At 59.7% G+C, this 46,927-nt stretch carries 48 protein-coding genes; 24 read left to right on the top strand and 24 right to left on the bottom strand.

The window, feature by feature from the left end:
• The first annotated feature begins 119 nt into the window (after positions 1-119).
• From C440_RS09625 to C440_RS17385, 3 genes are all read left to right on the top strand, one after another.
• Positions 120-1,481: an NAD-dependent succinate-semialdehyde dehydrogenase gene (locus C440_RS09625; RefSeq protein WP_049915630.1), complete on the top strand. Its 1,362-nt coding sequence runs from the start codon at positions 120-122 to the stop codon at positions 1,479-1,481.
• A gap of 457 nt (positions 1,482-1,938) precedes the next feature.
• Positions 1,939-2,922 carry a deoxyhypusine synthase gene (locus tag C440_RS09630; RefSeq protein WP_008320232.1) on the top strand — a complete coding sequence of 328 codons (984 nt, stop codon included), beginning with the start codon at positions 1,939-1,941 and terminating at the stop codon, positions 2,920-2,922.
• A gap of 111 nt (positions 2,923-3,033) precedes the next feature.
• The gene (locus C440_RS17385) at positions 3,034-3,171 is read left to right on the top strand and encodes a zinc finger HIT domain-containing protein (protein ID WP_152417863.1); all 138 of its coding nucleotides are present in this window, start codon (positions 3,034-3,036) and stop codon (positions 3,169-3,171) included.
• Between the two features lie 93 nt (positions 3,172-3,264).
• On the opposite strand, the gene C440_RS09635 is transcribed toward C440_RS17385, so the two are convergent.
• Positions 3,265-3,570 carry a hypothetical protein gene (locus C440_RS09635; protein WP_049915632.1) on the bottom strand — a complete coding sequence of 102 codons (306 nt, stop codon included), beginning with the start codon at positions 3,568-3,570 and terminating at the stop codon, positions 3,265-3,267.
• A gap of 311 nt (positions 3,571-3,881) precedes the next feature.
• On the opposite strand from C440_RS09635, the gene C440_RS09640 reads away from it, so the two are divergent.
• Together C440_RS09640 and C440_RS09645 are read left to right on the top strand one after the other, a co-directional pair.
• Positions 3,882-4,706, top strand: a complete 825-nt coding sequence (locus C440_RS09640) for a hypothetical protein (protein WP_008320234.1) — start codon at positions 3,882-3,884, stop codon at positions 4,704-4,706.
• Positions 4,707-5,238: 532 nt separating this feature from the next.
• Entirely contained in the window at positions 5,239-5,661 is a 423-nt protein-coding gene (locus C440_RS09645) for a universal stress protein (protein ID WP_008320236.1), read from the top strand.
• Positions 5,662-5,677: 16 nt separating this feature from the next.
• Here C440_RS09645 and phaC read toward each other — a convergent pair whose 3' ends face one another.
• From phaC to C440_RS09665, 4 genes are read right to left on the bottom strand one after another with little or no spacing between them, the layout of a single operon-like run.
• Positions 5,678-7,258, bottom strand: coding sequence for a class III poly(R)-hydroxyalkanoic acid synthase subunit PhaC (gene phaC, locus C440_RS09650; RefSeq protein WP_008320237.1), 1,581 nt, complete (start codon positions 7,256-7,258; stop codon positions 5,678-5,680).
• Entirely contained in the window at positions 7,255-7,800 is a 546-nt protein-coding gene (locus tag C440_RS09655) for a Rossmann-fold NAD(P)-binding domain-containing protein (protein WP_008320238.1), read from the bottom strand. Before C440_RS09655 ends, phaC begins: the two co-directional genes overlap by 4 nt.
• A gap of 44 nt (positions 7,801-7,844) precedes the next feature.
• Entirely contained in the window at positions 7,845-8,309 is a 465-nt protein-coding gene (phaP, locus tag C440_RS09660; RefSeq protein ID WP_008320239.1) for a PHA granule structural protein PhaP, read from the bottom strand.
• A complete protein-coding gene (locus C440_RS09665; RefSeq protein ID WP_008320241.1) occupies positions 8,302-8,634 on the bottom strand; it encodes an AbrB/MazE/SpoVT family DNA-binding domain-containing protein in 333 nt (110 codons plus the stop codon). The genes phaP and C440_RS09665 overlap by 8 nt, the downstream gene beginning before the upstream one ends.
• Before the next feature lie 185 nt (positions 8,635-8,819).
• Between C440_RS09665 and C440_RS09670 the strand changes: the two genes are divergently transcribed.
• From C440_RS09670 to C440_RS09685, 4 genes are all read left to right on the top strand, one after another.
• On the top strand, positions 8,820-9,536 hold the full coding sequence (locus C440_RS09670) for a MaoC family dehydratase (protein ID WP_008320243.1): 717 nt from the start codon (positions 8,820-8,822) through the stop codon (positions 9,534-9,536).
• A 234-nt stretch (positions 9,537-9,770) separates the two neighbouring features.
• Complete coding sequence (locus tag C440_RS09675; RefSeq protein ID WP_008320244.1) at positions 9,771-10,250, top strand: HTH domain-containing protein; 480 nt, start codon at positions 9,771-9,773, stop codon at positions 10,248-10,250.
• 233 nt (positions 10,251-10,483) lie between these two features.
• Entirely contained in the window at positions 10,484-11,230 is a 747-nt protein-coding gene (locus C440_RS09680; RefSeq protein WP_049915638.1) for a beta-ketoacyl-ACP reductase, read from the top strand.
• A gap of 2 nt (positions 11,231-11,232) precedes the next feature.
• Positions 11,233-11,511, top strand: coding sequence for a hypothetical protein (locus C440_RS09685; protein WP_241432029.1), 279 nt, complete (start codon positions 11,233-11,235; stop codon positions 11,509-11,511).
• Positions 11,512-11,542: 31 nt separating this feature from the next.
• Here C440_RS09685 and C440_RS09690 read toward each other — a convergent pair whose 3' ends face one another.
• Both C440_RS09690 and C440_RS09695 read right to left on the bottom strand, forming a co-directional pair.
• Positions 11,543-11,959 (bottom strand): VanZ family protein, encoded by a 417-nt coding sequence (locus C440_RS09690; RefSeq protein WP_241432030.1) that lies wholly within the window; start codon positions 11,957-11,959, stop codon positions 11,543-11,545.
• 270 nt (positions 11,960-12,229) lie between these two features.
• Positions 12,230-12,655, bottom strand: coding sequence for a VanZ family protein (locus C440_RS09695; protein WP_008320251.1), 426 nt, complete (start codon positions 12,653-12,655; stop codon positions 12,230-12,232).
• Between the two features lie 289 nt (positions 12,656-12,944).
• Here C440_RS09695 and C440_RS09700 point away from each other — a divergent pair, with 289 nt between their 5' ends.
• On the top strand, positions 12,945-13,472 hold the full coding sequence (locus tag C440_RS09700) for an Lrp/AsnC family transcriptional regulator (protein WP_008320252.1): 528 nt from the start codon (positions 12,945-12,947) through the stop codon (positions 13,470-13,472).
• Positions 13,473-13,485: 13 nt separating this feature from the next.
• Here the strand turns inward: C440_RS09700 and C440_RS09705 are convergent, their stop codons facing one another.
• Positions 13,486-13,818 (bottom strand): cupin domain-containing protein, encoded by a 333-nt coding sequence (locus C440_RS09705; RefSeq protein WP_049915640.1) that lies wholly within the window; start codon positions 13,816-13,818, stop codon positions 13,486-13,488.
• A gap of 431 nt (positions 13,819-14,249) precedes the next feature.
• Between C440_RS09705 and C440_RS09710 the strand changes: the two genes are divergently transcribed.
• Complete coding sequence (locus C440_RS09710; RefSeq protein ID WP_008320254.1) at positions 14,250-16,304, top strand: hydantoinase/oxoprolinase family protein; 2,055 nt, start codon at positions 14,250-14,252, stop codon at positions 16,302-16,304.
• Complete coding sequence (locus C440_RS09715) at positions 16,301-18,082, top strand: hydantoinase B/oxoprolinase family protein (RefSeq protein ID WP_008320255.1); 1,782 nt, start codon at positions 16,301-16,303, stop codon at positions 18,080-18,082. The genes C440_RS09710 and C440_RS09715 overlap by 4 nt, the downstream gene beginning before the upstream one ends.
• A gap of 390 nt (positions 18,083-18,472) precedes the next feature.
• Here C440_RS09715 and C440_RS09720 read toward each other — a convergent pair whose 3' ends face one another.
• Positions 18,473-19,525: a phosphate signaling complex PhoU family protein gene (locus C440_RS09720; RefSeq protein ID WP_008320257.1), complete on the bottom strand. Its 1,053-nt coding sequence runs from the start codon at positions 19,523-19,525 to the stop codon at positions 18,473-18,475.
• 180 nt (positions 19,526-19,705) lie between these two features.
• Here C440_RS09720 and C440_RS09725 point away from each other — a divergent pair, with 180 nt between their 5' ends.
• Positions 19,706-20,572 carry a helix-turn-helix domain-containing protein gene (locus tag C440_RS09725; protein WP_008320259.1) on the top strand — a complete coding sequence of 289 codons (867 nt, stop codon included), beginning with the start codon at positions 19,706-19,708 and terminating at the stop codon, positions 20,570-20,572.
• Between the two features lie 75 nt (positions 20,573-20,647).
• Here C440_RS09725 and C440_RS09730 read toward each other — a convergent pair whose 3' ends face one another.
• On the bottom strand, positions 20,648-20,833 hold the full coding sequence (locus C440_RS09730; protein ID WP_008320260.1) for a hypothetical protein: 186 nt from the start codon (positions 20,831-20,833) through the stop codon (positions 20,648-20,650).
• A 20-nt stretch (positions 20,834-20,853) separates the two neighbouring features.
• Here C440_RS09730 and C440_RS17520 point away from each other — a divergent pair, with 20 nt between their 5' ends.
• Positions 20,854-21,198, top strand: a complete 345-nt coding sequence (locus tag C440_RS17520; RefSeq protein WP_008320261.1) for a hypothetical protein — start codon at positions 20,854-20,856, stop codon at positions 21,196-21,198.
• A gap of 45 nt (positions 21,199-21,243) precedes the next feature.
• Here the strand turns inward: C440_RS17520 and C440_RS09740 are convergent, their stop codons facing one another.
• Positions 21,244-22,518, bottom strand: a complete 1,275-nt coding sequence (locus C440_RS09740; protein WP_008320262.1) for an NRAMP family divalent metal transporter — start codon at positions 22,516-22,518, stop codon at positions 21,244-21,246.
• A gap of 215 nt (positions 22,519-22,733) precedes the next feature.
• On the opposite strand from C440_RS09740, the gene C440_RS09745 reads away from it, so the two are divergent.
• A complete protein-coding gene (locus tag C440_RS09745; protein ID WP_008320263.1) occupies positions 22,734-23,219 on the top strand; it encodes a TRAM domain-containing protein in 486 nt (161 codons plus the stop codon).
• Between the two features lie 133 nt (positions 23,220-23,352).
• Complete coding sequence (locus tag C440_RS17780) at positions 23,353-23,763, top strand: hypothetical protein (RefSeq protein ID WP_152417865.1); 411 nt, start codon at positions 23,353-23,355, stop codon at positions 23,761-23,763.
• A 130-nt stretch (positions 23,764-23,893) separates the two neighbouring features.
• Here C440_RS17780 and C440_RS09755 read toward each other — a convergent pair whose 3' ends face one another.
• Complete coding sequence (locus C440_RS09755) at positions 23,894-24,901, bottom strand: transcription initiation factor IIB (protein WP_008320265.1); 1,008 nt, start codon at positions 24,899-24,901, stop codon at positions 23,894-23,896.
• A gap of 194 nt (positions 24,902-25,095) precedes the next feature.
• On the opposite strand from C440_RS09755, the gene fni reads away from it, so the two are divergent.
• Positions 25,096-26,172, top strand: coding sequence for a type 2 isopentenyl-diphosphate Delta-isomerase (fni, locus tag C440_RS09760; protein WP_008320266.1), 1,077 nt, complete (start codon positions 25,096-25,098; stop codon positions 26,170-26,172).
• 26 nt (positions 26,173-26,198) lie between these two features.
• Here the strand turns inward: fni and C440_RS09765 are convergent, their stop codons facing one another.
• Both C440_RS09765 and C440_RS09770 read right to left on the bottom strand, forming a co-directional pair.
• On the bottom strand, positions 26,199-26,972 hold the full coding sequence (locus C440_RS09765) for a helix-turn-helix domain-containing protein (RefSeq protein WP_008320267.1): 774 nt from the start codon (positions 26,970-26,972) through the stop codon (positions 26,199-26,201).
• Between the two features lie 171 nt (positions 26,973-27,143).
• Positions 27,144-27,470 (bottom strand): NifU family protein, encoded by a 327-nt coding sequence (locus C440_RS09770; RefSeq protein WP_008320269.1) that lies wholly within the window; start codon positions 27,468-27,470, stop codon positions 27,144-27,146.
• Positions 27,471-28,068: 598 nt separating this feature from the next.
• Between C440_RS09770 and C440_RS09775 the strand changes: the two genes are divergently transcribed.
• Together C440_RS09775 and C440_RS09780 are read left to right on the top strand one after the other, a co-directional pair.
• Positions 28,069-28,881 (top strand): DUF7260 family protein, encoded by an 813-nt coding sequence (locus C440_RS09775; RefSeq protein WP_008320270.1) that lies wholly within the window; start codon positions 28,069-28,071, stop codon positions 28,879-28,881.
• Positions 28,882-29,007: 126 nt separating this feature from the next.
• Positions 29,008-29,472 (top strand): metal-dependent transcriptional regulator, encoded by a 465-nt coding sequence (locus C440_RS09780; RefSeq protein ID WP_049915645.1) that lies wholly within the window; start codon positions 29,008-29,010, stop codon positions 29,470-29,472.
• Positions 29,473-29,555: 83 nt separating this feature from the next.
• Here the strand turns inward: C440_RS09780 and C440_RS09785 are convergent, their stop codons facing one another.
• The 5 genes from C440_RS09785 to C440_RS09805 form a co-directional block, all read right to left on the bottom strand.
• Positions 29,556-30,728 carry an ABC transporter permease gene (locus C440_RS09785; RefSeq protein WP_008320272.1) on the bottom strand — a complete coding sequence of 391 codons (1,173 nt, stop codon included), beginning with the start codon at positions 30,726-30,728 and terminating at the stop codon, positions 29,556-29,558.
• An 88-nt stretch (positions 30,729-30,816) separates the two neighbouring features.
• Complete coding sequence (locus C440_RS09790; RefSeq protein WP_049915648.1) at positions 30,817-31,998, bottom strand: ABC transporter permease; 1,182 nt, start codon at positions 31,996-31,998, stop codon at positions 30,817-30,819.
• A complete protein-coding gene (locus C440_RS09795; RefSeq protein WP_008320274.1) occupies positions 31,995-32,786 on the bottom strand; it encodes an ABC transporter ATP-binding protein in 792 nt (263 codons plus the stop codon). The genes C440_RS09790 and C440_RS09795 overlap by 4 nt, the downstream gene beginning before the upstream one ends.
• A 6-nt stretch (positions 32,787-32,792) precedes the next feature.
• The gene (locus tag C440_RS09800) at positions 32,793-33,977 is read right to left on the bottom strand and encodes a COG1361 family protein (RefSeq protein WP_008320275.1); all 1,185 of its coding nucleotides are present in this window, start codon (positions 33,975-33,977) and stop codon (positions 32,793-32,795) included.
• A 393-nt stretch (positions 33,978-34,370) separates the two neighbouring features.
• Complete coding sequence (locus C440_RS09805; protein WP_008320277.1) at positions 34,371-35,918, bottom strand: helix-turn-helix transcriptional regulator; 1,548 nt, start codon at positions 35,916-35,918, stop codon at positions 34,371-34,373.
• A 710-nt stretch (positions 35,919-36,628) separates the two neighbouring features.
• Here C440_RS09805 and C440_RS09810 point away from each other — a divergent pair.
• Complete coding sequence (locus C440_RS09810; RefSeq protein ID WP_008320278.1) at positions 36,629-37,246, top strand: class I SAM-dependent methyltransferase; 618 nt, start codon at positions 36,629-36,631, stop codon at positions 37,244-37,246.
• Positions 37,247-37,597: 351 nt separating this feature from the next.
• Here the strand turns inward: C440_RS09810 and C440_RS09815 are convergent, their stop codons facing one another.
• Positions 37,598-38,380, bottom strand: a complete 783-nt coding sequence (locus tag C440_RS09815) for a helix-turn-helix transcriptional regulator (RefSeq protein ID WP_008320281.1) — start codon at positions 38,378-38,380, stop codon at positions 37,598-37,600.
• A gap of 204 nt (positions 38,381-38,584) precedes the next feature.
• Between C440_RS09815 and C440_RS09820 the strand changes: the two genes are divergently transcribed.
• The gene (locus C440_RS09820; protein ID WP_008320282.1) at positions 38,585-39,553 is read left to right on the top strand and encodes a DMT family transporter; all 969 of its coding nucleotides are present in this window, start codon (positions 38,585-38,587) and stop codon (positions 39,551-39,553) included.
• Between the two features lie 330 nt (positions 39,554-39,883).
• Here the strand turns inward: C440_RS09820 and C440_RS09825 are convergent, their stop codons facing one another.
• Positions 39,884-40,249, bottom strand: a complete 366-nt coding sequence (locus C440_RS09825; protein ID WP_241432031.1) for a phosphatidate cytidylyltransferase — start codon at positions 40,247-40,249, stop codon at positions 39,884-39,886.
• Between the two features lie 116 nt (positions 40,250-40,365).
• Here C440_RS09825 and C440_RS09830 point away from each other — a divergent pair, with 116 nt between their 5' ends.
• Complete coding sequence (locus tag C440_RS09830) at positions 40,366-41,376, top strand: M48 family metalloprotease (protein WP_152417866.1); 1,011 nt, start codon at positions 40,366-40,368, stop codon at positions 41,374-41,376.
• The gene (locus C440_RS09835; RefSeq protein WP_008320285.1) at positions 41,373-42,776 is read left to right on the top strand and encodes a DUF6498-containing protein; all 1,404 of its coding nucleotides are present in this window, start codon (positions 41,373-41,375) and stop codon (positions 42,774-42,776) included. Before C440_RS09830 ends, C440_RS09835 begins: the two co-directional genes overlap by 4 nt.
• A gap of 113 nt (positions 42,777-42,889) precedes the next feature.
• Here the strand turns inward: C440_RS09835 and C440_RS09840 are convergent, their stop codons facing one another.
• From C440_RS09840 to C440_RS17785, 3 genes are all read right to left on the bottom strand, one after another.
• A complete protein-coding gene (locus tag C440_RS09840) occupies positions 42,890-44,500 on the bottom strand; it encodes a hypothetical protein (protein ID WP_008320286.1) in 1,611 nt (536 codons plus the stop codon).
• Complete coding sequence (locus C440_RS09845) at positions 44,497-45,285, bottom strand: ABC transporter ATP-binding protein (protein ID WP_008320288.1); 789 nt, start codon at positions 45,283-45,285, stop codon at positions 44,497-44,499. Before C440_RS09845 ends, C440_RS09840 begins: the two co-directional genes overlap by 4 nt.
• Positions 45,286-45,455: 170 nt before the next feature.
• A complete protein-coding gene (locus C440_RS17785; protein ID WP_008320290.1) occupies positions 45,456-45,674 on the bottom strand; it encodes a hypothetical protein in 219 nt (72 codons plus the stop codon).
• 140 nt (positions 45,675-45,814) lie between these two features.
• Between C440_RS17785 and C440_RS09855 the strand changes: the two genes are divergently transcribed.
• Positions 45,815-46,261: an Hsp20/alpha crystallin family protein gene (locus tag C440_RS09855; protein ID WP_008320291.1), complete on the top strand. Its 447-nt coding sequence runs from the start codon at positions 45,815-45,817 to the stop codon at positions 46,259-46,261.
• The last annotated feature ends 666 nt before the right edge of the window (positions 46,262-46,927 follow it).

The raw sequence follows: 46,927 nt of genomic DNA on the forward strand, positions 1-46,927 counted from the left end.
TCTCTATCGAATATTTAGAAATGTTGTCATTCAACGTGTACCGCGTGTGTTCGACCGGTCATCGTGTCGGCGAGATAAACGCAAACCATAACATTTTGCGCGTGACAATAGTTACCGATATGGAAGCGATAAACCCTGCGACGGGAGAACAGGTCGGCTCTTACGAGTCACACGACAGCGAGGACGTCGAAGCGGCGTTATCGCGGTCGAGCGCGGCCTTCGACGAGTGGCGTGCCCGCCCGATTCGTGAGCGCGAGGCGCTCCTTTCGAACGCGGCAGACGTACTTCGAGCGAACAAACAGCGCTACGCCGAACTGATGACGAAAGAGATGGGAAAGCCCATCTCACAGGCGCTCGGCGAAGTCGAAAAGTGTGCGTGGGCGTGCGACCACTACGCCGAGCACGCGACCGCCTACCTCGGCGCCGAACACCACCCTAGTCCGCCCGGAACGTCGGTCGAGACCGTCCACGAACCGCTCGGTGCGGTTCTCGCCGTGATGCCGTGGAACTTCCCGTTTTGGCAGGTCATCCGCTTCGCCGCGCCGTATCTCACCGCCGGGAACGTCGGTATCCTCAAGCACGCCTCGAACGTCCCCGGCTGTGCTCTCGCCCTGGAGGAGGTTTTCGAGGAAGCCGGCTATCCAGAGGGCGTCTTTCAGACACTCCTTATCGGCTCCGACAAGGTCGAGAGCGTACTGTCGGACGACCGCGTTCGCGCGGCGACGCTCACCGGAAGTGGACCCGCGGGCCGAGCGGTTGCGAAGACCGCTGGACAGCACCTCAAAAAGACCGTCTTGGAGTTGGGCGGCTCAGACCCCTTTATCGTACTGGGCGATGCGGACCTCGAAGCCGCCGTTGCGACGGGTGTCCAGGCTCGCAACCAGAACGGCGGGCAATCGTGTATCGCCGCCAAGCGATTCATCGTTCACGAGGCAGTCTACGACGAGTACGTCGAACGTCTCGTCGAATCCTTCGAGGACCTCACCGTCGGCGACCCAATGGACGATTCGACCGATGTCGGTCCACAGGCCGACCCGTCGCTGATGGACGAGCTTCACGACCAAGTAAGACAGAGCGTGGCTGACGGTGCCACCGTTCTGACCGGTGGTGAACCCCTCGACCGTGAGGGTGCGTACTACCCGCCGACGGTGCTCACTGACGTTCCTCACGGGTGCCCCGTCGATGTCGAAGAGACGTTCGGCCCCGTTGCGGCCGTCTACGAGGCGTCCAGCGAAGCGGAGGCTATCGACATCGCTAACGACACCCGATTCGGCTTAGGTGCAAGCCTCTGGACCGAGGACCGCGAACGGGGCCAGCGACTCGCCAGACGTATCGACGCCGGGTGCGTCTACATCAACGAGATGGTGACGTCCGACCCTCGCGTCCCGTTCGGCGGCATCAAAGACGCCGGCTACGGCCGCGAACTCTCCGAATCTGGGATAAAAGAGTTCGTCAACCGCAAGACTGTCTGGACGAACTGACGCGGTTTCTCCGCCGGGGACGTTTCTGATACGGTATCTGAAGCGGCAGAGTTTGGAGTGTCGTGACACTGCTTGAACACCATTCATCTGATGTGTTAGTACTGTGTTAGTTGGGTCTCTGTAATCACTGTGTACTATTTCTCGACGGATTTTAGAGCAGTTGACACCCATATGAGTGGTGTCTATTTCATATATGATATCTGAACTAACCGCGATTCTTCGGGTGACAATCATGGCTTCACGGTGACCGTTGGATAGCTTCGGAACGTGGCCCACCTACGCGGAACGACCAATGCTCACTAACAGTTTAGGATTGTGCCAAATATGAATATGTATGTGTCTGTCAACCTCGCCCGTGTGCCCGTTGCCCGACGCGACACGCCGTAGTTCACATCGCGCCGCGAAAGCGAATCGTATCCCGAGTAATTAAAACCCGGCCACCGAGTATCGGCGGTAAATGGCCGAAGACGAATCCCACGAACACGTCGTCCCAGGGAGCGAAGAAGAGCTATCGACCCCCGACGTCAGCGGGTACGACTTCCGCGGTGAGTTCTCTTTCGACGACTTGCTGGAGAGCTACGCGACGACCGGCTTTCAGGCGACGCAACTCGCGGAAGCCATCGACATCGCAAAACGAATGCAGGAAGACGACGCGACTATCTATCTCACCCTCACGTCGAACATAATCTCGTCGGGATTGCGAGAGGTAGTCGCATACCTCGTCCGCGAAGGGTTCGTAGACGTGCTCATCACGACGTCCGGGTCGCTGACGGAAGACGTAATCAAGACGGCAAAGCCGTTCAAGATGGGCGAGTGGGACGCCGACGAGGCCGCTCTCCGCGAGCGTGGAATCAATCGCCTCGGGAACCTCTACGTTCCGTCAGACCGGTACGTCTGGCTGGAACAGTATCTCTACGACTTCTTCGAGGACTTCTTCGCAGAAGAGAAGGTCCGCACACCGACGGCGTTCGCACGCGAACTCGGAGCGACCCTCGACGATGAGGATTCGGTCCTGAAGCAGGCGGCGGACAACGACGTGCCGGTGTACTGCCCGGCGCTCACCGACGCTGAAGTGGGGAACTTCCTCTATTACTACCGGCAGGGGTACGACTCGGAAGTCGGTATCGAGATTTTGGACGATTACGACTCGCTCATCGAAAACGGATTGCTGGCAGATACGACCGGACTTATCGCAGTCGGCGGCGGTGTGCCGAAACACCACGCCATTATGACGAACCTCTTTCGGGGCGGCGCGGACTACGTCGTCTACATCTCGACCGGCATGGAAGGCGATGGTTCCCTCTCGGGTGCGCCACCGAACGAAGCCGTCTCGTGGGGGAAAATCAAAGAGCGAGAGACGAACTACACGCAAATCGAAGCAGAAGCGACGCTCGTCTTCCCACTTCTCGTCGCAGGCGCGTTCAAGCAGACCGATACGTAACGGCCACCGCCTACTCGGCAGGCGTTTGCGAGCGGCGAGACTTCACCGGCTCCCGACCCCCAGTCTCCGGTCGACGAGCGTTTATGCCTCGCGTGGGTACAACGAGATGCGATGAGCATCCAGGGTCTCTGTCAGGTGTGCGAGGCGGCGTCCGCCGAGTATCGATGTCGTCAGTGTGGGTCACTCGTCTGCGACACACACTACCGCGACGACGCCGGACTGTGTACTACCTGCGCGACGGGATTGTGAGCGTCCGGCGAAAACCGTTCGGCGGAGTACCTCTCGTCAGTAATCACACGCGTTGCCGTACGACGGCGAAAAAACCCGCGTTAGTTCGTCGAGTTACTCGGTTTCTGCAACGACGAGAACATCGATGTTGCCACCGTAGGGGTCGTCGATGTGTCCGCTGGCGTCACGGAAGAGTGCTTGAAGATTGACCGTCACGGTCTCGCCGTTGACGTCGGCGTCGGTGTAAATCTTCTCGGACATGATGTGGTGGTCTTCGCCATCGTAGCCGATGTCGAAGCTTTGGATGGCGGTTTCGGCCGCTCTGATCGGTCCGTGAACGCTCACATCCTTCGAAGCCGTGTATTCTCGTCCTGTAACGTCCGCGAACGAGAACCCGACTGTGCGTAGTTCTGTAGGCATTGGTGTACTACCAGTTAACATATGTTGTTAGATATACAAATAAGTTTCTAATTACTAACTATATTGGAATGAAATGAAAATAACTGGACCGCAGTGTGGCGATTGTTCGACGAATCCCACGAGTGGGTACCCGTCGTTCGGCCCGTCGAGTTGACGCCCTGCGTCAACAGTCTCTGTCTCGGCGGACGGCTAATCTCGGTACTTTTGCGCCGCCTCAGCTCACGGATATGACCCGTCCTCTATTACAGCCAGAAAAAACTGTTGGCTAACCTATATTTGCTATTAGTGTTATTGTATTGACGTGATTCACAATGGAAATCATTGAGATGATCGGCGATTGGACGAACGAGTGGATGAACCAACGCGGCGGCGGAAATAATTGGGACTGGGACCACACTAACTCGACGTTCCAAGACTACTACAACCGCTACGGACTCGATCTGTACCCGACGTCGGGCGATTATCAGATCCAGAACCAGCATACGAACAGCAAGAAGGTCTACCAAACGACGTACGGGCCGAACGATTACCCGTCAGAAGCTACCTTCCAGCATACGTATACGCAGGAGGATACGTTCTCCTGGTCGCTCGAAGAGAAGCTCTCGTACGGGAAAGATGTAAGCATCGGAGTCGTCGCTCCCGACATCTTCACCGCGAGTACCGGGCGTCGTTTCGAGATCTCGCTGACGACGACGCAAGAACAGAAGCGATCAGACAAGACAGAGTGGTCGCAACAACAGACCTTCCACGTCCCACAAAACGAGAAGGTCGCGGTGGAAATGATTGTCGAGGAGGTGGAGGCAAATGCGACGAAGGACGTTAGTGTGGTCGCCACCGGTAGTGTCGCGGCCGGCCTGAACCGCAAGTGGAATGGCCACTACTTCTGGTTCCTCCCAATCGGCGAGTTAGCATCCGAGTTCTCTACACACCCCGGCGTGAAGGTCAAAAACAGTCACAAGGTAGAGTTCACGACGAAACTCGATATGAGCGGCACCGCTGGTGTCAATAGCCGTATCAGGATAAAGAGCGAAGACCAAGCCGGAAAAGAAGCGGAATCGCCGCGGACGGTCAACCACATCCAGCACCCAGACCAACTGCTGGTCGGTGCACAGACGCAAAAACCGTCGGCTGACTAACACTCACTGACGACGGTAGCTGTAGGGTTCTCACGAGCGCATGAACCCACAGAGGAAGCGGACTCTTCAGATTCGTTTTTTGCCGACGATAGTTGGGTTTTCGTTAGACTGTACCTCCTCGACAACGCGTAGTGGAGAGTGGGTGGAGTACTACTATGTAGCGTTCGCAACTGTCCTTCGTCTCCACGGTGCGACTATCTCGGTAGCTCTCGGTATGAGAACATACTGCCATTACAGACGTACTTGTGTAAATGGTAATTACCAATTATGTCTGGCGTACGACTGACACCTGTTCGACACACTATTCGGTCATTATTGATAGACTATTCGGTATCTATTTACGCCACCGGTACCCGGTTCGGGTGACTAAACGAAACACTATGAGTCAACTCGCTCGCGTGGCCCGCGACCCTTGTGACCTGCGTACGACGACTCACCGACGCTATCGGTCTCGAGTTACGACACGGATTCCCGACACTCACGTCAAATAGGCTAAAGTTTCATATCCGGAGCGACTGCATATACGTGTACGATGTACGACCATGTTCTCATCCCTATCGACGGGAGCGATGGTTCAGATCGCGGCGTCGAGTACGGACTCGACATCGCACAGAAGTACGACGCGACTGTCCACACGCTGTACGTCGTCGATAAGCGAGTCTACGGCGACACCCCAGCGTTTTCGAGTGACGAACTCTTCTTCGAACAGGTTGAAGACCGCGGTGAGGAGTTGCTCACGTCGGTGGAGACGCAGGCAAAGGACCTCGACCTCGACGTCGTCCGCGTCTGTAAGCGCGGCGTCCCTCACGAGGTTATCCTCGACTACACCGACGACAACGATATCGACCTCATCGTGATGGGCAGACACGGCCACTCTGACTTCCAACTGCCCCACATCGGCAGTTGCACGGACCGCGTCATTCGCCTTGCGAACGTGCCGGTACTCCCCGTCTAAGGGAGCCCGGAAAAGATTAGTTCGTTTGGTCGGACGCCTCTTCGACCCACGCGCTCACCCGTGACATCGGCACGTCGATGGTCGCCGCAATCTCCGAGGGGTCCGCGGCGGCCAACGCGGAGACTGTCGTTATCCCCGCGGCCGCGAGGCGCTGTGCGTACGTGGGACCGATTCCATCGATCGATTCGAGTTCTCCCTCGGCGGTCTCCCCGTCCGATACGTCTGTCTCGACGCTCGATTCGGCTGTCGATTCTGAGTCGGCGGTCGGTTCCGCGTCGGCCGCTGACTGTGGTTCTGTCTCGTTTTGTGACTTGGCTCCTGTCTCGTTTTGCGACTCGGCTTCTGTCTCGGATTGCGGCTCTGGCTCTGTTTGTGACTCGGTTTCCGTCTCGTGGTGCGGTTCGGTTTCGGTCGCCTCGCTTTCGGACGCAGATTTCTCCGCAACTTCGGATTCGATCTCGGTTCCATCTTCGATTCCGTGCTCGCGGTGTGCGTCTCGCGGCACTTCTGCGCTCGTATCCGAGCGTTCGGCGAACCAGTCACTAACGTTCGGCCAGAGGTCTCTGTGGGAACGCGACGAGACCGAGAGTCCGATGTGCCCTGTCGGTCCCTCGATGACTGACGTGTCATCGCTCGGCACGAGGTCGTTGAAACCGACACTCGCCTCCGGTGGGATGAGATGGTCGTACTCCCCGACGATTTGGACGAGCGGCATCTCGATACGGTCGAGGTCTATCTTCTTCCCATCGAGTTCGAGTTCGTTCTTGGCCAGTTTGTTCTGCTGGTAGATGTCCTCCAGGAACTGCGTGTAAGTTGCGCCCGCAACGTCGATACCGTCCGAGAGCCACTGTTCCATCCGAGCGAAGTTCTCTACGAAGGATTCGTTTTCGACGTTTTCGAACAGTCGGACGTACTTGGTGACGTAGTTCTCGACGGGGTCCATCAGGGCGAACCCGACGTCGAGGAACTCCGAGGGGACGTTTCCGAACGTGTCGGTCACGGCTTTCGGAGAGTAATACTCCTCGGAACCCCAACGTTCGAGGACGCCGCCCGTCTCGTCGAAGACGAGTCCCGCCGCCATCAATCCGAGATTTCTGACTTTTTCGGGGAACAGCGACGCGTACATGACGCTCATGGTTCCGCCCATGCAGTACCCGAGAACGTTGATCGAGTCCTGTCCCGAGCGCTCGCGGACGACATCGACGCAGTTGTCGATATACCGGGAGACGTAGTCGTCGAGCGTGAGATGGGTATCGAGACGCGACGGCTCACCCCAGTCGATGAGGTAGACGTCGAAGCCTTGTTCGAGCAGGGTTCGAACGACGCTTCGGTCCGGCTGGAGGTCGAGGATGTACGGCCGGTTGATGAGCGCGTAGACGATGAGAATCGGCACGTCGTACTGTGTCTCAGTCTGCGATTCGTAGTGGTGCAGTCTGAGTTTGTTCTCCTCGTAGACGACTTCGCTCGGCGTCTGCCCAACCGTCACCTCCGACACGGTTTCGGCGCGGTCGGACACGGCGTTGGTCCGGTCAACGAGTTCCGCGGCCTGCTCCCACTGTCGGCGTTGCAGGTCTAAGGCGAAGGTGACCGGCGTCATCCCTCCACGTCCATCGCATCGAGAAGGCGGTCGAGTTTCGTTTCCACGGCGTGCTGTCTACGTTCGAGTTCGACGAGGCGTTCTGCGACTTCCCCGATGTCGCCTTCCGTGGCGAACCCGAGCGTGCGAAGCGTCGATTGCGCCGCCGCATCGACTTCCTGTTGCATCTCCATCACGTCTTCGACGGTCTGCCCCGTCGCCGCCGCGAACGCGGAAGTGCTCATCACCTCTTTGAACGCCTCGTTCGATGATTTCAGCCAGATGTCGCGGAACTCCTCGGTCGATACGTCTTCGCCCTCGAAGGCGTCGCTGGCTCGCTCGAACTGCTGTTCGGCGGCTTCCATCCATACTTTGTAGGCGCGAGCGTAACCGTTGAGTCCTTCGCTCATCGTCTCCGAGGACATCTCGGTGTCTTCGAGCGCGTCGAGCCACGACTCGACGAACTGTGACTGTGCCTCGACGTTTCGTTCGAGTGCCGCGAACATCGACTCGTTCATCTCTGTGGCGTATTTCGTCCACTCGTCCTCCGTCTGTTGTGACATGGGTATTGGTACTCTCGGGCGGACTAAAATAGTTACTCAGTTGACTACTCTGCGCTATCTGGGGTGACCTGCGTCGAGGTTTCTTCCGCCTCTCGCAGACCCTCCAGATAGACTTCGGTCGCGTCGTCGAAGTACTCCAGTGACCGGTCCATGAACTCGTCCATGGCTTCTGCGTTCTCCTCGAAGCTTTCTTCCATGGCGTCCCACGTTTGTGCGGTCATCTCGTCGATACTGTCGAACTGCTCGTCCATCATCTCCTTCATGTCCCCGTACATCCGGGCGTCGCCCGGCATCGACGAGTCCATCATGTCGAAGTACGACTTGAACGCCGTCCGAGCGAAGTCGGTTCCTTTCCGGTTGACCGACTGTTGGGCTTTCATGCCGTCGGCCATCATGTGCGTGAGTTGTTTTTGGAACTCGACGCCTCGGTGCATGCTCTGTTGGCTCTGCTCGATGGAGCGACGCTGTAACTGGAAGAACTGTGCGAACGGATTTGCTTGTTCACTCATTTGAATCACCACGTGGTTGCTTGATTGGGACGACGAACGCCTGGACGAGGTCTCCCTCTTCGATATCGAGGGCGTCGCGTTCGGCATCGGGGATACTGAGTCTCCCACCGCTCTGCACGCGCGTTTTGAAGACCGCGGTCTGGAGACTCATCGACCCAAGGTCGGGGAAGTCACCCATCGAGTACCCGTCTGAGGAACCCGTTCCCGCCGTCATCAACTGCTCGAACAGGCGGAGTTGTTGCTGGGTGAACTCTTCGCTGGCTTTCTGAAACTGTGATGCGAACAGCGCCGGTGGCCACGCCGCATCGTCTGGGTCGTTCGTCATCGCCTACGACTGAGTTGTACTTGCAGGAACATATAGGTTCCCTTCAGAACCATTTAGTGGTAGCAGATGGTAGCGTATGGTATCAGAGCCGGCAATAACCCGTTCGGTCCCGAATAGTGATTTGTGAACATACACCGAAGTTCCTAAGTCGAGCGGGTGCAGAACCGCACTTACGACCGTATACGATGACACGTGAAAACACTGCTCAGAACCGGACGTCACCGACTCCGTCGGCGGGCGCACAGCAATTGACCGAGGCGTGGCTTCGAGCCTCCAGCCACTTTGCAAACAGCGTCGTCGAGGCGAATCGCGCGACACTCGCCGCGTTGGGGTTCAATAACCGCAACGGGAACGGCCACGCACGCTCCGACCCGAACGTCGAGAGCGTCGCCTACGACGACCCCGACTGGACGGGAACGAGAACCGTCGAGAACGCCGACGACATCCAAATCGGTGACACCGTTACCTTCTCGAAGACCATTAGCGACGAGGACGTTCACGCCTTCGCGGAGGCCAGCGGCGACACGAACCGCCTCCACCTCGACGACGCGTTCGCCACCGAAACCCGATTCAGCGGTCGAATCGCCCACGGTACCCTTGTCTCTGGACTCATTAGCGCCGCGCTCGCCCGCCTGCCCGGCGTCACGGTCTATCTCTCTCAGAATATGCGATTCCTGAACCCCGTTCGAATCGGGTCGAGACTCACCGCAACGGTGGAAGTCACAGAAGCGTTGGCGACGGACCGCTTCCGCCTCTCGACGTCGGTTACGAACGAAGACGACGAAACCGTCATCGAAGGCGAGGCAGTCGTGCTCGTTGACCCCGAACCGGAAGCAAGAGAGCGCGCGTCTGGGAGACACGAAACGCGGCGTGAGGACCAGAACACGCGGGATAGAAACTGACCACGACGCGGCGGCCGGAGCCACGAACCGAGACCGAACACAGCACACGAAGATGCAACCGGCGACGAGTACGCGTGTCGTGTAATCACTCCAGATGCTATATAGCACGCCGTGAGGGCGGCGTTATGCACTGACTACTTACAGGATATGTGAGCGTGCAAAGAGTTTTTGGGGAGTTTATCGTACTAGCAATCCCAGTTACGTTGACTGGCAGTACCTGCCATGACCACGAGAATGGACGATTCCAAACGTGTGAAGTTATTCCTCCGCGCTGACGCAGAAATCGGTGCGGAATGTACGAAAGAAGCGGCAGTCGAGAAGCTCACAGAACTCGTTGACGCGGGCCGAATCGACGACTACGACGTCTACGTGTGGGGCAGTGACCTCCGTGTTGACGGACCCCTCGCAAACACGGCGTACGGAACCGAATTGCTCGAACACATCCGCGAATTTAAGCAGTGGGCAACGACGAACGACGTCGCGCTCGAAGCGGCGTTTACCGAGCGACGAATCGTGTCTTCGATTGCGGACGAACACTACGACGTGGTGTCTCTTCCGACGCTCTGTCTCGGGGTCTACGACGACGGTGAGTTAATCGGTGTCTACCCCTGCAACGATGGGGAATGGGCCTGCTCTGTCGTCGAATACCTCGAACGCCTCGACGACGGTCGGCGCTCGAAGGTGCCGGAGCCCATCACGCAGACACACGGGTAGTTCGTCTGTTTTATTCGTTCCCGCGTCAGTTGACGGCTCTCCGTAGAGGGGGGTCCAGACCGATATTGTGGTGATATTTGTCAGGGGTGAGAAATTTCTTTATAGAATGACTACAATCTAACAAGTGACGCAAGTGGAAGACTCGCGCGAGCGACGTCGAGAGCGTCTCGTACCATTTGGTTCGGCAGGGGGCGTACGACGACGTTCGCGTGCATTCACTGGCAGTGATAACTATGACCGACTCAACGAAACGGACGTGCCTGGTAACGGGCGCATCACGGGGAATCGGACGGGGAATCGCAGAAGAACTGGGCGGCACGGGTGCGAACGTCGTCGTCAACTACCGTCGCTCCGAGGCCGAAGCCTACGACGCAGTCGATGCAATCGAGGACGCCGGTGGGACGGCTATCGCACTCCAAGCGAACGTTTGTGAGAAAGACGAGGTTGCGGCCATGCGCGACCGCGTTCACGAGGTTTTCGGACCCGTTGACGTGCTCGTGAACAACGCGGGCGTGACAGTTGACCGCAAGTTCGACAACATGACCGCTGAGGACTGGGAACGCGTCGTGGACGTGAATCTCGGCGGCGTGTTCAACTCCACGAAGGTCTTTTACGACGACCTGAAGGATGCCGACCACGGTCGGCTCATCAACATCTCGAGCGTCGTCGGCCAACAGGGGAACTTCGGGCAGGCCAACTACGCGGCCACGAAAAGCGGACTGTTCGGATTCACGCGCACCATCGCGCTCGAACTGGCGCGGCACAAAACGACTGCGAACTGCGTCGCACCCGGGTTCACAAACACCGACATGCTCGCCGACGTGGGCGACGAGATACAAGAGAAGATTCGCCAGCGTATCCCTCTCAACCGGTTCGCGGAAGTCGAGGATATCGCGGGCATCGTTCGGTTCCTCGCCAGCGACGAATCGAGTTACATGACGGGACAGGTACTCGGCATCAACGGCGGTATGGAGTGGTGACAGTGTCCTTCGACGAGAATCCTCAACTGGTGCCGGTCCCACCACACGAAACCGCCGCGGTCGAAGCCGAGCGGTCCGTTGACCCGCTTCCGGAGACGCTTTCGTCGTCGCAAACGAAGCTCGTCTACCTCTATCTCCAACTGCAACGCGTGGGAACAGTCGAGGAACTCCGCGACACGCTCGGTATGAAAGTTATTACGCTCTATCCGGTCCTCGAACACCTCGTTGATCTCGAACTCGTCAGACACGAGGACGGACGGTACGTCTACCAACCGACCTAAAATTCGAGTTGATAGTCTCGTCTCTCTCGTTCTATCTTCTCCGCTGGGCACCGCGGTTGCGGTCGCGTTCGACGCGAGTCACTCGAAAGCGAGATACCGCGACGACGCCGATAACCGACCCGACGAAACCCGCACTCACGTCGCCCCGTTCGAATTCTCTCCCCGGGACGCTTTCCTGTAGGAGTTCGGTCCCGACGCCGTAGACTGTCGAGAGGACGACGGCGATCACCGCGGCCCGAAGCGACTGTTCAGTGTCGTCGAACGCCTCCACGAGGGCGGCCGCGAGTCCGGCGTGCCCGACGAGGTGCAGGAATTTGTCGGGACCGTACGAACCGAAATCGGGATTGTGGCGGGACGGAATCGGTACGAGCGACGCGACGAGCAACAACAGTGTGGTGGCTGTCACCCAGCGCCATCGCCACTTCGCCCCGCTTTCGCTGTCTGTCACGGGTACAGTACGACGTGCCCGTGCTTGAGTACACGGGCGGGAACGACACCTGAGTGTCCGCCGCGCTCGAATACGAGCGTCTGCAATTGCACGAGCGACCTCCTGCCTTCGCGCCTCGTTGGTGTACTGTTCGTTGGCGGCGTTGTGTACGAGCCAACTCAAAGTTGCAGTAAAACAGCGATGGTGTTGTTCTATCCTACCACGTGTGAACACACGCGTATACACACCTTTCGACGGGACGTGATTTCACGGTCTTCGGCCGGGGCGTGTTCAACGCACTGCCGTCTGCATCCTCGATTCTTCTGGAACGACGTTCGGGTCGTTGGAGAGTGTATTCCGGACGGCGTACCAGCCACACGCGGCCAAGACCGCGCCGAGAAGGCTCGCACCGACGTCCGCGAGTTCGAACTCTCGCCCGGGAACCCGGGTTTGGACTCGTCCGGTGACGAGACTGTGGGCGGTGGAGAGACACACTGCGAGGACGGCCGCTCGCCCGTCGCTCCCGTCTGTTCCGAGTGCGTTCGCAAGTGCTGTCGCATAGCCCGCGTGGCCGACGAAGTGCAGGAATTTGTCCGGGCCGAACCGTCGCCATCCCGAGTGGCGTTTAAACGGTGACGGAACAACCGACGCGACGAAAAGAACTGCCGTACCGATAGCAACCGGTGTCCAGCGGGACGTGGAAAATCGGTTGTGCATGCACGTAGTACGCTCGCCACCAGTTTGAGACCAGCGGTCGAAGTTGTATTCCTCACATATGTCAGACCAATATTCATTTCAAAATATTGTATTATTTATGTGTCTATATTAAATATAGCTGTTCCACGAGTTAGATACAATTTATTCACTACCACCCAAAAGTATTCATGTCCAATAACCGTTATACTATCTTATTTTTCTAAAATAAATCATGTTATGGCCATCTCGTGGCTATCTGCTATCCTTCGACCGTCAAAATAAGATGCCCGGGTGGCGAACAACCTCGTAGATGGCGGAAAAACAGACTCAATCCACGTCGGAGTGGTTAGAAAATGAGAAAGTGCGAGGCATCCTCAAAGAGTATCTCGACGAGACCGACTATCGTATCTACAAAGAACTGAACCGTGATGGCCGCATTTCCGACACCGAATTGGGCGAACGCGTTGGACTCTCGCGCACCGCGGCTCGCCGCCGCCGGAAGAAACTCCAGAACGAGGGACTCGTCGATGTCCTCGGCGTGCTCGTTCTGCAGGAGGCCGACCTCGCGTACGCCGATGCTTTCGTCACGCTCGACCCAGGCCTCAGCCAAGACAAGTTCGACGCGTTCATCGCAGAGGTGTCCACGGAAGAACTCATCTACGAAATCGACGAATACATGGGCGAATACGACCTGCTCCTCCGAGTTTGGCACGCCTCGTTGTCGGACGTGAAACGCTACCTTCGGACGACGCTACAGGCCCACGACGCGGTCGAGTCGTACGATGCCGTCCCCGTGACGAAGACCCACAAAGCGTGGCACAAAATCCTCTCGAACTGACGGTAGACGGCCTTTAGAGACCACCGAGAACCGTGTATATCAACCGAACCGGGCCGTCGGTGTCGTTGACGCTGTAGTGCTCGACGCCGGACGGAATCACCGACAGCGTGCCCGCTGAGACTGTGTGTCGTCCCTCCGGGATCACTAGCTCGATTTCGCCGTCGAGGATGACCGAAATTTCGTCGCCTTCGTGCGACGTCCACCCCTCGGCCGGGACACGCTCGTCGGGTTGGAGGACGTAAGACCCGGTCTGCGACGCCGGGTCGTCGGTTTCGAAGAGAGTTCGCGGCGACCCCGTGCTACCCTGCCAGACGTTCGCTAACTCGGCCAGTTCGATTTCGCTCATTGACTTTGTCGTCTCTCGTTCGCTCTCGACTCGGGTGTTTTCGCTGTGGTACTGTACCTGAACCAATCATTGGACGATTCGGAATTGCAATTGCACTTATTGTCTGTTTGAACCGAAATAGTAACCGAATTGTACTCTAACCGTCCCGATTGTTACTTCCCGACACGACCGAAACGAGGGTCCCCCCGTGTCCGGCGACGCGCCGCATTTTGACAGCCTGCGGCGGTTTGCGTGTCTCTCGTTACTATTCGACATGTTACCTTGTCAAACTCTACATCTACTTAATTGTTTCTCCAAAAAGAGCTTTTTGTGCATATAGTTAAACTATTTGAGCAAACAATGGTCATTTAGGGTCCGATTTGTGCTCACTTTAGAACGTATTGCGCACCCCTGCGAAAAGTATTTCATGTCACCGACAAAACGTCTCTTTCGTGAGTGGAGATAACAAAACACAGCGACTCGCGGTTGACATCGGCGGTACGTTCGTCGATGCGATTACCTTCGACCGCGAGACCCGTAGTATCGACCTCGAAAAGGAGGTGACCACATCCGACCAACCGTCGAAAGGTGTCCTCGACTCGGTCGGGAAGGTCGGCGCATCGCTCGAAGCGACGGAGGCGTTCGTCCACGGAACGACGCTCGGACTCAACGCGGTCCTCGAACGCGACGGCGCGAAGACCGGCATTATCACGAACCAGGGGTTCGAGGACGTCTACGAAATCGGTCGTACGAACCTCGAACGCGACGCGATGTACGATATCAACTATCGGAAGCCTGAGTCGCTTGTTCCCCGTCGGCGACGGATCGGCGTCCCCGGACGGTTGAACGCCAGCGGGGCGGTCGTCGAGGAACTCGACACCGACGCGGTCCGCGACGCCGCGGCGTACCTCGCCGACGAACAGGGCGTCGAATCCATCGCCATCTGTTTCCTCCACTCGTATCAAAACGACCAGCACGAACAGGCGGCGGCGGAAGTCGTCCGCGAGACCCGTCCCGAAGTCAGCGTCTCCGTCTCCAGCGACATCACCGGCGAGTACCGCGAGTACGAGCGGACGAGCACCGCCGTCCTTGACGGCTACATCAAACCGATTTTCGAGAACTACGTCGATACGCTCGATTCGAACCTCGGACAGAGCGGTTTCGACGGGCCGTTTTTCGTCACCCGTTCTGGCGGTGGCACGCTCACCGCCGAAAGCGCGAAAACCGCGCCGGTACACACGATTCTCTCCGGCCCGGCGGGCGGCCTCATCGGTGCATCCCACGTCGGCGACGTGACCGGCCGTGAGAACCTCATCACCGTGGATATGGGTGGGACGAGCCTCGACGCCGCGGTCATCGAAGACGGCTCTCCCGTGGTGAAGTACGACGCGTCGCTCGAACACCAGCCGATGATGATTCCGGTCTACGACATCCGCACTATCGGTGCTGGCGGCGGCTCGATTGCGTGGCTCGACGGCGGACTCCTCAAGGTCGGACCGCAGAGTGCGGGTTCGGACCCCGGTCCCATCTGTTACGACAACGGCGGCACCGAACCGACGGTGACCGACGCCGCGCTCGCCCTCGGGTTCCTCGACCCGAACGACTTCCTCGGCGGCGAGATGGAGACCGCGGAGACCGCCGCAATCGACGGCATCGACTCGAAACTGGCCGACCCGCTCGATATGTCGGTCCACGAGGCGAGCAAGGGCGTCTTCGACGTCGCACTCGCAAACACCGTCGGCGCGATCCGCGAAATCACGGTCGAAAAGGGACTCGACCCGCGGGACTTCTCGATGGTCGCCTACGGCGGTGCCGGACCGATGTTCGTCCCGCTTCTCGCCCGTGAAATCGGCGTCAACGAGGTCCTCGTTCCGAAGGCCCCGTCTGTCTTCTCCGCGTGGGGCATGTTGATGGCGGACGTCGTCTACGACTTCTCGCAGACGCACATCGCCGTCCTCGACGACATCGACCTCGAAACGCTCGAATCCGAATTCGCCGAACTGGAAGCCGACGGCCGCGAGACGCTCGAAGCGGAGGGCATCGAGGAGTCCAGACAGGATATCGAGCGCGCCGTCGAGATGCGGTACTTCGGCCAAGAACACACGGTCGAGGTGAACGCGGACGGCGTTGAGTCAATCGCCGACCTCGCCGACCGATTCGAAACGCAACACGAGACGCGGTACGGCCACACGATGGACGACCCGGTTCAGGTCGTCCACCTCCGCGTTCGCGCGGTGGGCGAAAACGACAAGCCGACTCTCGACCCCGAAGCGTCGCGTTCGGCGGGCGAACTCGAACCCGTCGAGACCAGACAGGCGTACTGCTTCGCCGAAGGCGAGTTCACCGACTTCGACGTGTACCACCGCGACGACTTGGCTCCGGGTGACGAACTCCCCGGTCCCGCCGTCGTCATCGAACCAACCACCTCGCTCGTCTTCCACTCCGACCAGACGGCGACGGTTGACGAGTACGGGCACATCACCATCACCACCGGAGGCGACCAATGAGCGCACGACACGATATCGACGCGGCGACCGTCGAGGTCATCCGGAACTACCTCACGTCGGCCGCAACCGAGATGCAACGAACACTGATTAGAACCGCGTACAACACCATCATCTACGAGATTCTCGACTTCGGAATCTCGGTGTTCGATAGGGACCTCAACCTCATCGCCGACTCGCCCGGACTCGCGTTGTTCCTCGGTGCGAACGACTACGGTATCGAAAAGGCGGTCGAACACGTCGGCGAGGAGAACATGAATCCGGGGGACGTGCTCATCATGAACTACCCCTACTGGAGCGGGACGCACACCCTCGACGTGCTCCTTTTCGCCCCGGTCTTCCACGACGACGAACTCATCGGTTACACGACCTGCAGAGCACACTGGCTCGACCTCGGGGCGAAAGACTCCGGCTACGTCCTCGACTCGACTGACGTACATCAAGAGGGCGTGCTCTTCCCCGGCACGAAAGTGTACAAAGGAGGCGAACCGGACCCCGAAATCATGGACCTCATCCGGTTCAACTCTCGGATGCCGGAGAAAGTCATGGGCGACCTCAACGCCCAGATTGCGGCCGTCAGAACCGGCGAGGAACGGTTGCAGGAACTCTACGAGAAGTACGGTGGCGACACCGTCGAAGCGGCAATCGACAAAGTGCTCGAACACGGCGAAACAACCGCTCGTGCCGCCGTCGAAGACCTCCCGGACGGCACGTGGTCGGCAACCGGCTACGCCGACGGCGTCAACCGCGAGGCTGGCGACCTGATTAAACTTCGAGCGGAAGTCACAATCGACGGCGACGAGTTTTCGGTCAACTTCGAGGGGTCTTCGGATCAAGTCGACGAACCGCTCAACATCCCGCCGGGGATGTCCGAAACGATCTGTAAGCTCTGCTTTAAGACCCTCACGACGCCCGAGGAGGACTCGAACGCCGGGCAGTACGAACCGCTTTCTATCGACATCCCCGAGAACAACATCTTCAACGCCAGCTATCCGGCTCCGACGTTCACCGTCTGGACCGGCATTCTCGGCATCGACGTGGTCTACAAGGCGCTCGCAAAGGCTGTCCCCGACCGCGTTCCCGCGAGTTCCGGCGGCGACCTCGCCGATATCATGCTCTACGGACAGAATCCGGAGACTGGTCGGCCGTTCGTCGAAGCGAACAACGAGGGTGTCGGCTGGGGTGCCGGTGCGGCTCACGACGGCGCGAACGCGCTCATGCACATCAGCGAGACGATGGTCCGTAACATCCCGGTCGAGGTGTTCGAGAACAAAGCGCCCATTCGATTCGACCAACTCTCGCTCCGCGAGGACTCCGGCGGACCGGGCGATCACCGCGGCGGTCTCGGCATTCGCCGCGACTTCCGTATTCTCGAACCAGTCGGCGCGCTCTCGATTATCCAGAAGACGCGCACCGACAACTGGGGGATGGACGGCGGCGACCCCGGCGCGAAAAACGTTGTCGTCCTCGACTCGGACGAAGACGATTTCGACGACCGCGTGCAGGTCCTCGTCGATACCGACGATATTCACGATGGCGACGGTAGACACGTCGGCATGTTCCGCGGGGACTTCGCCCCGGGCGAAGTCATCTCGAACCGAACCGCCGGCGGCGGCGGCTTCGGCGACCCCTTCGAGCGCGACCCGGAAGCCGTCAGAGAGGACGTTATTGACGGCTACGTCTCCCACGAGGCCGCCGAAGAGCAGTACGGTGTCGTCGTGACCGACGACGACGAAATCGACTTCGAAGCGACCGAAACGCTCCGGGCAACAGAGCGATAAGACGCGCGTTCGATTCATAGAGGCACGCCCCTTCGCCCCGCTTCCGTGTCGGCTTTTTCAAATCAAACTGAATATTATGTTTAATTGTCATTAGTGTCGAAAACACCACCATCTGGATGTGTGGCTATCGTTCAGACGAAAGAATAGATGGCAATAACTAATCAAGTATTTTTTATGACATGGAATGGAACGGAGAATATGAGCCATTGCACTTCATGTAGTGAAGTGCTCGTGGAAGTCGAAAAGAGCGATACGAGCGCAAAGTTCAGCGACGCTACCGTTTGGGAGTGCACCATGTGCGGCGCGATACTCGGTGTGACCCAGTATGGCGTCTAAATCGCGGGTATCGCCCCAATCTCCGTTGGAGTTGTTCGATAGCGCCGGTCCCAGCTACCGTTCTGCCATCCTGGTCGCCTCCCGTCGCGTCGCCGTCTCGTGTTCTCTCTGTTTGACGGCCTGTCGGATACCCATCTCGGCGATGTTGCGGCCGTACGCCGCGGTTCGGCGAACGCTGTCGAGGAGCAGACCGACAGTGAACGCGGCGTTCGCGTCCTCTCTGCCGTAGAGTTGCTTGTCGAGTTCGTTAACGGCGGCGTCAAGGTCCGACGCCTCCGAGAGAATGTCGAACGCCGTCGTCACGTTCACGTCGGAGAGGACGACTTCCGAGGCTCGTTCGACGATTCGTCGGGCGTCGGTGGCGACGCGGGCGAACTCGTCCGTCGTCTCGTCGGCGAACGACCCGTCCAGTTCCATCGTCAGTGTCGCCATCTTCGTCGCGTGGTCGGCGATTCGCTCGAACTGTCGGGCGGTGTGGTAGTATTCGAACAGTTCAGTTCGGGTCGTACCGAGTGATTCCACGGTCTGTAGGTCCTCTATCGCACGCTCGAACTGCCGGGTAACGAGACAAAAGAGCTTGTCAACTTCGCCGTCTCGCGTCCGGACGCGGGTTGCGAGCGCGGTGTCGTCGTTGACGACGGCGCGAACGGCGTCTCGGTGCATGGCGAGGACGATAAGCTTCATCCGGAGGACGCTCTTGCGAATGGAGATGCTCGACGAGTCGATAATGTTCTGAAAGACGAGTTTCGTCTCCGTCGTCTCCATGATTTCGAGACCGCTGAGGTCGGCACAGAGGTCCATCGCCGTTTCGAGGTGGTCGTCGTCGTAGCCGTTTCGCTCCACGAGCACGAGTTCATCGACGCCGACGAGATACATCGACTTGACCGCCTGTACGAGCATCTCGCTGTCGTAGCCGGAGACGTCCATCCGCACTCGCCGGTGCTCGCTTTTTTGATGGGTTCCAGCCTCGATGAGAAGCGTGCCGTCCGTATCGGGGTGGAGGTAGAGCGTCGAGCCGGAGGAAATGCCTTGCTCTGTCGCCCACTGTTTCGGGAGCGAGACCGTGAACGTGGTCCCTCCAGACAGTTGGACTTTTCGCGTCTCCATACTCGTCAGAACGATGTGGGGTTCGACCCTTAGCCATTGATATGAGTGCTCGGGTCCCGAAACGAGCTCTCACGAGAGATATTGAGTACTCAACTCCCGCCCGTCGTGCGAATCTACGGACTAGTCCGGACTGTACGTTGCCAAAGGCTAAATCCACACTCTCTGTGGAGCGGGATAGAGATGCGTTGGAGCCAGCCATGTCTGACACCGCGACGCGGTCGTGAGGTCACACTCGCTCGCGTCGTCGAAACAATCGATAGAACGGCCCCCGAGACGAAGTCCGACCTCGCAGACGAACTCGGTCTCTCGGAGCATTACCTCTCCGAGTTGCTCCAAGAACTCAAAGAAAACGGTGCGGTCAGGAAGGGATACGTCGTTGACGACGCCGCAGTCTACGACAACGCGCCCGCGCTTTCGGAGTTGTATTGCGACGACGGAGCGATGTACACGCGACTGGTCGAGCAGTTGCGCCGACTCGAATCGGTCACGACAGACCAGTACCGCGCCGCAAGAGCGCAGTTCAGCGGCGAGACGCCCGACCAGACCGCCGACAGCCTCGAACCGCTCGCCAACGAGCGCTGTCTGGTCGTCCTCCAAGAGTTGAAATCCATGACGCTCACGACCGACTGGCCGGGCAACCGGGTCGCGTCCGATTTCGGCATCATCGCGGCGAACTTCGAGATAATCGGCGACCGCGCCTGCTACATCTCCGAGATTTCACAGCAGATGGGTCTCGATTCGGTCGGTATCGTCCACGACCACGTCCGCGACATCTTCGACGGCGGTCTCGACATCCACGACCACGTCGTCGAAATCCTCTTCGAGGCCGATGTCGGCCGGTTAGACGACCTCTACGCGGAAGAAGACGAAGTCCACCGCAAACTGGACGAACTCTTCGAACTGGTGACCGCGTACGACCCCGAGATGTACGGCCAGCTCGCCACGATGACCCGCGCGCTCGAACGTTCGATTTACTACTGGGTCCACACGGCGGAGATGGCGGCCCAAATTCACGTCGGACTCGACCCTGAGCACATTCCGACGTAAGGGCGGCGACGCCGATTCGACACAGACTCGCTTCCGAGTTGGTGTTGTGGAAGCGTAGATTGAAGACGCCCGTCGTTACACCCCGTAGCGACGGTCTATGAACAGTACCGAGAGCACGAATGCAATGCCGCCCGAGATTCCTGCGGAGACTATCTGCGAGAGCATGATTGGGAGTAACAGTTCCATCACGATCGACGTTCCAGTCCAGATGAGGACGATAGCGCCCGCGAACAACACTGTTTCTATGTCGCCTTCAACCATGACTCACAAGTGATACTCGGGTGCTAAGCCTCTATTGGAATCTCTGTGGACCGAAGCGTGAGACGCTCACCTCCGCGGACGGGTCCCGCCGCCCGCTCACTCGGGCGCGTACTCCGCGAGAAACGTTTCGAGGTCGCGGAAGGCGTCGAGGCGCTCTGCGAGCACGTCGTGGTCCCACTCCCACCACGCCGTGGCTTGCAGTCGGCGACCGAGTCGAAGTCGTCCACGTCCACGACAACGACGGGAGCGGCGACGACCACGAACCGCTCACTGACTTCCAGCCGATCGTCGAAGCGACGGCGGCCTCGTACTACGTCTTCGAGATAAAAACCGTCGAAGACGTGGCGGTCTGCGTCGAACGGTAGGTGGGAGGTCGTTCGACCCGTCACTTCGTTTTTGCTGTCCGTGGTTCAGATCGCTTCGCGGACGAACTTCCCGCCGAGCGAAAGCATCGCAACGCCGAGGAGCGCGGCGAAGACGACGATAAACACGGATATCGGGTCGCCGAGGTCCGAGAGCGCGCGGGACCGAACGAAGTTGGCCGCGAGCACGGTCGTCACGGTCAAGAGTGCGATTCCGCCGAGATTCGCGGCCGTGGAGTTCGGCTCCGGAACCGCGTCACTGTTGAGGAGATACAGCACCACCGCGATGGCGAACGGCGTCCCAACGAGTCCGAACGCGAGCACCAAGACGAGAAGCGGGAAGAACGCGCCGCCGGCGAACGCCCCGAGACCGGACAGAAGCGCGACGGCGGCCAGAAGCGCTCGGTAGCGACTGTCGGACACGTCGGTCCCCCAGCCGAGTTTGTCGGCGACGAGATACGGTGGAACGATGGTGTTGCCGCCGAGCGTCGAGACGGCCGCTCCCCAGAGACCGAGGAGGAAGAGCCACTTCGCGTTCGACCCGACGAGCGGACCGAGCGCCTGCGCCGCGGTGACAGCCGAGAGGTCGCCCGCCGCAATCGTCGGCGAGTGAAGCACCGCGGCCGCGACGAGGAAGATAACGAGGCTGTAGACGCCGAAGGCGACGAGCATCGAGACGCCGACGTCGAAGGTTGCGAGTCCGTAATCTCGGGCGGTCCACTCGCGGGCCCGCATCGTGTACGAGTGCATCGTAATCAGCGTGATGTGGACGGCCCCGCCGAGAATCCCGGCGGCGACGAGCGCACCGTCAACGCCGGCCGGAATCCGCGGTACCAACCCCTCTGCGGCGGCGGTGGGGTCGATTGGAACGAGAAACAGCGACGCGACGAAGGCGACGATGACGAGCGAGACGAGCAGTTTCGCGGTGTACTCGATAAAGCGGTAGCCGCGACCGACAAGCCCCACGGCGAGAACCACCGCCCACGTGACGCCCCAAATCCGCGCATCAATGCCGGTGACGGTCGCGCTCACGTCGGCGAGTCCCTTCATGATGACGAGTTGGGCGAGACCCGCGGCCAACACGGCGTCGATGACGAGTATCCACGCCCACGTCTCGCCGAGATGCTGTTCGACGACGGTTGCGATTCCGGCCTCGGTGAGCAGGCCGAGACGCATCGAGAGATACTGTGCGGACGCGCCGAGGAACGCCGACAGGACGACGACCCACAAGAGCGTGTAGCCGAACGTCGCACCCGCGGTGATGACACTCGCCATCGTCGCCGGACCAATCGCAATCGCACCTGCGACCCATGCTGGTCCCATCTCCGCGAGATACGTTCGTATACTGCCGTCTACGACATCGGTCGTGCCGTGGGTTGCCCCGTCTACACTCATTGACTCTGTGGCGACAGTCAACCGCTAAAAGTGTTTTCACTTGGTGGTACTACTGGGTTGTTTATGAAATTTTTGAAACAACTTCGGCCGCGGGGTGACGAGTCTTCACAACATTTTATGCTCTCAGAAACGTAGTTTGAGGAGTGACTGGTATTTCAGATTCTCTTCGGCTCCTTTTCGAGACATCGTTAGAGCGAGATGAGGACCGGTACGTCGTTTCGATTCCGAAAGAACTCGTCGAAAGCGGGTCGATATCCACTGACGAACTGTATCGAGTTGCACTGTTGACGAGCGACGAGACCGTCACGTCGGAGTCAATGACGGAGCCTGCCGTTTCGCGGGCGGAGACGACCGAGTCGGAACCGGAGCCGGTTCAGTCCGGCGTCAGGTCTGCGACGCGCGACTCCCATAGTTCGCAACCGCGCCAACCCCCGGTCGCCGAAGGTGATATTCGCTCGGTTACGATTGATACGCTCGGCGACCAAGGCGACGGCATTGCAAAGGTCGAACGCGGATTCGTCATCATCGTTCCCGGCACGAAACCCGGCGACCGCGTCAACGTCGAGATTACCGACGTGAAACAGACGGTCGCGTTCGCCGAACCGACCGACGGCGTCACCGCAGACTGAGCGACGCCCGACTGTCGCGGCCGGGCAATCCACGCCTCGACGCCGCGTTGATTCTCCTTCTTTCGATTTCCAGCGATTGGTATATCCCAACCGAGAATCCATTACTCAGCATTGCGTAACTACTTCGTACCCGATGTCAGACCGAACACGCACCCCGACCTCACCTTCGACTCGTCGCTGGCGACCGGCCGTGAGACAGGGGGCCGCGTTGTGGGCGTTCGTCGCCCTCGGATGGAGACTCATTCCTGCGGACCACCCCGCACAGATTGCAGTCGTGTTCAGCGGTCTCTACGGCGCGGTGCTTTTGCCAACTGCTATCTACTTCGATTTCCGAGAACGGACCTCGTCGTCGCAACCGGTGCAGTCGTCACGACCGCCCCAGTCCGCACAGATGCCCGAATCCGAGCAAATACCCGAATCCAAACAAATGTCCTCCCCCGAACAGACCTCCACGACGCCCGTACTCGACGGCGTCGAGTCCCTCAACCAGTATCTCTCTTGTGACGAGCGCTCTGCGGGCGGCCTGTGTTGGTACGATTGCTAAACCTTACGCCGGCGTCTGGATAATCGGCGGGTCTCAACTCGTTCCCTCGCTTTCCGCTGTGCTTCCGCCTTCCCCGTTCTTCGCTTCGTCCCGTTTTGCTCTCCGTTCCGTTTTTCGGTCTCTATTCGTCTCAGGCCGCTGACCCTGTGCGTTTCTGTTGTCGCTTGTGTCTAGCTTCGAGGAGTTCACGGTAGCGATTTCGGATTGTCACCTCGCTGATGTCGGTGACGTCGCTCACCGCTTCTTGGGTCAGTTCCTCGTCGGCCAATAGCGCGCCAGCGTAGATTGCCGCGGCCGCGAGACCGACGGGGCTTTTCCCGCTGTGGAGTCCGTCGCGCTCGCTGTTTCGCAGGAGCGTCCGTGCGCGTCGTTCGACTTCGTCGGTCGCGTCGAGGTCCGAGACGAACCGCGGGAGATACTGCGTCGGGTCCGCCGGTTGGATGTCGAGATTCAACTCGCGCGAGACGTACCGGTACGTCCGCGTGAGTTCCATCTTCTCGACGCGAGAGACCTGTTGCACCTCGTCGAGCGAGCGCGGCACGCCGGCCTGTCGCGCGGCGGCGTAGACCGCGGCCGTGGCGACGCCTTCGATGGAGCGGCCGGGCAAGAGGTCGTCGCTGAGTGCGCGTCGGTAGATAACCGAGGCCGTCTCGCGGACGGTGTCGGGGAGACCGAGCGCCGACCCCATTCGTTCGATTTCTCCGAGCGCCTGCTTGAGATTCCGCTCTTTGGAGTCGCGGGTACGGTAGCGTTCGTTCCACGTGCGCAGACGCTTCATCTTCTGGCGCTGGCGGGTCGAAAGCGAGTTGCCGTAGGCGTCTCTATCTCGCCACCCGATGTTCGTCGAAAGCCCGTGGTCGTGCATCAAGTTCGTCGTCGGCGACCCGACGCGCGACTTCTGGTCTCGCTCTGCGGAATCGAACGCCCGCCACTCGGGGCCGCGGTCGATTTCGCCCTCTCGGACGATTTCGCCCGTCTCGGGGTTGACCCACTCGCCGTGTTGCTCGTCGTAGACCAGTTCGTCCGTGTCGAGTGCACTCGCGTCGTCAGCCGTTTTCGTATCCTGTTTTTCGTCGTTTTCGGTCGCTTCGGGTTCGTCGGTCGCCGGTCGCCAAGGAGTAACCGTTGCGTCAGACATTGAAGTACGTCTTCCTTGTTCGGTGATGCCCTTGGACCCTGGTTTGGAATATACCAAACCGTGTGAGGGGTTCGATAGCTCAGCGTCTCGGACCGCAACATATCAAATCCAATGCGATTTTCGTCGTGGTTGAGACCACAAATGGTACGAGTACAACAGTGTTCTTTTGCGGACTCCGCTTACAGTACGAGTAGATGGCAAAAAAGAACTCGTCGGAAACTGAGGACCGAAAAGACGACCACATTCGAATTATCCAGGAAAAAGACGTTGAAACGTCCGGAACCGGGTTCGAAGACGTTCGACTCGTCCACGAGGCGCTCCCCGAGTTCCACCACGACGACATCGACCTCAGCGTCGATTTTTTGGGCGACGAACTCGCCGCACCGATTGTCATCGAGAGCATGACCGGCGGGCACCCGAACACGACGAAACTCAACCGGGCGCTCGCCGCCGCCGCAGAAGAGACGGGCATTGCGATGGGCGTTGGAAGCCAACGCGCGGGACTCGAACTGGACGACGAGGACCTCCTCGAATCCTACACTGTCGTCCGCGACGCCGCACCTAACGCGTACATCTACGGCAACATCGGGGCCGCACAACTCCGCGAGTACGACCTTGGCACCGTCGAGCAAGCCGTCGAAATGATAGATGCCGACGCGCTCGCGGTCCACCTGAACTTCCTGCAGGAGGCCGTCCAGCCCGAAGGCGACGTCAACGCCGACGGCTGTTTGGCGGCCATCGAACAGGTCTCGTCGGCGCTTTCGGTTCCGGTTATCGCCAAAGAGACCGGCAACGGCATCGCACAGGACACCGCGAAATCGCTCACGGAAGCGGGCGTGGACGCAATCGACGTCGCCGGCAAAGGCGGGACGACGTGGTCCGGCATCGAAGCCTACCGCGCGGCGGCGGTAAACGCATCGCGGCAAGAGCGGGTCGGCACGCTGTTTCGTTCGTGGGGCGTCCCGACCGCGGCTAGCACCATCGAGTGCGTGCGAGAACACGACTGCGTGATTGCGAGCGGCGGCGTCCGAACCGGTCTGGACATCGCAAAGGCGATTGCGCTCGGCGCACGCGCTGGCGGCCTCGCAAAGCCGTTTTTGAAGCCTGCGACGCGAGGCTCTGACGCGGTTGTCGAGCGAATCGAAGACCTCGTCGCCGAGTTACAGACCGCGATGTTCGTCACCGGTTCGCAGGACGTCGCCGCGCTCCAAAACGCGGAGTACGCCCTCCTCGGCGACACCCGCGAGTACGTCGCACAACGGTGCGACTGAACCGAACGTCGTCACGTCGGTTCGACTCACGCACTGAGTTCCAGTTCCGTCGGGTCAACCCGGTCTTCGACTTCGGTCCCGAGCGTGCCGCTCACGAACTGTTTTGCGAGCCACGCTTCGGCGCGAGTGAGACGGTATTGGAGCGTCGAACCCGGGACGTCGATACGGTCCGAAATCTCCTGAACGGAGTTCCGCCGCGGCGTCTCGTAGTAGCCGAACTCGACGGCGGCTTCGAGTGCGGCTTGTTGTTCGGGCGGTAGCCCGTCGGCTCCGAACCCCTCTTCGAGCCAGCACTCGGGTTCGCTGATTCGTTGGACGCTCAACGAGAGACCGTCGCTCAGTCCGTCCTGTACTTCCTCGTAAATCTCGCCCACGGTGTCGTCATCGGCGATGAGGAGTCGCCACTGGTACTGATTTCCGCGGCGCTCGGCCTGCATCAACAACCCGTCGCCGATGTGCTTGGCGGCGACGTACGGAATCGACTGGACACCGTCGCCTTCCTCGCGGCAAGAGTAGATGATTCGACCGTTGGGCGTGCTTGAGAGGACTTCGTAGTTCCACTCGACGACGGGTGCACCGCACATCCCGACGACCGCGTTCCCGCGCGCCACCTTCTCTATGATGGTGTCGAACGATTCCAGCACGTCAGCCGGCCCCGTCACTCGGTCCAATCGCCACATCGAATCGGCGGTCGCGTGGACTGCCATCGTCTTCGAGTGTAAATCCGGATGCTCGATGAACAGGTCCATCGCTTCGTCCGCTCCCTTCTCGTACTCGACGGTAAAGACGAACTCGCGCACAGTTACTGTGGCCCTTCGCCCGGCCGATATATTAGTGGTTGGAATATGCCAACCGCTCGCTCTGGTTCGATGTCGCTCCGGTTTTCGTCACTGCGCCCGTAAAAAGCACGCTGGCGTCGGTCCAGTGATTACGACCGATTCAACTGGAGTAGCGCCTGTCGGTGGCGCTACTTAGAACGGCGGGTTGTAGTCTTGGTACTCTTCCATCGCTTCCATCTCGTCGGTCTTGTTCGGCATCACTGCCGCTCGGGGTCCGTTCGCTTGACGAACGGTGACCTTCGAGATGTCTGAAACCTCGTCGGGGAGGCGGTGTTTGATGGCGTTCATCGTCATCGGTGCGATGCCGCATCCCGAGCACGCACCGCCGATAGCAACGGTCACTTCGCCAGTTTCCTCGTCAACGTCTTCGACTTCGAAGTGGCCGCCGTGGTCTTGAATCTGCGGGACGTTGTTGTTCAGGTAGTTCCGAGTTCGTCGTTCGAGACTTTCTGCGCTCATTGTGATTTTACGTATGGGTGCAGTTATGTTAAATCTATGCTGTTTGGCTGGCCTAAATTTGAATTCTAATTATTTAGGCACGCCAAAATTAGAAGTATGAAAACCAGATGGGCGACTACATTCGATAATTGTGGAGTATGGGGTCTCCGTAGAATTCTATTCGTGTCCTCCACAACCGTCCACTATCTATCTATTCTGGTGACACATTAGGCGATGCTGGCACTGCATGTGAAACACCAACCGAACTCGACGCTTCCATGTCGGTCGAATTTATATTCTGTGTTTTAGGGGTGCCTAAAATCCGAAAGCAATTTGAGTGTTTAGGCTTACCTAAAACCATGGCGGGGCAAACGAACGGTCACGAGACGCCGACGGGGTATCCCGAAACGGAGGGAGTGGTACTGTCGTCCGTCCGGGACCGTCCACGGAGTGTTCGTTCGCATCCGCCGTTCACATTCGAAGTTTCCCATTCCGATTTGACGGGCTTTCAATCCGAGAGTATCGCTGAAAGCACCGCGCTGGCGCAGTTTTGCAGACGAACGAGGGATTCAGTTGACGACACGGTCGGCACTGCCGGCGATTCATTGGTATCCATATCATGACTGTCCAAACACACATCCGTCAGGCACTCGGCCGAGTGCGGGATGAACGTACACGAGTTGCAGAGAAAGCGGCCGCATTCGACGAGTTCGCCCGACGCGTGCGCGGAATACCCGCTAGTTCGACGGGTCAGCACCCGAAGACGCTTCAGGCGACCGGCGGCGGGACGCTCACGACGACGGCACACGTAACCGCAACTCAGCGTCCGTCGTCGTCCGACCGCTGTCGAATGGTACGGAGCGCGTTCGCCGAGACGGTACGTCCGTGCAGTATCGACGATATCGACCGGGCTGAACCTCTGTCGGCGACGATAGAAGAGGAGTTGAGTACAGACCTCGCGGTTGCACTCGACTCACAGACGACTGGTGGATTCACGCCGAAGACGAAGCAGGCGGTGCTTTCTGCCACGTTGGAGCGCCAGAAGGAACTCACAGTAATGAAGCAGGTGCTCGCCCGCGAGCGCCAATCGCTTCAGGAGGCCGCCGACGCGGTTTCCGAGGTGACTGACTGGCTCGATGTGGGCAACGAAACGTCGCTGGCCGACCTCGGATTCGACGACCTCCGAGAGCGACACGAACTGTTGGCGACGTACCGGACTCGCTGTGAAGACCGTCTGTGCGAGCGACAGTCGTTCTTGGACGAAACGGCAAGCCGAGGTGGGACGGTCAGTATCAAACAGCGGGACCTCGTCCGGTATCTGTACGAAGACTCGTCGTTCGCGTATCCCGTGTTGGCGACGATGACGCGATTGCACGGCGTCCTCGAAGACTGTCAGCGCATCGTTCGAGACCACCTCGTTCGGAGGGTCTAATTCCGACATGGTTCGAACCTGTCCCCGATTCCGCCTGTCCCCCTCTCACGAGACTCGACGTGCTCCCGTCTCGACGGCTGAACGGCTTTGGAAACGACTGCGTTCGACTGCTCGGTTGGAGAACAGATGAACGGCGGGTCCCAGTACCTCCTCGCACTATTCATCGTCGAACACCGAGAAGCGCCCCCGGTCTCGCCCAGCGTCGTCGCCGAGGCGGTCGGCCGGACCCCCGCAACGGTCATCGAAGTGTTCCACCAGTTCGACGACGAGGGACTGCTCACGTACGAACCGTACGACGGAGCTGAACTCACACCGAAGGGCCGAAAGCGGGCCGAAGACCTCCACAAGACCTACGTGACGCTCTCGTGGTTCTTCCGGAGCGTTCTCGACCTCGACAACTACGAATCTGAAGCGATGGAGATGGTCGGCGTCGTGAGTCCGGAGGTCGCAGAGCGGCTTGCGACGACGCTTCCGGACGGCGGTCGTGTGGCTGAGATGTCCGACGGGGCCGGTACGCCCAGTCCGTCATCCGGCGCGGCGGAAACGTCGGATACGGCCGGCACGTCGGATACGGCTGGCACGTCTGAGTAAGTCCATAACGACGCTTCTCAGCCACTTGTCGGCGGCGTTTCTCCAGGCCGTCGCGTAAAAAATAGAAGAGAGGGTGGTCGAAGCTATCCTCGAAGTGCTTCGATGGGTCGCTCGTTCGCCGCGCGCCACGCCGGGTAGACGCCGGCGAGCAGGCTGGTGAGGATTCCGAAGGCCGCCGCGCCGACCAAGTAGAGTACGGCACTCTGCGTGAAGGCAAACGGATTGCCGAGGAACACCGCGTTCGCAACCAGCGCGACCACGATTGCGATTGCGACACCGACTGCCGAGCCGAGCATACCCAACAGCGCGGCTTCGAGCAGGAGTATCCGAACGATGTCGCCTTTTTCGTAGCCGACCGCTCGCAACACGCCGATTTCCTCGCGCCGTTTGATGACGGCCATCAGCATCGTGTTCGTAATCGAGACGCCCGCGACGAGGAGCGAAATCGACCCGAGTCCCGCGAGGAACGTGTTAATTCCGTTCACAATCGTTTTGAACAGTCGGACGAGCGAGGTGAGTTCGAAGACGAGCAGTTCGTCCTTTCGATCGTTGAACCGGTCACGGAGCGCTTCCGCGACGGCTTCCGCTCTGGTCGTCGAACTGGTCGTCACTCGGACCTGGCTGTACCGCCGGTTCTCGGCTTCCTCGATTGGGAGGTAGACGTCGCTGGTGCCGAACGATTGGGACTCGGCGAGCACGGCGACGACACGATACGTGTGTTCGGTTTCGACGGGTCCTGAATCCGTCTCGGTCTCTGAGACGAGCAATACCCGGTCGTCCAGCGTGAGGTCGTACTCGTCTGCGAACCCTTTCGAGACGACGACACTCTGTCGCCAGTTGACGGGTATCTGGCCGCGTTCGACCGACTGCACCTGTCGCGGGTCGTCGATGTACGTGACCGAGACGCCCTCGCGCGAATCACCTCGCGTTACGAGTTCCATGTCACCGCTTTTGGTCGCAACGACCCCGGCGGGACCGACCGTCTCATCTATCGCTTTCAGGTCTTCGCGGTCGAAGTACGACGTTTCCTTGTCGAACCCCGGCGAGACGAAGACGTTCGTCGCTCCCTGGTCTTGGATGTTCTGCAGTTGGCTCTGTTTGAACGCCGCGCCGCCCGCGCCAATCGCGCCGATGGCGACGACGCCGATAAGGATGGACGCGGCCGCGAGTATCGACCGGATTTTCGCACGCGAGATGTTCCGTCGCGCGATTACGAGTCGGGGGAACCGACCGGCGATACGGTAGAGCCAACTCATCGTTGCCGCCCCCGCGACTCGGCCGTTTGGACCGCGTTCGTGCGTTCTTTCGCTCCTGATTCACGGCCGCGAGTACGATTCCGTCGCATCAGTCCAGCGCCTCCACGGGTTGTTTGCTCGCCGCTTTCCACGCGGGGTACACGCCGGCGAGGAGCGACGTTCCGATACCGAAGATGGCCCCGACACCGATGTACTGCAACCCGGCGGTCGTAAAGGCCAGCGGGTCGCCGACGAGCAACTGGTTGAGACCCATTCCGATGCCGAGCGCGAACGGGATGCCGATGAGAGCGCCGATGAGACCGAGAATCGCCGCTTCGGAGACGAGCAGGCTGACGACGGCTAGCTTCGGATAGCCGACCGCTCGCATCACGCCAATTTCGCGCTCGCGTTCGATTGCCGACATCAGCATCGTGTTCGCAATCGTCACCGCGGCGACGAGGAGCGAGATCGACCCGACGCCGATGAGGAACTTGTTGATGGTGTCGAACAGCTGTTTAAACTGCTCTCTTTGTTCTTGGACCTCGGACACTGCGATGTTTCGCTGTCGAGCGTTGAACTCGGTTTCGAGGCTTTCTGACGCCTCCTCGACCGACCCCGTTCTCGAATCGACACTGACGATGACGCGGTCGTACGCCGCGTCCTCGAACTGATTCATCGGCACGAACACGGCGCGGTCAGCCTGTAACTGGTCTGCGAAGCCCTGCGCTTCGAGGACCGCCGCGACCTGATACGTCCCCGCGAAGCTTCCGTTTGCGACGACCGTCAGTTGGTCGCCCGTGTCGATGTCGTTGTTCTCCGCGACCCGGGAACCGATGACGACGCTCCGCCGCCAGTTGTCGGGTATCGACCCCGATTTGGTCTCGTAGAACGTTCCGGGGTCGTCGAGTCCCTTTATTTGTGCCGTGATAATCGTCTCTCCAGCGGGCGTCCGCACGGCTCCGTCCCATCGTTCGACGACCGGAAGCACCGTCGCTCCGTCGGTCACTTGGCGCATCCGATTGATGTCGGTGTCAGAAAAGCCGTCGGAGAAACTGCCGCTGTCGTCGGCGTAGTACACCGGGCTGACGGTCGCCGTCCCGCCGAACCCTTGGTAGGCTTTCATCTGGTCCTGTTTGAACGCCTCGCCGCCCGCGCCAATCGTCCCGATGGCGACGACGCCGATGACGATTGCGACGATGGCTAACGTCGAGCGGGCGGTCGCACGAGACAGGTTCCTTCGGGCGAGGAGCACCGTTGGAAACTGCGCGGCCAGCCGGCGGAGCCGATTCACGAGTGGTCACCCTCGCCGGACGCCGGTTCGCCGTCGTTTTTGACGTCGCCGTCAACGAGGTTCACCACGCGGTCGGCTCTGTCGGCGACGTACGAGTCGTGGGTGACCGTGACGACCGCGACGTCTTCTTCGGCGCGTAGCTCGTCAAAGAGAGCGAGAATCTGGTCGCCCGTGTCTCTGTCGAGGTTCCCTGTCGGCTCATCGGCGAGCAGAATCGCCGGGTCGTTGATGAGCGACCGCGCGATGGCTACGCGCTGTTTCTGGCCGCCGGAGAGTTCGTCCGGGTAGTGGTCGAGTCGGTCTCCGAGACCGACGCGCTGGAGGAGGTCGGTAGCGCGTTCGCGCGTTTTGACGGGTGTTTTATCGAGCATCCGCGGCATCTCCACGTTCTCCAACGCCGTCAGCGTCGGAATCAAGTAGAAACTCTGGAAGATAAATCCGATGGTGTGTTTCCGCTTTGTCGTCCGGTCAGAGTCGGAAAACGTCGAAACGTCAGTGCCGCGGAGGCGGACCGTGCCCTCGGTCGGCACGTCGAGCAGTCCGAGGAGGTTGAGCAGGGTGGACTTTCCACTGCCGGACGGCCCGACGATGGCGACGAAATCGGAGGGTCGGATGCCGAAGTCGATGCCTTTCAGCGCGCGGACTGTCTGGGTTCCGGTCTGGTACTCTTTGATGACGTTTTCACCGCGAATCACCACGTCTGCGTCCGTCGCAGTCTGCGACTCTGTGTCTGTGCGGTCTCTGTCCGCCTGCTCCGCATCGGCGGGGACCGAAATATCCGGAGCCATGGAGTATCACCGCTTCCGGACGTAGACGACTGCACCGATGAGCAGGAGGACGGCCGCACCGCCGACCGGGAGCAGTGGGAGTCCGCCGCCGCCACCGTTGGAGAGTTGCGGTCCGACGGACTGGCGATCGACGTTGACGTCTTTCGTGAACGATTTTTCGACGCCGCCGACGGTGTATCTCACCTTGACGGGAACGGACGAGACGTTACCGGAGACGTCCGACCGGAGCGTGAACGACGAGAAGTCGCTTTTTTCGACGCTCCCGACGAAGTACTTGCTTCCTTCGACCTGCTCCGACTCAGCGACCGAAACGACGACGCCATCGACGGTACTCGACCCGACGTTCCCGGCGGTCGCAGAGATTTCGAGCGAGCCACCGGCTTGCGTCGCTTGCACGTCGGTCAAGAGTACCTTCCCGGGGTTCGTCGGCGAATCGAAGTTCGGATGGTAGGTCCGGGTAACCTCGTGTTTGACGCCTCTATCGGCGTAGTGAAGCGTCAGATTCACCGGATGCGATCCGGAGTTGGAGACGCGAGCGGGGAATTCGAACGTCGCGCTGTCTCCTGCTCCCAACTGGGGTTTCACGCGTTCGTTGACGCTGAAGTTCACCGCTGGCGACGACGACACGAGTCGCAACTGCCGAATGTCGTGGTTGAGACCGTTCGACACCGTGACGTTGACCGACCGAGTTGCGCCGGGAACCGCCTCCTCGGCGGAGAGTTCTAGCTGTGGACGACTCGGCTCTTTGACGTGGACCGTCACCGGATACTGGACGCGGACGTGCGAGCCACCTCTCTTCTGTCCGACGAGGATGACACGGAGGTTCTTGAGTCCGGGCTTCTCGAACGAGACCGTCAGCGGCACGGAGATGTTCCCGCCGATGGTTATCGTCCCGACGTCTTCGATTCTGGCGATGTCGTTCGAACTTCCCTGTCGTCGGACGTAGAGGTCGGTGATTTCGACGACTGTGGGACTGTTCTTCCCGTTTCGTATCACCGTGTTAAGCTCGGTCTGTTGACCCGGTGCCGGTTCGTCTGGACTCAGTTCGACGTCGGTAATACCGAGGTGCGCCTCGGCGGCCTTCGCCGGTCCCGTCGCAATCGGCACGACGACTGTAGAGAGCACGATGACCCCGACGAAAAACCAAGACAAGACGCCTAAACCGCCGCTGTTCGGTTGTTCCGAACTCATCTGTTAGCTCGTCCGATATAGTGTATTCTTTCTGCCATTACTGACTTAGTGGCTCGTCCGTCCGACCATAAGTCTCATGGTTCACCTGCCCCGCCGACGAAACGCCGCAAATTGCGGTTTGTGACGGCTGAAGAAATACGATTCAGTAGTCGATTAGTCGGATAATTGTTGTGTATATTTCATTTCCTCGGCAGTGCGAGGGCACCGTTCTGTCTCGACGCCCGTCGCCCATCGTCAACTACGCACCACGCATCACTCACCGCTCGACGTCCCCTCCCACAACCCACATTCACCATCACCACTCACCACCCACAAATTACAACCCACCGCTTGCCGCTCGCACGTGGCCCTGCCGGCGACCTCCTCGATGGCTGTTCAGCTTTCTGATGGTCCTCAGCGGTCTTCGAACGGCGACCGCGCGTGTTCCGGGACGTCTTCGACACGCATGATAAGGTTCTCTCTCCCGAGCGCTATTTTTCGTATCTCGCCGTCGTCGTCCATCTGCGAGAGGACGCGACTGACCTTCGATTTCGACCACCCAGTCTCATCGACCACCGACGATTGGCGAAGTTGGCCGTCGTGTTCGTCCAGGAGCTTTAGTACGCGGTCGTCGTCGTCGAGTAACACGTCTGGTTGGAGAGAGCCGTGTGTCTCCGCGCCCACGTTTGGAGCTGGTCCCGTCACGTCAGCGGTCGCGTCCGAACCGCTTCCGGATGCATCGGCATCGAGATAGTCTCGCGCTCGTGAGCGCACGCGAAAACGACTTTCCCACCCCGAATTCAGTGCGGCGGCACCGAGCACGACGAGTACGACGAGACCGATGCCGCCGATTCCGACCACGAGTGTCGTCAGCCCGGAGCCGAGACCGAGCGAGCGCGCGACGGCCCCCGCCGGCGAATTCGGGTCGGTTCCGTCCTCGACTTCGGTCCCGTCACCGCGGCCGTCGCCGTCCGTATCCCCGCGGTTTGGGTTCGTCCCGACGACGGTCACCTCGCGGCCGTCGTCGAGACCGTCACCGTCCGTATCGGATTCGGTCGGATTCGTCTCGTAGCGGTTCGTTTCCGGACCGTCGTCGAGTCCGTCGCCGTCGGTGTCGGCCGCCGTCGGGTCGGTCTCGTGGACGTTCACTTCGGGGCCGTCGTCGAGACCGTCGTCGTCGGTATCGGCGGTCGTTGGATTCGTTTCGTGGGCGTTCACTTCGGGGCCGTCATCGAGGCTGTCGCCGTCGGTGTCGCCGACTGTTGGGTCGGTTCCGTACGTCGTCACTTCCGCCCCGTCGTCGAGACCGTCGCTGTCGGTGTCTTTTGCCGTCGGGTTGCTTTCGAGTTCGTTCGCTTCGACGCCGTCTGCGAGTTCGTCGCCATCAGTGTCGGTGTCTACCGGGTCGGTCTCGTATCGATTTACTTCGTCGCCATCGGTGAGTCCGTCGGTGTCCGTGTCGGCGACGAGAACGCTCGTCCCCCGTTCTACCTCGCGTTCGTTGCCCAAATTGTCGCCGTCGGCGTCACCCTCCGCGGCGAGGACGGTAACGAGGTGCATCGCTTGCGTACTCGACTCGTCGTCTCCTGTGGGGTGGATGGTGACCGTCAAGACGTGCTCGCCCGTCGAATTCGTCGGCCACTGCCCGAGCGCGAACTCGGTCCGTTGTTCGCCGCCGGGTGCCGTGCTTTCGACCGGTTGGCACTGAATCGTCGCCGACGATCCGTCGTCTCCGTCCGTTTCGAGACATACGTCGTAGTTTCCGCCATCCGACGCGACAGCGACCGAAACCGTCGATTCTTGCCACGACGTGATGTACGTTCGGTCCCCCTCGGTCGCTACGACGCCCGGCCCGGTGTGTTCAACCGCGCGTATCTCGGCGCTGGTGTCTGCACTAGCGATGAACGGCAATGCGCCCGCAAAGACGATTCCAAGGACGACGAGACACGTCGTAAGTCGCATCCTCCCCGACCGCGAGACGCGCTCCGCAGACATAATCTAATTCTGTGTTTCTCACACCTCCTCGGCTATAATATTTTGTTTATTATCTTCCACTCGAATTTAAGATTTTGAGACAATCAAAAATATCTGACTATCCGAATTAACCGAGTTTCCCGATAATGAGACGGAACGACAGGGAGCCGGTCGAATCGAGTGCCACGACTGTTGCTTTTCTGCCACCGGTCTGCACTTTCGTCGGTAAACATTCAGTTAATCCGACTGAAACAGCCGAAACAGTCCGTCGAAACGGTTGTTCCGCGGAGAACTGTTGGAACGATTCTCCCCCATTATCATCCTCCGGCTATCACTGCTAATCGCGGTGCGAAAGATACCGAGACGACGGATGACGGCTGGTATCGTTGCAGTCACCGCCGTGGTTCCCGCTTGCACATGAGCAGGGGGCGCTCTGATGCGACCCTCGATGGGCATTCGCAGTCTCACTGTGCGACTCACCCACGGTACACCCTCCTCCCCCCTTCCCCGCTGACGCGAACCTCCACTGACACACACGGTCCCCCTGACGTTCCTCCCTGTTCCCCGTTGTGTCCTCGGTGATACCGCACACTTTAGTGCCACTTCTGAATCTCTTAGTCTGCTCTCCGTATTCACCGAGTGAGAACTCCCTTGACGTACTCCGCGGAACATTTAGCCTTGCTCTCGCTACGGCGTGTATGGACTCGGACGACAACCATCGTGGCTGGGCCGAACGTTCCGGCGATTTCTCTCCCGAGTATTACGCCCAAATCGGAGCGAACGAGGTCAGCGAGACCCTCGCAACTGTGTTCGACCACTACGCGAACGAGGACGTGTCGATTCTCGAAGTCGGCTGTAGCTCTGGTCGCCACCTCGCTCACCTCCACGACCACGGCTACGAGGACGTGACCGGCATCGACATCAACGACGAGTCGTTCGAAGTGATGGCTGAGTACTTCCCGGAACTCGTCGAGACGGGAACGTTCCTCACCGGACCAATAGAGGAGTTACTGCCGAACTTCCCCGACGACAAGTTCGACGTTATCTACTCGGTCGAGACGCTCCAGCACGTCCATCCCGACGATACGGACGTGTTCGAAGAGCTGTCTCGCGTCACGTCCGACCTCCTGATTACGGCCGAAAACGAAGGGAACGGCCCCCAACGCGGACGCAACGGTGCCGAAGTGAGCTACGTCAACGACGACTTCCCGCTGTATCACCGCAACTGGAAAGACGTCTTTTCGGGTCTCGGACTCGCACAACTCCTGTGTGAACCGGGCAAGCGCGACACGGTTCGCGTGTTCCGTGTCCTCTGACTCTCTCAGCCCGCCGCGCCGAACACGACACTGATTTTTAAGAGGGTTTAGGATAGTATCGAGACTATGTTTACCATGTCCAACGACGATTTCAGCGTTCATTTACGCGACTGCGACGAGGTGGGTAGCGGAATCCCGGTTACCAGCCTTCCGGACGAAGTTACGTCGTTAGATGACCTCCCGTGCGCGTGCTGGGACAAATTCGACTCGATAGACGAAGTGGAGTGAGAGAAAGTCGGCGCGTCGAAAGCGGTGTCTCCGTGTACACCCGCCTACGCGCTCGACCGTTTGCGCAACGCACACACATAGAAATCGATACGTCAGCGTTCGCTGAACCGCCCGAATCCCTCTTCAATCCAACACCAGCGGCTCGGCCCGTTGCCAGTAGCTCTCGAATAGGTCCTCGGCCCACGAGCGAACCGCCGGTTCGTCAACGTCGATGGAGGCCTGTAGAATGCCGTTGTCGTCGCGCAAGAACAGGTGCACCGTCGAATCCGCGACCGTCGTCGCCATCGGTATCGACTCGTCGGTGATACGGATGTCGGCGTCGTCGGCATCGACGAGCGTCCGGAGTTGCGCCCGAAGCTGTGAATCACCGGCGAGTGCGTCGATTGTCTCCGACGAGAACACGCCTTTGAACTGCTGTGCCCCGGCCGCGACCCGGTCGGCGACGATGTCGAGGCTCTGTTCGTTGAAGGCGTACGAGAAGATTCGAACGTCGTCCGCGTCGGCGAGTAGTTCGAGCGCCCGTTTGACGGGCGCGTTCGGCCGGACCTGACTCGGCGTCGTAATCGTTGCCGCGGTCAGGTGTTCGAGTTCGAACGAGATGGCGTCCGTGGGGAGCCACCGGACGACCGGACGCAGTTTGGCGTCGGTTTCGAGAATCTCGACTAAGTCGTCGAATCCCCGCGAAACTAACTGTCCGGTCACAGTCGCAGTGTACGCGCCGTCTTCACGGGTAATCCACTCGCGCGCTTCGAAATCGCTAAGAATCCGACCCATCGTCGGTTGTGATGCGCCGGTCCGTTCGACCAGTTCGCGGCGCGTATGTGGTCGTTCGGTGAGATGGCTGAGCGCATCGACGCGGTTCTGCGAGAGCGCGAGGAATTCGATTTCTTCTAACGCCGACTCCATACGCTCCCTGTGTGGTCCGAGACTAAACGAGTTTCGAGTCTCGAAATAATTTCACACGATGAATAATCGTCGTCGCTCGCACCACTTTCTTACTGTGCACAAATTTCTGAATCAATGTATAAGCGATGCCCTCGTAGGGTGTTATATGTCAAGTTCACTGTCGCAATTTGTCGGGCGTTCGTTGGAACGAGGTGACGCGTGGTAATGGGTACGTACCGTCGTCTCGCGCTGTTCGTGCTTGCGAGTCTCTTCTTCGGCGGGACGTTCGTCGCGGCAAAGGCCGGACTCGATTACTTTCCGCCGCTATTGTTCGTCGCCCTTCGATTCGATATCGCCGCCATCGCGCTGTTTGGATACGTCGCCGCGACGAAGTCTCGTGACGCGTTGCGTCCGCGAACGCTCGGTGACATCGTCGGCATTCTCGCCACCGGCGTGTTCGTCATCGGTCTTGCAAACGCCTTCCTCTTCGTCGGACAAGAACACGTTTCGAGCGGCGTCGGATCGATTATCTTCAGTCTCAACCCGATTTTGACGCCGGTGTTTGCGATGGTCTTCCTCGCCGACGAACGCCTCTCGGCTCGCGGCGCGCTCGGGATGCTCACCGGCTTGGTCGGCGTGGCGCTCGTCGTCCAAATCGACCCCTCGAACCTCCTTGGCGGGGCGGCTGTTTGGAAAGGCGTCGTCTTCCTCGGCGCGGTCAGCGGTGCGCTCGGAAGCGTCCTCATCCGGTGGTCCGACTCGTCGCTTTCGAGTTCGGTCCGAACGGCGTGGGCACTCCCGGTCAGCGCAGTTCTCACACACGGCCTCAGCATCGTGTCCGGTGAGTCACCGGCGGCGGTCACGTGGTCTCCGACGGCGGTCGTCGCGCTCGGATACGTCGGTATCTTCGCGGGAGCGATGGCGTACATCGCCTATTTCGGGCTTCTCGACGACGTTGGCCCGATTCACGGGAATCTCGTGTTCTACGCCGTTCCAATCGTCGCAACTCTCGGCGGGTCGGCGCTCCTCGGCGAGTCGATTTCGACGCTGACGCTCGTCGGTTTTATCGTCATCTTCGCCGGCTTCGCCGTTCTCGCCAGCGAATCCATCGTCGCCGAAGTATCGAACGCATACGCGACGCTCACGGCGCGGTGGAACGTCGAAAACGTTGGTTCGGCGAGTCAGACAGAGTAACTGGCCGATTCGCCGACCAACGCGGGTGGGGATAGATGGATGGATGATAGGCCCATCGCGGTAGCAACCCAGGGGCAGGTATTGCAGGATCGCTGATGGCGCGGGATGGGCCGTCTCTGCCTGTGAGGGTTCACAGTACGCCCGTACGACCAGACAGGTACCGTACGGACTAAACACTTGTTCGAGAAGTAACCTATTCGTTCTGGCACGGTCCTCGAAATATCGAGCGTCCTTCGCGGTTCAAAACGCCCCAGACCACGAACGCACCGATTCACTGTTGGCTACTCTTGGTGAGTCTCGACTGGATGTCTTCTCACGCCCGCATCGAACTCACGAGTGGTCGAGACGCAGGTAGCTCGTACCGTGGCGATAGTTGTACACCTCGACGCCGACACCGAGTGCCGCGAGCACTGTCAGCACGAGCAATACGATCTCGTTGTACGCCCCAACGAAGTACATCCCGGCGAAGAGAAGCGTCGTGTACACCGCTGAGACGACGTTGTACAGCGGGTGTTTAAGCACCGGTCTGAACACGCTCGCTCCGAGATAGAAGAAAGTCAACACCGCAACCGAGAGCAGTGAAAGCGATAGCGGTTCGTCGATGAGCCAGACGAGGACACCGAAAAAGAGGACGAACGCGACGAACACCGCCGCTCTCCACGTGCTGACGCTGGCCATACTGTTGTTGGAAGGCATCACTTGTCTTGAAAGAATCACTTGTATTAGCCGTTTGGGTCGGGACGCCGACTTCGCTCTACTGGGCCGAATTGTGCATTCAAAGCTATTTTTTGACAGTACTCGAAACCCGACGTATGGATTGGTCCCCAAGCCGTCGGTTGCAACTTCGAATGGCGGCGTCACTCGCGGCGCTCGCCGTGTGTGTCCTCGCCGTCGGCATCGCAAGCGGTGTCGTCGTGTCGCTCATTTTAGTGAGCGCCGGACTCGTCTCCGAGTTCATCGCGTCCATCTCGCAGGTTACGTCCGCACGGTTCGCCGGAGGGATTATCGGCGGTTGCACACTGCTCGTTCTCTCTCTCGCTGTGTGGGGCGAACGCGAAGCTCCCACCCACGCAATCGCCTCCATCGGGGCGCGGCGTGCCGACGAGTCGGACTATCCGGAGTTGTTCGCGGTCGTTGACACCGTCTGCCGGCAAGCGGACGCACCGCGGCCCACGATATATCTGGTCCCGTCGGACTCGCCGCTCTCGTTTACCACCGGGTTCACGCCGCAGACTGCGCGGCTCGTCGTGAGCGAGCGGTTGCTGGACTGCCTCGACGCCGACGAACTCGAAGCCGTGGTCGCACACGAAATCTCCCACGTGAAAAACCGCGACGTGTCCGTGATGACCGCGGCGGCGCTCCCAATCGGGGCCGCACATCGCGTCGTCACGTTACTCTCCGGGCCGACGCCGGGCGTCGAACACGGTCAGGTCAGTCGCGCAGATATCCCGGACCTGTTTCTCACGCTCGGTCTCGTTCTCGTGTTGCCGGTGTGGCTCTGTGCGCACTTTCTTGCGGCGTCGCTGTCACGGGCGCGGGAGTTCGCGGCCGACCGCGGCGCGGTCGCAATCACGGGTAACCCGAACGCGCTCGCAACGGCGTTACAGATAATCGACGACCAACTTCCCGACCGACCCGAATCGGATATTCGAACCCCGGAGCTATCGGCGTTTGCCATCGTCGAACCTGACCGAACCGAGCCGCGCGGGCTGTTTTCGGGCTTCCGGAAGCGACTCCGAAGGCCGTTTGAGACGCACCCGCGAACCGAGACCCGTCTCGAACGACTGCGAGCGATGGCGCGCTCGCAGGAACGGTCCGAATGAGGAATCGGCTCCCGTCTCCCCGGCATCTCGTCGGGTTCGCACTCGTCGTCGGGAGCAACCTCGTTCCGCTCGCTGGCATCGCGTTTTGGAACTGGGAGTTAGACGTTCTCTTGACGCTGTACTGGCTCGAAATACTGACGACAACGCTTTTCGCGGGGTCGAAGGCACTGTTCGCCGAGCGCGCATCGGCGGATGCGACCGGACGTGTGCAACCGCTTTCGGAACTCACCGACAAGCGAGGCGGGCTACGCGTTCGAGCGGACTGGCCGCCGCTGTACGTCAGAAACGTTCCTTTCGCACTCGGAACTGTCGGTATCATCGGTGCCGTCTCTCTCGGCTACGGACTGTTTCTCGCGTTGCATCTCGCCGTGAGTCTCGAAACGGTTCGCTCGACCGGCGTCTTCCTGAGTATCGGCGCGCTCGTCGCCTCTCACGCGGTCTCGTTCCACACCGAGTACATCGGACGACGGGAGTACGAACACGTCTCGGCACGAATGATTGCCGCCACTCCGGCACGACAGACCGTGTTGTTGGTTCTTTTAGCGCCGTTCGTCCCCGCCGACGGTACTGCTGGTGGGGCCGTCCTCCTCGTGTTCGTCGTCGCGGCGAAACTGCTCTCGGAGTCGTACTCCTATCTGGTCGAACACGTCGGCTACGCTCCCGGTCGAATTTTCGAGCGTCTCTTCGAGACAGCCGACACGTCGAACCCGCCGCCGAGGGTCGATGCGCCGGACGTGACCCCCGACGTTCGAATCCGAACGAGCACGCGAGCGGTGCTTCTCAGCTCGTTCGCGCCAATCGTTGCTGGACTCGCAAGTCGCCCTGCGTACATCGCTGGCGTCCTCTTCGTGCTGGGTCTCGTCGCGCTCGGTCCCGTCGTCATCGCCGTCACACTCGCCGTTCTCGCCGTCATCACGGCGGCGAAACTGACGGCTCACTACGTCCGATTCGGCGTCCTCGAATACCAACTTCGCGGGGACCACATCGTCGCGTACGACACGCTTTTCGACGAACCGCAGTGGCAGACGACCGTTGACGAAATCGACGACGCGTCGGTCGTGAACGCGATTCCCGACCGCCTTTTCGGAACCGGGCGGTTCTCGCTCACGGGACTCGACTCCGGTGGTCGGTCGGCCGTCACGCTCGGACCTGTCTCGGACCCTCACCGCGTCGCAGACGAGTTTTCGTTGCCCATCGACGACGTGTGCAGGCCGGAACCGGACCACGTCGTACTCGCCGCCGCGTTCGTGCTGGCGGTGTGTTTTCTCGCCGTTCCCGTCGGGTTGTATCTGCTTCCGACTGTCGATACCGCGTCGGCGGTCATCGTGACGATTCTCCTTGGGCCGTTTTTCCTGTTTATCGTCGGGCTGTTGGTCGTAAGCGGATTGTCGAGAGTCTGAACGATTGCGTGCGGACCGGCAACGCACGCGTCTTCGACGTTGTAATCCCGACATCGGAAGCCGTAGTGAGTCCCCGGTTGGTCGAATCTACTCTCACAGTCGAACGTGTGCACTCAGTCGAACGTGTACGTTCGGTAGCGCCGAATCGCGTATCGGTACGACCCGTAGGACACGCCCGCGGTCACGAGTCCGTACAGTCCGATGAGTACACCGGGCAACACTGCGGTGGGGATGCCCTCGCTGACGAGATACAGCGTGGTGAAGTAACCGATGGTGGTGCCACCACCGACGATGAAGATATACAGGAGCAACACGAGCGTCGAGGGAACGACGGTCTCTGTGCCCCAGAACTCTCGTTCCTCGTAGATTGGGTACGCGGTACCGATACCGACCGCGAAGGCGGTTGCGGCGAGACACATCACGACGCCGCCGAGTGCGAACCCGACGCCGTGCAGGGGCTTCGTCCCGAACGCAATCGACCCGAGCGACGCGACCACCGCGACCGGGGCACCGATGGCGAATCCAGCGAGTGCGCGCCCTCGGACGAGTGTCCGGGGGGTCGTCGCAGTGAGTAGGAGGAACGGAAGTTGCGGGCGCTCGTCTCCGAGTGGGTTGAGACCGAACGTCGCCCCGGCGAGATACGTTGCGAGACCGATACCGGTTCCCGCGACGACCAGCCCTAAATAGTCGTCCAATCCCTGGAAGGCACTCGTTCCGACCGGTCCGATGAAAAATATGATGGTGATGAGATGTGAGAACTGTTGGGGATGGCGGACACCGCGAACCAAATGGCCCCACGCGATACGTCCTGATTGAGCCAGTGCGAGCGGTTTTGGTGCGGAGAACCCGCTTTCGGACCCCTTCGACTGCGCTGTGGCGGACCGAGAGCCGACGTCGGTAAACCAGAGCGCGGTCGCCTGCCGCGTCGCCACCGCGAGACCGACCGGCGTGAGCGCGAGGAGGACGAGTGCGACGACCGCCGCAGTCCACGAACTCGGTCGTGCGAGCGGCGTTCCGACGAACGCAAGCGAGACGTAATCGACGAGCGGCGCGAACGTAACCCTCGACAGGAGCGACCCAATCGAGATGTCCTCGCTGACGATGGCTTGGCCGACGAACTGTGACCCGGCGACGAATACGAGTACGAGGGCACCGCCGACGATTTTGAGCATGCGCCGAATACCCGGGAGATACTGTAGTACGCGTAGGAACCCGATTCCGAGCGCGTAACCCCACACGGTCGCCCATCCCACGAGTGGAAGCAGGACCGCCGCGGCCGAAAGCGGGAGTGTCGGCGCGCCGAGTCCACTCGTAAACGCCGCGACGAAGGCGGCTATCGGCAATCCGAACCAGAGCACGAGCCGGGACGTTTCAGCGACGAGCAGGCCGATAACCACCGCCCGCGGGTGAACCGTAGTCAGTACGAATTCGCTGGCTTCGATGTCGCCGATGCGTTCGAACGTCCGCAACACGACAAGCACGAGCAGTGCCGCGGGGAGCACCGTCGTGGCCGGATCGAAAAACGGAATCTCGGCGGCTGACTGGACGCTTCGACCGGCGACGTACGCTCCTGACGCTAAAAACAGCGTCATCACGCCGAAAAACAGCACCGAGAAGATGATACCGATGACGCGGCGGGTCTCTTTGGTGTAGCCTCTGATGCTTCTGACGAACTCGGCGCGGCCGATTCGAAGGCCGTGACGAACGTCTCGTCGAAGCGTCATTCGTCGGTCGCGCCAGCGGTGTTCGAAATCGGCGCGTCGGCGCTCGTCACCGCGAGGAACGCGTCTTCGAGGGTGCTTTCACCACCCGTCTCTACCCGAGATTTCACCTCGTCTGGCGACCCTTCGGCGACGAGTTTCCCGTCGAAGAGGACGCCAACCTCGTCGGCAACCGCCTCGACGACCGGAAGAATGTGCGTCGAGAGGAACACGGTCGTCCCGTCGTCGGCGAAGTCAGTAATCGACTGGCGGATTTGCCGCGCCGCTCGGGGGTCTAACCCCGATGTGGGTTCGTCCAAGAACAACACCTGTGGGTCGTGGAGGATGCTCTGGATGAACGCCGTCTTCTGTTTCATTCCCTTCGAGTACGCACTGATGCGCTTGTGTTCGTCGCCAGCGAGTCCGAACTGGTCGAGGTATTCGGAGATGCGCTTGTCGGCTGTCTCCGACGGGATGTCGCGGAGGTCGGCGGCGTATTCGAGTTGCTCACGGGCGCTGAATTCGTCGTACAGCGGCGGGGTTTCGGGGAGATAGCCGACCGCCGGGGCGAGTTCCCGTCGGTTCGTGATATCGCGGCCGCAGATGCGCGCCCTTCCCGACGTGGGTTGTGACAGGCCGGTTAAAAGACGCATCGTGGTCGTCTTTCCGGCACCGTTCGGGCCGAGAAATCCGTAGACGGTTCCGTCTGCAATCGACAGCGAAAGGCCGTCGAGTGCAACCGTAGAGCGGTACGTTTTCGTGAGGTCTATCGCCTCGATTGCGATGGGACCCGACCGTTTGGAGGGCATAGGCGGCCCCACGTTTCAACTCAGACGGCCTAATGGTTGCGAACTGAAACTACCGAGAGAGACACAGGACCGGCGGAGACTCGTGCTTCGGAGCGTGCCGCAAGAGAACTGAGACGGAAGAAAAGAATAAATTGGTGACGGCTGGCGAGCACTCAGAAGGTTCGTGAGCCTTACTGCCCCGTACTCGGTGTCCCTCCGAAGTTGAACGTCGAAGCGTCGGTCGTTTTTCCCACCTCGTCGATATCGTCAGACTGGGATTCACGAACGGTAACCGCCGCCACGTTGTTCATCAGTTCTTCGGCCTGCGTTGCCAACTCGTCGGTTCCGTCAGAGACCTCCGAGAGCGACGTGGTCTGTTCTTCGGACGCGGCGGCGACTTCTCTCGGCATCCGTCACGTCGTCGTCTGCGGAGTGAGACTCAGCCCGTGACTGTTTCGTCCACTGGTCCGTGATTGTTTCGTTCACTGAGACGTTCCCACGCGTTATTTTTCGATTCAGTGCGTACGTTCGACTGCGGGGTAGACGAACAATGAGTATCCGACGAAACCCCTTCGAAGAAATCGAGCGGCTCTTCGAGCGAATGAGCCGCGAGTTCGACGAAGCGTCCAAACGGTGGGAATCAGGCGGCGACTACGACGAGTGGGACACCGGACTCGAATCGATGGCGATAGACCTCGTCGAACACGACGACGAATTCGTCGCCACCGCGGACTTGCCGGGATTCGAGCGCGACGACGTTCGCATCGAGGTCACAGACCAGACGCTCACAATCGAGACCGAAAGCGAGCGAACGGTGGACGAAACAGACGAGCAGTACCTACGGCACGAGCGACGCCACCGGTCGATGCGACGGTCGCTTCGACTCCCGGCCGAGATTCGGAAGGACGAGGCGAGCGCACGGATGAAAAATGGCGTCCTGAGCATCACGCTCCCCAAATTGGAAGCCGAAACGGCCCACCAAGTCGATATCGAGTGAGTATCGACACGCGAACACTCTATTTTCGCGCGGTGACGCCTCGTGAGTCCCCGAGTCGGCTCTATCTGTCTCTGTCTCTCTGTGCGAAACTCTACTTCTGGCAGACGAACTATCACCACTCTCGTTCACCGGCGTCAACGAGCTTCCCACAACCTCGGAAGGTGTATTTTGTTTATATCTTTTTGATAGTTCTAGGCCTGGATATAATATAGTGGCTCTGTTGAAACCCACTTTCCGTCTTGCGATTTGTTGAGAGACTAGTTTTTACTGTGATCCACGGAAACTAGCCAGAAGGAGCGCTCTCTCCAATGTCAACGCTGAAGTATTTCAACAGAGCCAATATAGTTTAAGTAAGCCAAGTTAAGGGACGAACAAATCGCTGAATTAATCGGGAGAACTTGCAGACTACTCCGCAAGTTATGGTTAAGCAGATCTTCAAGGCTCTGCATCTCGTCGGTGGCTACGGGTATCAGACTGCACTCTGTTAACTGTTGAATGAAGTGTAATTGGAAATGAAATTCGCACCTCCAAATCCGAGTCGACACACTCATTATTCACTGGTAGATGGCCACAGAAGTGCAATATTGAAACTCTCGGTGACCAAACCAACTGTTTGATAGATTCAAACCGCGAAAGAGCCTACTAACTAGACAGTATCTGTTCAAT

The sequence above is a fragment of the Haloferax mucosum ATCC BAA-1512 genome, assembly GCF_000337815.1.
Lineage (GTDB): Archaea > Halobacteriota > Halobacteria > Halobacteriales > Haloferacaceae > Haloferax > Haloferax mucosum.

Bases quoted from the DNA above. Each gene is read 5' to 3' on its own strand.
- C440_RS09625 (WP_049915630.1), top strand. From the start codon at position 120: ATGGAAGCGATAAACCCTGCGACGGGAGAACAGGTCGGCTCTTACGAG.
- C440_RS09630 (WP_008320232.1), top strand. From the start codon at position 1,939: ATGGCCGAAGACGAATCCCACGAACACGTCGTCCCAGGGAGCGAAGAA.
- C440_RS17385 (WP_152417863.1), top strand. From the start codon at position 3,034: ATGAGCATCCAGGGTCTCTGTCAGGTGTGCGAGGCGGCGTCCGCCGAG.
- C440_RS09635 (WP_049915632.1), bottom strand. From the start codon at position 3,570: ATGCCTACAGAACTACGCACAGTCGGGTTCTCGTTCGCGGACGTTACA.
- C440_RS09640 (WP_008320234.1), top strand. From the start codon at position 3,882: ATGGAAATCATTGAGATGATCGGCGATTGGACGAACGAGTGGATGAAC.
- C440_RS09645 (WP_008320236.1), top strand. From the start codon at position 5,239: ATGTACGACCATGTTCTCATCCCTATCGACGGGAGCGATGGTTCAGAT.
- phaC (WP_008320237.1), bottom strand. From the start codon at position 7,258: ATGACGCCGGTCACCTTCGCCTTAGACCTGCAACGCCGACAGTGGGAG.
- C440_RS09655 (WP_008320238.1), bottom strand. From the start codon at position 7,800: ATGTCACAACAGACGGAGGACGAGTGGACGAAATACGCCACAGAGATG.
- phaP (WP_008320239.1), bottom strand. From the start codon at position 8,309: ATGAGTGAACAAGCAAATCCGTTCGCACAGTTCTTCCAGTTACAGCGT.
- C440_RS09665 (WP_008320241.1), bottom strand. From the start codon at position 8,634: ATGACGAACGACCCAGACGATGCGGCGTGGCCACCGGCGCTGTTCGCA.
- C440_RS09670 (WP_008320243.1), top strand. From the start codon at position 8,820: ATGACACGTGAAAACACTGCTCAGAACCGGACGTCACCGACTCCGTCG.
- C440_RS09675 (WP_008320244.1), top strand. From the start codon at position 9,771: ATGGACGATTCCAAACGTGTGAAGTTATTCCTCCGCGCTGACGCAGAA.
- C440_RS09680 (WP_049915638.1), top strand. From the start codon at position 10,484: ATGACCGACTCAACGAAACGGACGTGCCTGGTAACGGGCGCATCACGG.
- C440_RS09695 (WP_008320251.1), bottom strand. From the start codon at position 12,655: ATGCACAACCGATTTTCCACGTCCCGCTGGACACCGGTTGCTATCGGT.
- C440_RS09700 (WP_008320252.1), top strand. From the start codon at position 12,945: ATGGCGGAAAAACAGACTCAATCCACGTCGGAGTGGTTAGAAAATGAG.
- C440_RS09705 (WP_049915640.1), bottom strand. From the start codon at position 13,818: ATGAGCGAAATCGAACTGGCCGAGTTAGCGAACGTCTGGCAGGGTAGC.
- C440_RS09715 (WP_008320255.1), top strand. From the start codon at position 16,301: ATGAGCGCACGACACGATATCGACGCGGCGACCGTCGAGGTCATCCGG.
- C440_RS09720 (WP_008320257.1), bottom strand. From the start codon at position 19,525: ATGGAGACGCGAAAAGTCCAACTGTCTGGAGGGACCACGTTCACGGTC.
- C440_RS09725 (WP_008320259.1), top strand. From the start codon at position 19,706: ATGCGTTGGAGCCAGCCATGTCTGACACCGCGACGCGGTCGTGAGGTC.
- C440_RS09730 (WP_008320260.1), bottom strand. From the start codon at position 20,833: ATGGTTGAAGGCGACATAGAAACAGTGTTGTTCGCGGGCGCTATCGTC.
- C440_RS09740 (WP_008320262.1), bottom strand. From the start codon at position 22,518: ATGGGACCAGCATGGGTCGCAGGTGCGATTGCGATTGGTCCGGCGACG.
- C440_RS17780 (WP_152417865.1), top strand. From the start codon at position 23,353: ATGTCAGACCGAACACGCACCCCGACCTCACCTTCGACTCGTCGCTGG.
- C440_RS09755 (WP_008320265.1), bottom strand. From the start codon at position 24,901: ATGTCTGACGCAACGGTTACTCCTTGGCGACCGGCGACCGACGAACCC.
- fni (WP_008320266.1), top strand. From the start codon at position 25,096: ATGGCAAAAAAGAACTCGTCGGAAACTGAGGACCGAAAAGACGACCAC.
- C440_RS09770 (WP_008320269.1), bottom strand. From the start codon at position 27,470: ATGAGCGCAGAAAGTCTCGAACGACGAACTCGGAACTACCTGAACAAC.
- C440_RS09775 (WP_008320270.1), top strand. From the start codon at position 28,069: ATGACTGTCCAAACACACATCCGTCAGGCACTCGGCCGAGTGCGGGAT.
- C440_RS09780 (WP_049915645.1), top strand. From the start codon at position 29,008: ATGAACGGCGGGTCCCAGTACCTCCTCGCACTATTCATCGTCGAACAC.
- C440_RS09785 (WP_008320272.1), bottom strand. From the start codon at position 30,728: ATGAGTTGGCTCTACCGTATCGCCGGTCGGTTCCCCCGACTCGTAATC.
- C440_RS09795 (WP_008320274.1), bottom strand. From the start codon at position 32,786: ATGGCTCCGGATATTTCGGTCCCCGCCGATGCGGAGCAGGCGGACAGA.
- C440_RS09800 (WP_008320275.1), bottom strand. From the start codon at position 33,977: ATGAGTTCGGAACAACCGAACAGCGGCGGTTTAGGCGTCTTGTCTTGG.
- C440_RS09805 (WP_008320277.1), bottom strand. From the start codon at position 35,918: ATGCGACTTACGACGTGTCTCGTCGTCCTTGGAATCGTCTTTGCGGGC.
- C440_RS09810 (WP_008320278.1), top strand. From the start codon at position 36,629: ATGGACTCGGACGACAACCATCGTGGCTGGGCCGAACGTTCCGGCGAT.
- C440_RS09815 (WP_008320281.1), bottom strand. From the start codon at position 38,380: ATGGAGTCGGCGTTAGAAGAAATCGAATTCCTCGCGCTCTCGCAGAAC.
- C440_RS09820 (WP_008320282.1), top strand. From the start codon at position 38,585: ATGGGTACGTACCGTCGTCTCGCGCTGTTCGTGCTTGCGAGTCTCTTC.
- C440_RS09825 (WP_241432031.1), bottom strand. From the start codon at position 40,249: ATGCCTTCCAACAACAGTATGGCCAGCGTCAGCACGTGGAGAGCGGCG.
- C440_RS09830 (WP_152417866.1), top strand. From the start codon at position 40,366: ATGGATTGGTCCCCAAGCCGTCGGTTGCAACTTCGAATGGCGGCGTCA.
- C440_RS09835 (WP_008320285.1), top strand. From the start codon at position 41,373: ATGAGGAATCGGCTCCCGTCTCCCCGGCATCTCGTCGGGTTCGCACTC.
- C440_RS09840 (WP_008320286.1), bottom strand. From the start codon at position 44,500: ATGACGCTTCGACGAGACGTTCGTCACGGCCTTCGAATCGGCCGCGCC.
- C440_RS09845 (WP_008320288.1), bottom strand. From the start codon at position 45,285: ATGCCCTCCAAACGGTCGGGTCCCATCGCAATCGAGGCGATAGACCTC.
- C440_RS17785 (WP_008320290.1), bottom strand. From the start codon at position 45,674: ATGCCGAGAGAAGTCGCCGCCGCGTCCGAAGAACAGACCACGTCGCTC.
- C440_RS09855 (WP_008320291.1), top strand. From the start codon at position 45,815: ATGAGTATCCGACGAAACCCCTTCGAAGAAATCGAGCGGCTCTTCGAG.